Source organism: Photorhabdus antumapuensis, from assembly GCF_020387775.1.
Classification (GTDB): domain Bacteria; phylum Pseudomonadota; class Gammaproteobacteria; order Enterobacterales; family Enterobacteriaceae; genus Photorhabdus; species Photorhabdus antumapuensis.
Genome location: NZ_JAHZMK010000024.1, coordinates 304,039 through 358,627 on the forward strand (window position 1 = coordinate 304,039; position 54,589 = coordinate 358,627).

Genomic DNA, 54,589 nt, shown 5'->3' on the forward strand with positions numbered 1-54,589 from the left:
AAAATATCCAACGCTACAGCAAAGAATAGGAACGCCGCATGCCACCATTCAAATTGTTGTAACATGTTATGCCTCCTTTATTTTACTGTTTTTGGTTGTTGCAGCATTGACAGCCTTATTTGCCATCTGTTTGACTGCCTCAGCCGATTTTTTGATTACCGCTTTTTTTGTACCCGATTTAATCAACATAATCCCCGTCACCAGCAGAGCCAATCCCCCTACTTTCATCAATGACAGTGATTCATCAAACCACATGACACTAAAAACAGTAATAAATAGAATGCCAACCCCTTCCCACAAAGCATACGCAACGCCCAGTGCCACTTTTTTCACCGCCATTGCCAACAAGATATAGGATGTGGCGATCATGATGTACATAACAGCCATGCCAACTACACCACCGGAAACACTGGCATGTTTCATCGATAAGGTACCGATAACTTCGGTAACAATTGCCATTGCAAGGAATAACCAATAAATCATTTTCTTTCTCCTGACCACGTAAATACGCACGTCAAGACGCAAGCTATAAATGACCTAAACCCACCCATATATAAGATGAGAAATAATAACCCGACGTTTTGACAAAACAGAAATACCGGTTGGAAACCGGTTAACAGGAGCCAGACGCTATAATGCACCGCACCAGTAATGCTCACTGGATAAAATGGCAGAAAGGAAAAGTACGTGGGTGGAGCTTTGAAACTTGACGCTTTTGGCGCTGTTCATGATATCTCATTCTTTCATCGCACCGATATTCCGCACGATATACTAAGAATCCTCATAAATAGTGTTAATTTTCCTAGTACTTCTACCATATAAGATAATAGAAAGCAACCAATCTCATTTATTCTTTTATCTGATAGACCATTTTGAATAGGAAAACAGAATTGATATTAACATAAGCTGATACCTTAACGATAATGACCCAAGCCGCTTATAACACGGCTTGAGCTTCAACAGAAAGGTTTATCAATTATTCAAATTCATTCCACGAACGACCATCGCGGGTGATCATAGCAACAGAAGCAACCGGCCCCCACGTTCCCGCCTGATAAGGCTTAGGCGCATCATTATCCGCCGCCCATGCATTCATAATAGAATCAACCCATTTCCACGCTTCTTCCACTTCATCACGACGAACGAATAGCGCCTGAATACCCCGCATAGCTTCCAACAGGAGCCTCTCATAAGCATCCGCCAACGGAATATGGTTAAACGTTTCAGAGAAACTCAGATCCAGCTTAGTGGTTTGCAGACGATGCTTGTGTTCCAGCCCCGGAGCTTTGTTCAACACTTCAATATCAATACCTTCATCCGGTTGCAAACGAATCGTCAGCTTGTTCTGCGGTAGTTGTTGATAAGATTCAGAGAACAAATTCAGCGCGGGCTTTTTGAAATAAACTACCACCTCAGAACATTTCGTTGGCAAACGTTTACCGGTTCTCAGATAGAAAGGAACCCCGGCCCAACGCCAGTCATCAATATCGACACGGATAGAGACAAAAGTTTCCGTCCGGCTAGCCTGGTTCGCCCCCTCTTCTTCCAGATACCCCGGTACCTTATGCCCCTGAACAAAACCGGCGGTGTATTGACCTCGTACCGTTTTCTCCCGCACATTCGTGTGATCAATACGTCGCAGAGAACGCAATACTTTTACTTTTTCATCACGGATACGATCTGTCGTCAGATCTGCCGGGGGAGACATAGCAATCATGGTCAATATTTGCAACAGGTGATTTTGAATCATATCGCGCATCTGCCCGGCTTGGTCAAAATAACCCCAACGGCCTTCAATACCGACTTCTTCAGCTACCGTAATTTGTACATGATCAATTGTCCGGTTATCCCAGTTATTCACAAATAGGGAATTGGCAAACCGCAACGCTAACAGATTCAATACGGTTTCTTTACCCAGATAATGATCGATGCGATAAACCTGACGCTCATTGAAATATTTTGCCACTTCATCATTAATGGCTTTGGATGATTCAAGATCGGTCCCTAAAGGCTTTTCCATCACAACTCGATTTGGCTCTTTATTTAGCCCGGCAAGGCCCAACCCGTGACAAACCGAACCAAAAGTACTTGGTGGCATCGCAAAATAGTGAATTGCAGGCCGATTCTCCTGCTTAAGAATTACCTTCAGTTTGGCAAAATCTTCCTTTTGATTAACATCCAGATTGCAGAATGCCAAACGCTCACTCAATGTTTTCCATAATTCTGGATCTAATTTTTCCGGCAAGAACGTATTTAAAGCTTCTTCAACAACCTTGGTATAAGCCTTTTTATCCCAATCAGCCCGGCCAACACCGATAATCCGGGTTTCTGGGTGAATATAACCCGCTTTCTCAAGCTGATAAAGGGAAGGCAATAATTTCCGGCGTGCCAAATCCCCTTTAGCGCCAAAAATGACTAAATCACAAGCCTGAGCTGTAGAAGTAACCGCCATATATTTCTCCTCATTGCGGGATATTGTAATTTTGTTACAGCATTAACCAATAATGTACTCTTTTGGCTATGGCGCGTAAACAGCGATAACGAATAACCATCACCTTATGTTAACAATATGTTTTACCTCTGCTAAAAATGTGATAACTTTATGTAATTTTACAACGTTTATGAAAGATAATTACCAATATGAAAGTTAGACACTTGTCATACTTTTATGAAAAACATTAAATTATTGTGACTTCCTACTGCCAGCTTCAATTTGCTAATAGTATATTTTCATAAAAATTTATATAGATTTCTCCTCTGAATGAAATCGTCAAAAACCACAGGTAACTGCGTTTTATGAATACACTGGAACGAGTCCAAAACAGTATCGAATTCTTGAGTAAGTCAGAAAAAAAAGTGGCGCAGATAATCTTGGCTTCACCGCAAACTGCGATTCATGCCAGTATCGCAACACTGGCGAAAATGGCGGAAGTCAGTGAACCCACGGTTAACCGTTTTTGCCGCCGTCTGGATACCAAAGGTTTTCCTGATTTCAAACTCCATCTAGCCCAAAGCCTTGCCAATGGCACGCCTTATGTAAATCGTAATGTTGAAGAGAGCGATACAGTTAGTTCCTACACCAATAAAATATTTGAATCGGTAATGGCAACGCTGGATACCGTGAAAAACAATTTGGATATTACGGCCATTAACCGAGCTGTCGATTTACTGACTCAAGCCCGGAGAATCTCATTTTTTGGTTTAGGAGCCTCTGCTGCCGTCGCCCATGACGCAATGAATAAATTTTTTCGGTTCAACATTCCCGTTATCTATTTTGATGACATTGTGATGCAACGGATGAGCTGTATTAACAGTGCCGAAGGTGATGTCGTCGTACTGATCTCCCATACCGGCAGAACTAAAAGCCTGGTTGAAGCAGCACAACTTGCGCGAGAAAATGATGCGACAGTTATCGCGATCACCTCCCAAGATTCTCCTCTCGCCCAAGAAGCAACGCTCGCCATTCTTCTGGATGTCCCGGAAGATACAGATATTTATATGCCAATGGTTTCAAGAATCGCTCAATTAACTGTTATTGATGTTTTAGCTACTGGTTTTACCCTGCGCCGTGGTTCAAAATTCAGAGATAACTTGAAAAGAGTCAAAGAGGCGCTGCGAAATTCGCGCTTTGACAAAATTGACTTTCCCCGAACTTGAAAGTAGTCCTCTCGCTATTAGGCTGACTCGCAGCGATTGCGTAGTCAGCGATCGTTTCTGGCTCATTGAGTACCGGTAAATAATTTACACTGGTCAAGATATGAGAAGAATTACATAATTATGGTAAGAAAATCCTATATCACTTCGTTAACTCAATAAAATAATGACGGTCTAAAGTGTAAAAATTAAGCCAGAGAGCATTATTATAAAAAATTACCGAAATAAACAGAAAGCAGGAAGATAAAAATAACTTTCAAATGTTGAATATAAATGGTTTAGATATTTATCTGATAATACAATTTCTATTTTTATTTCTATCCATTATACAAAAACAGTTAACCCTATAAGTGGGAATATATTGGTGAAAATAAAACAGTTCGATTAGCCAGCGCCAATGGCGCCGATATTTTATCAACCGGTGGCAACGATTCGATAAGCCTGACCGTAGCATAAATACCAGCGCATAAGGGCTTTCGAGCCACCAGACCACTGACAAACTTCACGCAAATAGCTGTCTCTTAAGTCTAACTTAAGAGGCAGCGCCAGAGCCCAGTAAACCCCAATCACTACTTTTCATTACCAAAACCTCCAAGACTATTAGATTATTGATAAATCGGGAACAAATCGTGATAGGATAGAAATGCGGCAATAAATATCCGTTAAAAGGGTTAGCTGATTCGCCAAGGCATAGCGATAGGACATAACGATTGTGTAAAACGTTCCCCCTGTCGTTCCCCTCTAGTTGACAATGGTCAATAGGCACTACAGCGAGAAGTATCAGAATGAGTTGATACGGGCTACGAGAAGCCACCCACGGTAGTCGCTTGCGACTTTGCTACGAGGCAAGTCACAAAAGTAATCTATAAACAGCCTTGATAGTTGGATTGCCGAAGAGTTTTTTTACTCATTTTATAGGATAATTAATAGATTATTGATTATTTTTATATAACCAATACCAATACTCACAGGTCAACGGAGTAACACATGTCCAGACGGCTCAGAAGAACTAAGATTGTTACTACACTTGGTCCGGCTACCGACCGCGATAATAATCTTGAAAAGATTATTACTGCGGGTGCAAACGTAGTCCGCCTCAACTTTTCCCACGGTACCGCAGAAGATCATCTCCAGCGAGCCAATAAAGTGCGCGAGATTGCAGCCCGCCTGGGGTGCCATGTCGCTATTCTTGGCGATCTTCAAGGACCTAAAATTCGCGTATCAACGTTTAAAGAGGGCAAGATTTTCCTGAATATCGGAAATAAATTTCTGCTTGATGCCAATCTTGGTAAAGGCGAAGGTGATAAGGAGAAAGTCGGTATCGATTACAAAGGATTACCTGCGGATGTGGTACCGGGTGATATTTTGTTACTGGATGATGGACGTGTTCAACTCAAAGTATTAGAAGTCCAGGGAATGAAAGTATTCACTGAAGTCACAGTGGGTGGCCCGCTATCTAACAATAAGGGCATCAACAAATTGGGCGGTGGATTATCCGCTGAAGCCCTAACTGAAAAAGATAAAGAAGATATTATTACGGCGGCCAGAATCGGCGTTGATTATCTAGCCGTCTCTTTCCCCCGCACTGGTGAAGATCTTAACTATGCTCGCCGTCTGGCACGAGACGCAGGCTGTGAAACACAGATCGTGGCAAAAGTTGAACGCGCAGAAGCCGTTAGCAGTGATAAAACCATTGATGAAATCATTCTGGCTTCCGATGTCGTCATGGTTGCCCGTGGTGACCTTGGCGTAGAAATCGGTGATCCAGAGTTGGTTGGTGTCCAGAAAAAATTAATTCGCCGTGCCCGCCAGCTGAATCGTGTAGTTATCACCGCCACCCAGATGATGGAATCTATGATAACCAACCCGATGCCTACCCGTGCCGAAGTGATGGATGTGGCAAACGCCGTTCTTGACGGTACTGACGCCGTGATGCTCTCTGCTGAAACCGCAGCGGGCCAATACCCTGCCGAAACGGTTGCCGCAATGGCACAAGTCTGTCTCGGAGCAGAAAAAATGCCCGGGCTCAACGTATCAAAACATCGGCTAGATACAATTTTTGACAGTATTGAAGAAGCCATTGCGATGTCTACCATGTACGCGGCAAACCACCTAAACGGGGTTAAGGCCATTATTGCAATGACCGAATCAGGTCGCACCACTCGTATCATGTCTCGCATCAGTTCTGGTCTCCCGATATTCTCTATGTCTCGTCATGAGAAAACCTTAAACCAAACGGCACTTTATCGGGGCGTTACACCGGTTTATTGCAGCAGTCATACTGACGGTATAACAGCGGCCAATGAAGCGGTTAATCGTCTACGTGATAAAGGTTATCTAGTTTCCGGTGACCTGGTTCTGGTTACTCAGGGTGATCAGATGGGGACAATTGGCAGTACTAACACCTGCCGTATTCTTGAAGTGGAATAAACATTACAACATTTTAGCGCCAAGTTTTCGACAATCAGGTAAATCAGAAGACTGGCGCGTTTCGCTTATCCAACAACAACCGACGGTAAAAATAAATTCTTACCGTCTCTATTTCATTTAATTGATCGATTAATAATAATATCTCAAGGATTGAATAAAATGATTAGCATGATGAATAGGCATGTTTGACACGATCAATAGCGGTCAATTCACACTGAATAAGTGTGATATTTTAACAATGAAATATTCCGAAAAAATATTATTAAGATAATAATTTATTGGATATATTTTTCAATCATTCAATTTATTACCCAATCTAATTGTATTTAAAAATATAGCACCACCATTGAATTAATTACAAGTAATATGTTTTTTCACAGAACCCCCTAATATGCCCAATATTAGGGGGACAATACACACTTTCAAACCGTGATAATGACCTTTACATCTTTGCGACTAAAATCACAGATCTTCTCTCCCGTATGGCCCAATATCACCCGCTTTCCGAGTCTTAAGTAATTTAAGTATCCAGGTATATTGTTCAGGGTTAGGTCGCACCAATTGCTCCAATTCTTCATTCATTCGGCGGGCAATAAAAGCATCATCTTTGCCATCAATATCATCCATTGGTGGACGAATATAAATATCAAGCTGATGGGTACGATAATTATAAACCGGAAACAGGGGCACAATAGCGGCACGACAAACCTTCATCAATCGCCCAATGGCTGGCAATGTCGCTTTATAAGTTGCGAAAAAATCAACAAACTCACTGTGCTCCTCACCATGATCTTGATCAGGCAGATAATATCCCCAGAAACCCTGGCGAACAGTAGCAACAAACGGTTTAATTCCAGCATCACGAGAATGTAAACGGCCACCAAAATGACAGCGAGCTCTATTCCACAGATAATCTGAAACGGGGTTGCTCTGGTGATGGAACATGCCTGATATTTTCAGTCCCCTCGCAGATAGTAACATGGCGGGAATATCCACAGCCCAACCATGAGGCACCATGAAAATAACGTTTTTACCCTGCTCTTTCAGTTGAAGAATAATCTCTTCACCATACCACTGTGTCCGGCTTAACGTTGATTTTGCACCACGCAAACAAAGTTCGACCAACATAACAAAAGGTTGAGGTGCGGTAGAAAACATCTCATCAATCAATGCTTCACGCTGTTGCTCTGTTAGTTCCGGCATGCAGTAACATAGATTAATTCTTGCTCTTCGGCGTGCCCCTTTCGCCAATTTACCCGCCAGCCAGCCTATTTTGGCCAACAGAGGATCACGCACTTTAACCGGCAGGTAAGCCAGCCCGGCCAATACACTAACGCCTAGCCATAACCCCCAGTAACGAGGATGCAGATAGGATTTATGAAATGTCGGCACATAACCCACTTTACTGTCTGTATCTGTTTCTTTATACATGAGCTAACTCTTTAAAACAAAACGATAATCTGCCATTTTAGTACTGGGATTTATATCAACAGATGTCAACATATCTTGTTTTGCAATACAAAACGACAGCGGATGATAGCAATCATCCGCTTTAAAGTCTGTTATTTATGATCAGTTAAGCTCAATCTAGCAAAAGCTGAGGCGTTACCTCTTTTACCGTTGCCAGGAATTCTGTGCGTTCTTTACCACTCAAACCACCAGAACGCGGCAATTTCGCCGTTAATGGGTTTACCACCTGCTGATTGATCCAGAATTCATAATGCAAATGTGGGCCCGTAGAACGACCCGTGCTACCGGACAACGCGATACGATCACCCCGTTTTACCTTCTGCCCTGGTTTCACCAACAGCTTTCTCAGGTGCATATAACGCGTGGTATATTGGCGGCCATGACGAATGGCAATAAAGTTACCTGCTGCTCCGTTATATTTGGAGACAATCACTTCACCATCACCCACCGCCAAAACAGGCGTTCCCACCGGCATAGCAAAATCCACCCCTTTGTGTGGCGCAACCCGACCAGTGACTGGATTCACACGCCGAGGATTAAATTGGGAAGATACCCGAAATTGTTTAGTGGTTGGAAAACGCAAAAATCCACGCTCCAGACCGGAACCTTGACGATCATAAAAACGCCCATCTTCCGCCCGGATAGCATAATAATCTTTACCACCACTATTTAGGCGAACACCAAGTAATTGGCTCTGTTCACTGTGACCATCCAACATTTCACGGGACAGTAATACAGAGAAACGATCACCTTCATGTAATTTACGCAAATCAATTTGCCATTGCAGTGCCTTGGTGACTTCACGTGCTTCACTGCTGGTTAAGCCGGCATTTAAAGCACTACTGGTAAAGTTACTATCAACAACGCCAACGACGATGCTGTTTTTCCACTCACCTTTCTGAAACTCTTTTGTTTCTTTAAACAGATCGCCTTCACGGGTATAAATGCGAGCTTCACGGCGGGAAACACCCCAAGTCAGCGTTTGCAAGTCACCCGCTTCATTGACTGTCCATGACAATGGCTGGCCAATATTCAGCCCCCGTAACGCCTTATGCTGACTCGCGAGTAACGCTACATCAGAAGAGTCGATACCAAATTGGGTCAGAATATTACTGAGGGTGTCACCGTCGGAAACAATATATTCATGCGGAGTTTGAGCCGCAACCTCTGAGTTCGTCTCTTCATCAGGAATACCCTCGTCCGGTAGCTGTTCACTGCTATCTGCAATAATCTCATCACTATCTACGGGGGGATTGATGGCAATGCTGCCGACTGTTGTTTCTTCTTGTTCATGATGATAAGCAATAGGTTGCCACATAGTGACAACCAATGTTGCTACAGTCAGCGAACCCAACATAATTTTATGCGGTCGCGGTAACTCCTTATACACCAGAACGATAGTTTTAACTATCTGTTGCACTCATTGAATTCCTTATTACTTTAATTCAGGCAACCCGTGTACTGTTCCGACAACTGAGTTATAAATTTCATATAGCTGTCTTTATCCAATACGATGCGGCTTCCTAACGGGTCCAAAGTGCCCATACGCACTCCCGTATCCTTCGCCACAGCATTAATAACGGTCGGCCTGAATTGTGGTTCAGCAAAAATACAAATTGCTTTCTGCTCAACCAATTGTGTTCGTATATGATGTAATTTTTGTGCGCCAGGTTGTATTTCAGGATTGATCGTAAAATGTCCTAATGGCGTCAGGCCATAATGCTGCTCGAAATAGCCATAAGCATCGTGAAAAACAAAATACCCCTTACCACGCACCAGCTTAAGAATATTAGCAATATTTTTGTCAGTTTGCGCAAGCTGAGCATTGAATTTACGTAGGTTTACGTCCAGCGCTGCTTTTTTCTGCGGATAACGCGCTTGTAATTGGTCATAAATCCCCTGAGCAACCTGTTTTGCTATTTCTGGTGATAACCAGATGTGCATATTATATTCACCATGAGAATGATGTTCATGACCTTCTTCATGTTTATGCTGATCCGATTCGGGTAAATCTTCATCATTTTTCCGCAATAATGGTTTAATCGTTGGCAATTGTGCTAAAACTAGCTGTTTGTTTTGTGGAACTTTGGCTAACGGTTTAGACAAAAAGATTTCCATCTCAGGTCCAACCCACACAACTAAATCTGCCTGGTTCATTCTCTTAAGATCAGACGGTTTCAACGCATAATCATGCGGGGATGCCCCATCAGGTAACAGTACCTGCGTATCAGTTACACCATCAGTTATTGCCGCCGCAATAAAACCCAACGGACGAATTGATGTCACAACATCAGCATTAGCCGATTGTATCGTTCCTGACATGAAAACAGCAGCAATCGCAGCCTTACAGAGAAACTTGTGCGCTAGTTTATATGATTTGTGTAACATAATGTAAATATCTCGTGGACAGAAACAAGAATTGTTATATTATAACATCTCAATGTTCACGCAAGATATATTTAGCATGTCAACACTCATCACTTTAAAAAACGTTGCTGTTACCTTTGACAATCGTCAGATATTAAACAATATCTCACTTAGTTTACAACGAGGGAATATTCTGACTTTACTAGGTCCCAATGGTGCCGGTAAATCAACTTTAGTCCGTGTTGTTTTGGGGCTTGTCGAGCCATCATCCGGCACAATTAAGCATACCGATGGATTGAGAATCGGCTATGTTCCACAGAAGTTGCATCTTGATCCCACTCTGCCATTAACCGTCAAACGCTTTATGATGCTAAAACCCGGCGTAAAATCCGCCGATATATTGCCAGCACTAGAGCGAGTGAATGCTGCTCATCTATTGCAGCAACCCATGCAAAAATTATCCGGCGGGGAAAACCAACGGGTTTTATTAGCCAGGGCACTATTAAATCAGCCTCAATTATTAGTCCTTGATGAACCAACACAAGGGGTCGATGTTAATGGTCAATTAGCACTTTATGATTTAATCAATCAAATCAGGACCGAATTGCATTGCGCTGTACTGATGGTTTCCCATGATTTGCATCTGGTCATGGCGAAAACAGACGAAGTTTTATGCCTTAATCAACATATTTGCTGTTCCGGCACACCTGAAGTTGTTTCAACTCACCCTGAATTTATCGCTATGTTTGGTCATCACGGTGCTGAGCAATTGGCAATATATCACCATCAACACAATCACCACCATGATCTGAAAGGGAAAATTATCTTGGAAAATAACAGGGAATACCACTCATGATCGAATTATTATTCCCCGGTTGGTTGGCCGGCGTATTATTATCTATTGCTGCCGGGCCATTAGGTTCATTTGTTGTCTGGCGCAGAATGTCCTATTTTGGCGATACTCTGGCTCATGCCTCATTACTGGGCGTTGCTTTCGGATTATTGCTAAATATTAGCCCTTTTTACACAATTATCGCCGTCACTTTAATACTGGCAATTATTTTGGTTTGGCTGGAGAAACGTCCTCAACTGGCAATCGATACTTTACTGGGAATCATGGCTCACAGCGCACTATCACTAGGGCTGGTGGTTGTCAGTTTAATGTCTAATGTGCGAGTTGATTTGATGGCTTATCTGTTTGGTGATTTGTTATCAGTCACCTATGAAGATATTTGGTTGATTGCCATCGGTGTCACCATTGTCACTACACTACTCTTTTGGCAATGGAACGCCCTGCTCTCTATCACCGTCAGTCAAGAAATGGCTTTTGTGGATGGAATTAAAATACAGCGGTTAAGAGTACTGTTAATGCTGGTAACAGCGTTGACAATCGGCTTGGCAATGAAATTTGTCGGTGCGCTGATTATCACTTCCCTGCTCATTATCCCGGCAGCCACTGCTCGCCGTTTTGCCCGTACACCGGAGCAAATGGCCACTATTGCTATTGCGGTTGGTATGCTTGCCGTCACCGGTGGATTAGCTTTCTCCGCCGTTTACGACACACCAGCAGGACCCTCTGTCGTGCTATGTGCTGCGGTGATGTTCATTATCAGCCTGATCAGTAAAGCAAAAAATTGATCCACTGGGTGGGTACAACCCAGTTATCAGAAGAACGGGATAGGTTTCCCTTGCAGGAGTACCCATCCCGATTTTTCAGGTAATTAAACAGGTCATTCCTGATGTCTGACCATACCAAAATGGCGATAAGCATGTTCGGTGGCAATTCGTCCACGGGAAGTACGTTGGATAAAACCCTGCTGAATCAAAAAGGGTTCCAGCACATCCTCGATCGTTTCCCGCTCTTCACCAATAGCAGCGGCAAGGTTATCTACCCCAACCGGCCCGCCCATAAATTTATCAATGATAGCAACCAGTAATTTACGATCCAGATAATCAAAACCAGCAGCATCTACACTCAACATATCCAGCGCCCTGGCGGCAATATCGCCATCAATCCCACCATTCCCTTTTACTTGAGCAAAATCACGTACCCGGCGCAGTAAACGGTTGGTAATCCGTGGCGTTCCACGAGAACGCATGGCAATCTGCCGGGCTCCATCATCAGTAATATCCACCCCCATATAACGGGCACTGCGGGAGACAATACTTTGCAAATCATCCACGTTGTAAAATTCAAGGCGTTGCACAATACCGAACCGATCACGCAGTGGAGAAGTCAGGGAGCCTGCACGCGTGGTAGCACCAATCAGGGTAAAAGGCGGCAAATCAATTTTGATCGAACGGGCTGCCGGCCCCTCACCAATCATAATATCCAGTTGGTAATCTTCCATTGCCGGATAGAGAATTTCTTCCACTACCGGCGACAAGCGGTGAATTTCATCGATAAACAACACATCATGCGGTTCAAGATTTGTCAGCATTGCTGCTAAATCCCCTGCCTTTTCCAACACCGGGCCAGACGTTGTGCGAAGATTTACCCCCATCTCATTGGCAACAATATTCGCCAGCGTTGTTTTCCCCAATCCCGGCGGACCAAAAATCAGCAGGTGGTCAAGGGCATCACCACGCTGTCTGGCAGCCTGAATAAAAATCTCCATCTGCTCACAGACTTGCGGTTGCCCAACATATTCAGACAACAATTTAGGTCTGATTGCGCGGTCAATCGCTTCATCGTCTTGCAAAACTTCCGCAGAAACCAGACGGTCAGCTTCAATCATGGCTTACCCCTGTAACTTAGAGAACAGCGCGAAGTGCTTCGCGGATAAGTGTTTCACAATCAGCACCCAGTTTAGCAACTTTACTTACCATGCGGCTGGCCTCCTGCGGCTTATAACCCAGAGAGACTAATGCCGCAGCGGCTTCTGCTTCGCTATCAGCGTCAGAAGTTGTCTGTTTGGCGGTGGCCGGCAGATTAATATCACTGCTCTGATTGAAGAGATCGCCATTAAGCCCTTTAAAGCGATCTTTCATTTCAACCACCAGCCGTTCAGCGGTTTTCTTACCTACACCCGGCAGTTTAACCAGAGAAGCGATCGCTTCTTGTTCAATAGCAGAAACAAATTGCTGCGCAGACATGCCCGAAAGAATAGCCAACGCCAATTTAGGTCCTACACCATTCACTTTAATTAATTCACGGAATAGCGCCCGCTCCTGCTTATCATTAAAACCATAAAGTAATTGCGCATCTTCACGCACAACAAAGTGAGTAAACAGAACAGCTTCCTGTCCGGTATCAGGCAATTCATAAAAACAGGTCATTGGCATATGGACTTCATAACCCACGCCATTCGTTTCCAGTAAAACCAAGGGTGGTTGTTTTTCCAGCACAGTTCCTCTGAGACGCCCTATCACTCGTTTACCCCCTAAAAATAAAACTGATTGTTCTACTTATGGTTATAACATAAAAAAAGCTGGATGCATATCCAGCCGTTATCTTAAACGTCCACGTGCCAAGATTAATCCGGGATCACCAACCCGCAAAAGATTCTGATTAAAGTGACAATGGGTTATCGCAATAGCCAATGCATCTGCCGCATCGGATTGCGGATTAGCAGACAATTTCAGCATAGAACGCACCATATGCTGAACCTGACTTTTTTCAGCCGCTCCGGTACCGACAACTGTCTGTTTAACCTGCCGGGCGGCATATTCAAAAACTGGTACAGATTGATTAACAGCGGCAAGAATAGCCACACCCCGCGCTTGCCCTAATTTCAACGCTGAATCCGGGTTTTTCGCCATAAATACCTGCTCGATGGCAAAGGCATCCGGTTGGAATTGCGTAATAATTTCAAGGATACCGGCATAAATACGCTGTAACCGGTTAGGCAGATCATCAACTTTTGTCCGGATACAACCACTGCCAAGGTAGATCAAATGGCGCCCCTGCTGGCGGATCACACCATAACCGGTGACGCGGGAACCTGGGTCGATACCTAAGATAATCGCCATATCTGTTTATTCGCCTTTACGATCATCTTTAATTAAGGGGGATAAAAACGTTAGAGAAAGTGCCCTGCACCACAGCACACTTTCTCTACGCTGTACAACCTGATTGAAATTACAGCAAAGCTGCAACTTCATCAGAGATTTCACCGTTATGGTAAACCTCTTGTACGTCGTCTGAATCTTCCAACATATCAATCAAGCGCAATAATTTAGGTGCGGTTTCCGCATCCAATTCCGCTTTAGTGGAAGGGATCATCGAAACTTCTGCTGATTCCGCCACAAAACCGGCGGCATCTAACGCATCTTTCACGTCACCAAACGTTTCCGGTGTGGTGTAAACATCAATCGCGCCATCATCATAGGTTTCTACATCATCAGCACCGGCTTCCAACGCCGCTTCCATAACCGCATCTTCATCCAGCCCTGGCGCGTAAGAAACCACCCCTTTTTTGGTGAACAAATAAGCAACCGAACCATCAGTGCCTAAATTACCACCGGTTTTAGTAAAAGCATGACGAACGTCAGAAACAGTACGATTACGGTTATCACTCAAGCACTCAACCATCACCGCCGTTCCCCCCGGACCATAACCTTCATAAATGATGGTTTCCATGTTATCCGCGTCATCGTTGCCAACACCACGGGCGATAGCACGGTTCAGAGTATCGCGGGTCATGTTGTTGGACAATGCTTTATCAATTGCAGCACGCAGACGTGGGTTAGATGCCGGATCTCCACCACCCAGACGGGCCGCCGTTACTAGCTCCCGGATAATTTTGGTGAAAATCTTACCGCGTTTTGCATCCTGTGCAGCTTTGCGGTGCTTGGTGTTGGCCCATTTACTATGACCTGCCATAAGGTTCTCCGATAAAACGTCTAATAAACTTATTCAATAACAAACTCTTCAATCGCCTGCCGATTGCTCCACGACTTAGTGAGCTTTGCTGCTTTATCCGCATCCAGCCACTGATAATCCTGATGTTCAGTCAACAAGCATTCTCGCTCTTCCGGCAATGCCAGACAGAACCAGTACTCTTTATTACGGGTGACGCCTGGAGCATAGCGATGGCGCAAGTGGGTAAAAATCTCATAATAAAGAGAGCGTCGGCAATCTATCAGTTCGAGATTTTCACCGATGATATCAATACCGACTTCTTCTTGCACTTCGCGCAATGCTGTTTCCCACGGCGTTTCATCTCCATCAAGGCTGCCAGTTACAGACTGCCAAAAATCAGGATCGTCCCGCCGCTGCAACATTAGCACCCGTCGGCTGGAAAACGCATAAATAACCACCAGCACAGACTCAGGGCGCTTATAAGCCATTATTCACTCTCTTTTCTAGCAACAACAGAGATTGATAGCTCTTCAAGGGCCGCCGGATTGGTATAACTTGGCGCTTCCGTCATCAAACAAGCGGCAGCGGTGGTTTTAGGGAATGCGATAACATCACGGATGTTATCCGTTCCTGTCAGCAACATCACCAGACGGTCAAGACCAAATGCCAAACCTGCATGGGGTGGTGTACCAAATTTCAGTGCATCCAACAAGAAACCAAATTTCTCCTGCTGTTCCTGCTCATTAATACCCAGAATACGGAACACCGCCTGTTGCATTTCATTACGGTGAATACGCACTGAGCCACCACCCACTTCGTAGCCATTAATCACCATATCGTAAGCATTGGCAATGGCCGAAACCGGATCTTGCTCCAACTCCGCCGCTGATATATTACACGGTGAAGTAAACGGATGGTGCATGGCGGTCAAACCACCTTCCCCATCATCTTCGAACATAGGGAAATCAATCACCCACAGTGGCCGCCAGCTATCCAATGTTGTCAGGTTCAAATCGCGACCTAATTTCAGACGCAACGCTCCCAAGGCATCAGTGACCACTTTTATACTACCAGCACCGAAGAACAAAATATCGCCATCCTGTGCATCAGTACGGGAAAGCAGACCTTCAATCACCTCGGCATTCAGGAACTTCGCCACCGGGCTTTGTACCCCTTCCAGACCCGCGCCACGATTATTGACTTTTATCCACGCCAGCCCTTTTGCGCCATAAATCCCAACGAATTTGCCATATTCATCAATCTGCTTACGGCTCAATTCAGCACCACCTGGTACTCGAATTACAGCTACGCGACCTTTACTATCATTCGCCGGTTCAGCAAAAACACTGAATTCCACATCTTTAACCAGATCAGCAACATCCACCAACTCCAATGGGTTACGCAGATCAGGTTTATCAGAACCGAAACGACGCATGGCTTCAGCAAACGTCATCACCGGGAAATGTCCGAGATCAACACCTTCAATTTCCAGCCACAATTCGCGGATCATAGTTTCCATCATTCCCCTTACCTGCTCGGCAGTCATAAAGGACGTTTCCACGTCGATCTGAGTAAATTCCGGCTGGCGGTCCGCACGCAAATCTTCATCACGGAAGCATTTAACAATCTGATAATAACGGTCAAAGCCGGACATCATCAGCAATTGCTTAAATAACTGCGGGGATTGAGGCAAGGCATAAAATTTGCCTTTATGAACGCGACTTGGCACCAAATAATCACGGGCGCCTTCGGGTGTTGCTTTCGTCAGCATCGGCGTTTCAATATCCAGGAAACCCTGATTATCCATGAAACGACGAACAAAACTGGTGACTTTAGCGCGTGCCTTTAGGCGATTTGCCATTTCAGGCCGGCGCAGATCAATATAGCGATATTTCAGACGTTGCTCTTCACTGTTCGTCTGGTTGCTATCCAAAGGCAGAGGTTCGGAACGGTTGATAATATTCAGGCTTTCCGCAAAAACCTCAATTTCACCGGTAGCCATATCTTTATTGATTTGACTGTCAGGACGCGCACGTACAGTACCGGTGATTTGAATACAGAATTCATTACGCAGTTCAGCAGCCTGAGAAAATGCGGCTTGCTGATCCGGGTCAAAAAATACCTGAACAATCCCTTCACGATCACGCATATCAATAAAAATCAAGCCACCCAGATCACGGCGGCGGTTTACCCAACCACAAAGAGTCACCTTCTGGCCTTCATGGGTCAGATTCAACTGCCCACAATAATCAGTACGCATACAATATCCTTTTACTCGGCTGTTGTGCTGTTGCTGCGGAAATTTTGGCATCGTTCTTGAACTTGAAAAGTGTCATGAAGTGTCAAAAAAGGTCGCCATTATAATAGAAATTCTGCTCAGAGATAAGGGCAGGTAATATCCCAATGCTATACCATTGCTTGATGTCTGATAATCAGGCAATTTATTTTCAATTCCTGTTTTTTATAGCGACAGTTTTATTTTTGGGGTTTATCATAACTTAATTGGCCAATTTCGGTTAGGCAATGGAGTTAAAAATGGTTAGCTCGCTTTATGTTGTGTTGGGCGCACTATTATTGATTAAGCTGTCTTTTGATGTGGTTAAGTTAAGAACACAATATCGTGTCTCATATGGAGATGGCGGTTTTTACGAACTACAAACAGCGATCCGCATCCACGGCAATACGGTGGAATATATCCCCATCTCTATGTTATTGCTGGTTATGATGGAGATGAACGGCTCAAATGTCTGGATGATACATGTCTGTGGTTTGATTCTGCTCACTGGCAGAGTCTTGCATTATTATGGCCTGTACCACCGTGAGTTCCGCTGGCGACGTTCAGGCATGGTAGCAACCTATCTCTCCATGGTATTAATGGTGATTGCCAATATTTACTACCTGCCCTGGGAACAGATATTTTCTCTTTATGTCTGATATTGCCACCACTGAAATAAACAGGCAGCAAGTTCTGCTGCCTATTATTCTAATCATAGCTGTTCCATTTATGAGGAAGACTTCCCGGGGTTGATATGCAAAACGGGCATTTTAAAAGTGCTTTTCAATACAGAGAAAATTGGTTCAAGGTCAAGCTTTACATCTGTTAGAATGCTCCCTTCTATTTTTTCTAATAATCAATGCTGTTATGTCAAATCAAGATCCTCACAATCAAAGGGATAGCCTGTTTGCCGCCCCCATTGCCAATCTGGGTGACTGGCGTTTCGATGAACGGGTTGCAGAAGTTTTCCCTGATATGATCCAACGCTCTGTGCCAGGTTATTCAAATATCGTTTCCATGATTGGTATGCTGGCCAGTCGTTTCGTGACATCAAACAGCCAGATTTATGACCTGGGTTGTTCCCTTGGCGCATCAACCCTGGCAATGCGCCGCAATATTACCGCGGAAAATTGCAAGATCATCGCGGTTGATAATTCTCCAGCTATGGTAGAACGCTGTCGTCGCCATATTGATGCTTTCCGGGCGCACACACCGGTTGACGTTATTGAAGCCGATATTCTCAATATTGATATTCAAAATGCCTCAATGGTTGTATTGAATTTCACTTTACAATTTCTCGACCCGCAAGATCGGCAAGGTTTGCTTAACCAGATTTATCAGGGATTACGTCCGGGCGGTGTGTTAGTTTTATCAGAAAAATTCAGCTTTGAAGATCAACAAATTGGTGAATTACTGTTTAATATGCACCACGATTTTAAGCGTGCCAACGGATATAGCGAGCTGGAAATCAGCCAGAAACGCAGCATGCTTGAAAATGTCATGTTGACTGATTCTATTGAAACCCACAAATCCCGTCTCCATCAATCCGGTTTTAACCATGCTGAAGTCTGGTTTCAGTGTTTCAACTTTGGTTCACTGCTGGCGATAAAAGGAGCCGATAAATGATCGATTTCGGTAATTTTTATCAACTTATTGCAAAAAATAACCTCCAGCATTGGCTTAATTGCCTTCCTACTCAACTGCAAGAATGGCAAAAAGCGGCCCTGCACGGCAGTTTTAAATCATGGGTAAAAACCCTGGAGAACCTACCCGAAATTTCACCGACCCAATTAGACCTGAAAAATGGCGTGATCGCGGAACGCGATCCCCCCCTATCCGCAGGTGAAAAAATTTGCCTTACCAATATATTGCAGATATTCATGCCGTGGCGCAAAGGCCCATTCTCGCTTTATGGTGTAAATATTGATACCGAATGGCGTTCAGATTGGAAGTGGGATCGAGTACTGCCCCATATTTCTCCATTAACCGGCCGGACAATTCTTGATGTTGGCTGCGGCAGTGGCTATCACCTGTGGCGGATGGTCGGCGAAGGGGCTGAACTTGCCGTTGGTATCGATCCCACTCAGCTTTTTCTCTGCCAGTTTGAAGCCATCAGAAAGTTACTTGGCAATGATCAACGCGCCCATCTTTTGCCTCTGGGTATTGAACAATTACCGGCACTGGCCTCCTTCGATACGGTCTTTTCAATGGGAGTCCTCTATCACCGCCGCTCTCCTCTTGACCATCTCTGGCAATTGAAAAACCAATTGGTGTCCGATGGTGAGCTGGTACTGGAAAGTCTGGTTGTTGAAGGAGATGAACATACCTGTTTAATCCCAGGTGAACGTTATGCTCAAATGCGCAACGTCTACTTCATCCCTTCGGCAAAAATGCTGAAAACCTGGCTGGAGAAGTGCGGTTTTGTCGATGTGAAAATTGTCGATCAGGCAGTCACAACCACGGAAGAACAACGTCGTACAGATTGGATGAAAACTGAATCACTATCTGATTTCCTCGATCCTACGGATAGCAGTAAAACCATTGAGGGTTATCCCGCCCCTCTGCGGGCGGTACTGATCGCCCGTAAGCCCTGACGTTAAGAACTGGCCCAACCGGGCCAGTTCGCAATGGATTATTCAAATAAAGTCAAACTCAGCATCCCTTTCATCACCTCTACCACACCACCATCAACGCAATAATGTGAAAACTCATCCACCTCATTATCCGCGCTCATCGTCACCCCTGCTTTGCGGTAGGTCATGGTAGAAGGCATAATCCGGCTTGCCGAACTGTGAACTTCCGTTAACCCGATATCGATAAATTTATGAATATTACTCATACGAACACCCGCACCTGCCATAATAATTGGCCCCTGACTAGCTTGATGCAGCTCTTTCAATAAGGGTAATCCCAATTCAGCATTCTGTTGCTGGCCGGAAGTCAATATTCGTTTAACACCAAGTTGAGTGAGTTGATCCAATGCCACATAAGGATTAAAACACATATCAAATGCACGGTGAAAAGTGACGGCCATACCGCCAGACAGTGCCATCAATTGTTGCATACGGGGCAAATCAATATGCCCTTCTTCATCTAATAGACCAAAAACAACGCCCATAAATCCCATATCACGGATCTGAGCAACATCATTTTTCATCACCTCAAAATCTGAGTGACTGTAGCAAAAATCACCACCTCTTGGACGTACAATGGGATATACAGGAATAGTTAATTGCTCAATAGCCTGCTTCAATGTACCAAAACTCGGTGTTAATCCCCCTTCCGCCGGACTGGCGCAGAGCTCTATCCGGTCAGCACCCGCCTGTTGTGCGATTAATGCGCAACCTACGCTAAAACAACAAATTTCTAACTTTGTCATCAGAAGTTCCTTGGACACCCAGTTATTAACGAGCAATCAATGAATCTAAGCGATTCAGTAATTCAACTCACTAACTATGACATCTAATTATTGCCGATGATTTGTAGGAAATCACAAGGTCAGAACTTTTATCTGGATCACAAGGACGAAAAAGTTAATTTTGCTGACTAGTGCTCATTTTTGATTATTTCACGCAGTGTAAATGGGTGAAACTTGACGGTGATCTCACCATCAGTGATAGCTAGGGTAGGATTAGGCAACCGCTCTTGTTCACCTTTCGGTTGACTCTCTTTGACAGAAAAACCTGCCGGCAAAAGTTGCGGTAATAATGCTTTTGCTGCTGTTGATAATATGTCGGGTGCCACGGGCAGCACCAGTTCCACATGTTCCCATCCCTGATGCAAGTAAGTTTTCTTGCCAGGATAGGGCAATTCAACACAATCAATTTGCCAATTAAGCACCGCAATTGGGTGTTCTAAATCAAACAAGCAGATTGGACGCCCATTAATGAGATTTCCTGACATCAAACTGCCACATTGCAAAAAACCTTTACGCCAGCGCTCCGCTACAGATATATCGTGGCAACGTAAGGAGATATGATCAGCTTGATATGGCTCAACATTCACATTAAGCCGCTGTTTGAACCGTGCCAATTTTTGCTCAAATATTGCCAGATCAGCCACTAAATCCTGTAATTCAACAATAGAAGAAAAATGCGTCATATTATCCCAGTTAAGATGCAATAGATTGGTCCCTTCCCTTGGCCCCAAACAGCCCAAGAGTTTTAAAGGTTTGCCGCCATTTCAAACCTCGAATGATACTCTCGATTTGTAATAATTGAAATTGGATGGCACCAACACAACTACTCTTACAATAACCTCCATGAATTCACAAGGTGAATGCCAATGAATTCTCATTATCCTATTTCACTCACAAAAAAACCTCAATTAAGCGAAAAAACCTGCTTGGGACGAGGTTTGATACCTTACGAACAATTAATTCACATAGACAACGCTTTTAAATTTACTTTTATCGCATCAACATTAGTTTCACGAGATGGCGCACGTTCACCGTTAATGATCTCATTCATTTGTGTCATGCTTTCAGTCAATCTAGCAAACAATTTACTATCCATCTTTACCCCCTCTCATTTCAGTCTCTCAGGATTTCCTTCTCTGATTCACTCAGATCGTCCTGTATACCTTTTTTATAAATCAACAACAATCTGATGTGTGAAACGTCCACTTTGTAGTAATAAATAACTGCTCCATACATTTTACACAATTTTCACGCGGAATGGTAATTAATGGCAATTCTGGTTTTCTAATATAATTAGATTAGAAAATTAAAAATAGGAATATTTCTATTTTACCCTAACCATTCATTAGAATTATTTAAAATCAAAAATAACCATAAATTTATTATTCCAACATAAAATTAATATTCTATAAAAAAATAAAAGTAAAAAAGCAATTGTTATATTAAATAAACCATCAATATAAAATTATTATTGTCATTAAATCAGGTCATAATCTATGATATTTATCGTTGTTTCTACTGTCAGAAAAATATAAATTTTCTTTCAGTTAAATATATTTAACAAAACTATCTTTATAAAATATAATTTCAGAGGTAATAGTATGTATAATTGGTCAGGAAGTGTTCCAGGTAATGCTGAAAACGGTAAATCCACAGGGCTTATTCTCAAACAAGGAGACATCATATCTATTGTCGCTAACGGATGGGTGAGATACGGCAAAGAAAATAATATGATAGCCGCACCTCAAGGTAGCATCACGCTCTCTACGAATCCAGAATACAATCTCGTTGCAAAAATTGGCGGCAAAACCTATAGGATTGGTAATGGCGTGCTCCATAGAACGGTTCCCGTAGATGGTGAATTGGTACTTCTGTTCTCTGATACACCCGGTGTATATTACGATAACTCTGGAGAGTTTCGTGTCGATGTTATAATAGAGTCTCGGTATTCTCCTCTTGAGGAAAAAAAATAAAAACTATATGAATACGTATTACCAATATAATAAACAGTCTCATTGATATAATGCCAAGTGAAAAATCACATCATTTCACTTGGCAGATGACAATCCACAATTCCCTGTCCTAAACATACACCTTTCGAGATTTGAGAGTAACCATAACGAGAAGACCGCACTCCAAGGATTCTAGTAATAATTCATTTACAGAATCTTTTTTCGCATTATTCCTAATGGCTTTAATCCGGTATGCATAGTTTTCTGATCTGTTTTTAGCGATTGAAGCTTGGCTTATACTCATAAGAACCGTAGATATAACTACAATCCATGAGAAAAAGCTTGCGGTGGCATATCTGAGCCCATTCAAGTCTGTAGCAAATGTAAACTGAGTGTATTTTGCGCCCAAATATGCAGGTACATTCATAATATACATTGCTAAATACAACAGAACATCAATAAATACAGCCATGACAAAACCAGCGATCAAAAACTCACCGCCTTTTAAAGCCACTTGAAAGTAAGCATTCCACCCTTGCGCTTTTTGTAACTCAATTTTTGATGGTATGTCGCTATCAATATATTTATAGCCACAGATCAAAACAAAGGTAATAAAAACAGGCCACATAATAGTTATTTTCTCTTTGATAACGCTTTTATATTATGTTCAAAAGCCGCTATCACATCACTATTCTTTCTGTTAATCATAACAGTGCCGTCATTTCTGATCAGCAACCTCTGAGAGCAGTCTTCAGTAGCGGCGCTTTCAGGCTTTATCAGTTTGGCAGTTCCTCTAATAATTTTATCAGGAGAAACATATGCCTTATCTATAAGTTTTGTAAATGATGACATAACCCCCTCTCCTTACTCTCCGTATTATTAATACATAATTTAATCACAACGACCAATAAACACTCGGTTTCTATACTAAGTTTACTTGCAAGTGATACTTGTAGCAATCTGATAACATCATGTAATTCACCAAACAAAACACAATATTGATATTTTATTCGGTTAATGTAGCTGTAATAAGATCTTATCCACCCAAAAACCACGCATAATCAATCAATTACCAAAACTGTATATAACAACAGTACCATCTGTGACATCAACTGAAAAGAAGGTTTTGCCTATCAATAAAACAGGCCACGCAATGCGCAGCCCTTAATAAATTACACTACTGAGTTAAGTCATCAGCGTATTACTTTTCCCGAACGCCTTCGAGAGAAATCAATAATTCCGCTTCTTGTGATTTAGGCCCCAAATCTTTTTGGAAATTAAAATCTTTCAGTTTGATTTTGCCGTAAGCATCAAAACCTGCACGGTAGCCACCCCACGGGTCTTTACCTTCACCCAATAGTTCTGCATTCAGTGTTACCGGCTTTGTCACGCCATTTAAAGTCAGATCACCTGTAACAACATATTTATTCCCTTCTTTTTTCACTGCTGTTGAAGTGAATTTTGCTTCAGGGTATTTATCTGTATTAAAGAAATCCTTACCGCGCAAGTGTTTATCACGTTCAGCGTGGTTAGTATCCAAGCTGGCCGTTTTGATCGTCACATCAATTTTATCCGCAGCCGGGTTTTTCTCATCAAATGTAAAAGAACCATCAAAATCTTTAAATGTCCCATATAACCAGCTATACCCCAAATGCTGAATACGGAATTGAATAAAGGCATGCTGGCCTTGTATATCAAATTTATAATTGGCTGCTAATGCTGAACCTGCATTCATTAACAGTGCGCCTGCTGTCAAGCCAAGTAATGTCTTCTTAAACATATTCTTCTCCATAATCGTCTTTTGTATTATTCAGGACGGAAACCTAGCATCCGTTTTAAGGTTGCATCACGGTCAATAAAATGGTGTTTTAATGCCGCAACAGCATGTAATAGCGATAAAATTACCACCGCCCAAGCAAGGTAAAGATGAATCATTCCGGCAGTATCTGCCTGTTCGCCCTGCCCCATTAATGTGGCTGGCACAGTAAACCAATCAAAAACAGAAATCGGCTGCCCATCAGCAGTCGAAATTAAATAACCACTAATAAAAATGCCAAACAGTAAAATATACAACAGAATATGCATTAAAACAGCGCTGACTCTGATCAGGCGGCTATAACTGGCTAATGGCTTGGGTGGTGGAGAAACAAAACGCCAGATAACCCGCACAACCATCGTTATCAGCAGCAACATGCCGATGCTTTTATGAATTTCAGGTGCCTTATGATACCACGTATCGTAATACCCCAACGTCACCATCCACAGTCCTAGCGCAAACATGCCATACACAACCAATGCAACCAGCCAGTGTAAAAGGACAGATAAATGACCAAATTGGTTAGAAGTATTCTTCCAAAGCATAATAGTTCCTTTTTAGGTCAATGCTGATGAGCTTTTTAGGATTAATTAAATCATAAACGATATTAATTTCTTTTTTATTAAAAATTTCAACAAATAATTTGCAAAAGATTTTCAATTTTAATCAACGAAATTCACTTAAAATAAAAAACATTAAATAACAACAAGATAAAAACAAATCACATTAAGAATAATGCCCAAAAAACGTATAATATATATTTTTTTATTATTGTGCTCGTACCTGACGAGTCTAACACAAGCCTTAGCAGGCTGAAATGACGAGTCCCGCCTCCGCCTTTAAATCTATTATGCCTTTATGTCGTATGTTCATTATTGGAACAATAAAAATGAATAAAACATGAAGAACATCACTATTTACGGCAACAAATCTTACAGCATTAATCATGCAATAGTGGTAAAAATAACATCAATAAATTATCAAAAATGAGGTTTTTTATGTCAAATAGCATTTTACAAGCACTCACGTTGTTGAAGTCGAAAAAATGGGTCGATTTGACACATAGTTTCGATAAAGATTCTCCACACTTTTTTATGTTGGATTCAGCCGAGTTTAAAACACTGTTTGATTATAAAGATGGCTTTTTTGTTCAGCAATTTTCTTTTCCCGGCCAATATGGGACTCACCTTGATGCTCCCTGCCATTTTGTTCCTAATAGCCGTTCTGTGGATGAACTGGAATTAAAAGAACTGGTTTTACCTTTAATCGTGCTTGATCAATCAGAAAGAGCAAAACAGGACCCTAATTTTTCACTTTCTAAAGAAGATATTCTTAAATTTGAAGAACAATATGGAATTATTGAGGCGGGTACTTTCGTTGCGCTCAGAACTGACTGGAGTAAACGCTGGCCATCTCAGGAGAAAATGGACAATAAAGATGATTCTGGCAATAACCAAATACCTGGATGGGGAATAGATGCCCTCAAATTTTTATTTGAAGAACGTCATGTTAAATCCATTGGACATGAAACATTTGATACCGACTCCGCTAAAGATTTTAGAAAGAATAATGCGTTGTTGGGCGAAGATTATGTATTAAAGCAAAATACTTATCAGATAGAACTTTTAGCTAATTTGGACCAAGTACCTGTACGTGGTGCAGTCATTTTTAATATCGTGGCCAAACCTAACAAAGCCTCTGGTTTTCCTGTTCGTTCGTTTGCCATACTCCCATAACGGCTCCCCTCCCTTTATGCCGTATATTCATTACGGCATTCATTATAGTCACGATCATGATTTTTCGAGAAAACGCGTTTTTTATCCTCGCAACTTGGCACAAAGCAACAGTAAAGTGGTATGTCATGTGTCGAATATGGTATAAAACCCGCCGTTTTTTCTTATGAACCATTTTGTAAAGGATATTGTTTGCTACAATATACCTATTTCTTGTTCGTCATTTAAGGTAACCAGGTGAATATTCAGGCGATTCTTTCAGAAAAAGTCAGCCAAGCATTGATTGCAGCAAGTGCTCCAGCCGACAGCGAAGCTCACATCCGCCAATCCGCGAAAGCGCAATTTGGCGATTATCAGGCCAATGGTGTTATGGCCGCCGCGAAAAAAGTGGGTATACCTCCCCGACAACTGGCAGAAAAAATCGTTAACCTGCTAGATCTGCAAGGTATCGCCAGTAAAGTTGAAATCGCTGGCCCCGGCTTTATCAACATTTTCCTTGATAAAGCGTGGATTGCAGCAAATATCGAAACTGCACTGAAAGATGAAAAGCTCGGCGTTACTCCAGCCAAACCACAAACTATTGTTGTCGATTATTCCGCCCCCAATGTCGCGAAACAGATGCACGTTGGTCATTTGCGCTCCACGATTATTGGTGATGCTGCCGTTCGTACACTTGAATTCCTCGGTCATAAGGTTATCCGCGCTAACCATGTGGGTGACTGGGGAACCCAGTTTGGTATGCTGATTGCCTATCTGGAAAAAGTGCAAAACGAAAATGCCAGCGATATGGCATTGTCCGATCTGGAAGCTTTCTATCGCGAAGCCAAAAAGCATTACGATGAAGATGAAGAGTTTGCCCTCCGCGCCCGTGGCTATGTAGTAAAACTGCAAGGCGGTGATGAATATTGCCGTACCATGTGGCGCAAGCTAGTAGATATTACGATGGCCCAAAATCAGCAAACCTATGATCGTCTGAATGTCACGCTGACTAAAGATTCTGTCATGGGTGAAAGTCTGTACAACGATCTGCTGCCCGGTATTGTCGCTGATCTGAAACAGCAAGGGCTGGCAGTAGAAAGCGATGGTGCAACCGTAGTTTACCTTGATGAATATAAAAACAAAGAAGGTGAACCGATGGGTGTTATTATCCAAAAAAAGGATGGCGGTTATCTTTACACCACAACCGATATCGCCTGTGCAAAATACCGTTATGAAACCCTGCACGCTGACCGCGTTCTTTACTACATTGATTCCCGTCAACATCAACATTTGATGCAAGCCTGGACCATCGTTCGTAAAGCGGGTTATGTACCAGAATCCGTGTCACTGGAACACCATATGTTCGGCATGATGTTGGGTAAAGATGGCAAACCATTTAAAACCCGCGCCGGTGGTACTGTCAGATTGACCGATCTATTGGATGAAGCGCTTGAACGTGCCAACACCCTTATCCGTGAAAAGAACCCGGATATGCCAGAAGATGAATTGAAAAAAGTGGTTGCCGCTGTCGGTATCGGTGCCGTGAAATACGCAGATCTTTCCAAGAGCCGCACCACAGATTACATCTTCGATTGGGATAATATGCTCGCCTTTGAAGGCAATACCGCGCCTTATATGCAATATGCTTACACCCGTGTCGCTTCCATCTTCAAACGTGCCGCAATCGATGAAAGCAATCTGACACTACCAATTATCCTAAATGAAGATCGTGAACAAACATTGGCCACCCGTTTGTTACAATTTGAAGAGACCATCACCACCGTCGCCCGTGAAGGTACGCCACATGTGATGTGTGCTTACCTGTACGATTTAGCTGGTCTATTCTCCAGTTTCTATGAACACTGTCAGATCCTCAATGCGGAAAGCGAAGAGTTGCGTCAAAGCCGCCTGAAACTGGCGCTCCTGACCGCTAAGACATTGAAGCAAGGTCTGAATACATTGGGTATTGAGACGGTAGAGCGGATGTAACAGGATAATCGCTGTTTTTCTGAAAAATTGGCGTGATTGGGCATATCTATTATTGCCTTATCACGCCTGTCACAATAGGCACCGCCACTTGCCCCGATTGTTGCAATTAATGTCCACATAAACTATGCAGCGTCTGACGTGGATATTTCACCTGAGTGTGATTCCAACGTTGGATTGCATCATTGTTGTGCTACTGGTAAAGCTGGAGTAGGAAAAGTCATCTGTTGCCAATCACGCTCAGCAACTAACCGAATCAATTGACAATAGCTGTCATGCATGGCCTTGATGGTATCGGCTTCAAACAGTTGTTCGACATAATCCCATTCAGCAACAAATCCTTCATCAGTTTCATAAGCCTTATGATTCAGCCAGACCTGTGAAGCTTGGGAAATGGAATATTGTATCCCTTGATAGCTCTCATCCAGCGGTAACTCAAACATGCTGGCTTTGCTATTCATCCCCAATACACTGGTTAACCCAACCGGAGCAATAACGGTATTGGCTGATAGCTCTCTCTGCTGTTTCAACATACGTTGTACATCAACCCCATCAAACAGATTATGCTCAATATCCTGCAACAGCGCGCCATGTACCTGTTCAAGTTGCTGACAAATCGCAATATCCGTACGGTTTTGGTAAGCAAAGAGACTTAAGGCGGTAAAATCGCCAATGATCTGATTAATCCGCGGATGAAGTGGCAAGCGATTAAACAGTGTCAAATTGAGGCAAATCTGCTCTTGTCCGGCCCAATCGCAAAGGGTTTGGCTATAAAGTTCAACAATCAACGCCGTTGGGCTAATACTGTAATGTTGACATTTATCCAATAATTTCTGCCATATCGATTGTGGAATAACGCCACTAATACGTCGAAAATGGGGTTTACCCACCGCCGCAGGATGCATTGCCAAAGGCAGATTCATCTCAAGTGACATGGTGCTGGCTTTTTGTCGCCAATAATTCTCAGCTTGCGTGAACAACGCACTGTTCCGTACCCGTTCATACTGCAAATAATAATCACGATAGGTAATATCCAGCGCCGGTAACGGCAATTCTGGCTGCTGATAGAGCTGAATCCATTCTGAAAACAGAATTTCAAAGCTGGTCATATCAATGATGATCGCATCAAAGCTGATATGCAGAATGTATTTGCCTGCGTACTCGCTCAACAGAATGTCGAATAGCGGATAATGTTCTGGCGCATAAACTTTATGTGAAAATTGTTCGCGCAGTGCCATCAATTCGCTATCCGTTGTGATCTGCCGATATGAGATATTGTAGTAAGGCACACTGTTCAGATAACGCTGTTCACCATTTTCAAAGATCGTGCATAACGAAGGATGACGTGAGATAAGTTGGTTAAATGTCAGTTCTAAATGCCGATGATCCAATTGTCCAAAGACAAACTCACTGTAGATATGGGTTGATACCTCACTCAGTTCAAAACTCTTGAAGCGACCCAAATAGTAAGTTTGTTGAACATTATTCAGTGGGAACGGGTGATAACGGTGTTCCAAATCAGCACGTTTAATCAGGTAATCCCGATACATGAATTCGCTACGGCCCACCTCCACTAACGGAACTAAGCGAGAGATCATTTTCTGCTGGAAAATATCTCTAATTTTCAGATCACACTTCAACTCAGTATTTATCTGATTAACCAGATGAATCGCTGATAGGCTACTTCCTCCCAAACTAAAAAAGTCGTCAGTAATGCCAATTTGGGTTTGCCCATCACCTAATACCTGACTAAAGATCCGACACAATATCCACTGGCACTCCGTGTAAGGCGCAACATAATGCTGCTGTTCATGTAGCTGAATAGCTGGCAGCGCTTTGCGATCCACCTTGCCGTTGGCATTCAACGGAATATTTGCCAGGAACATATAGGTACTGGGCAGCATATAATCAGGCAGCAACGGCGCGAAAAAATCCGTTAGCAGTTGGCGATCCAAAGGCGCATTAGCCTGGTAATAAGCAGCAAGGAAAGGTTCCCCACCCGGAGTAACGGATTGCTGTAAAGCCACCACCACACGCTGGATACCAGGATATTGCTGTAATACCGACTCAATTTCCCCCAATTCAATCCGGTGCCCACGCAATTTAATCTGATTGTCAACCCGACTGATATATTCCAGATTACCGCAAGGTAAATAACGAACCCGATCACCGGTTTTATACATGATTGGCCCAGGCCAGTTTTCCCCCGCGCAATAGAATGGATTAGGTATAAATTGACTACGGGTCAACTGTGGATTACCAAAATACCCACGTGCCACACCGGCCCCTGAAATATGCAGCTCACCAATCACACCAGGAGGAACCGGACGACCTGACTCATCTAAAACATAACACTGGGTATTGGCTATCGGCTTACCGATTAGCACCTGTGGCTGTTCAACATTCAGTAAGCAACCCGTTGACCAAACACACGTTTCCGTCGGGCCATACATATTCCATGTCTGAATGGTCATCTTCGCTAACCGCCGTGCCAAATCATTGGAGACCGCTTCCCCACCACATATCGCCCGGACTGGCAGAAATTGCCCATCCATCTCTAAAACGATCTGTTGCCAGAATGAAGGGGTTCCTTGCATCAGGCTGACACGGTATGTTTCCAGATAATGTTTTAGCTTATTCGTTTCGAGTAATTGACGTTGATCGGCTAATACCACCGTGGCACCAAACATTAGCGGCATAAAAATTTCCAATTTGCATATATCAAACGCCAATGTCGTGATAGCCAAGAAGCGATCCTGAGGTGTCAGTGCCATACGCCGCTGCACATCATTAAACACATTCAGAAGATTACCGTGTTCGATGGCGACACCTTTCGGCTTACCCGTTGTACCGGAAGTATAGATAACATAGGCTAAATCATGGGGTTGCACTTTTATTTCAGGGTTGCTAGTCGGTTCGTCAGAGAAGATATCACTGCCCGCCTGACTATTGAGATATAAATGCTGCACGCCCTGAGGTAAAAAACCTATCGGAACAGGCTGTGAAGTCAGTAGCAACACCGGTTGGGCGTCTTCAAGAATCGAATGAGTTCTGATAGCCGGTGACTGGGTATCAATGGGAACATAAGCACATCCCAATTTAAGGATCGCCAACAATGCGACGAACAAATCGGCTTCACGGGACAGCATGATCGCAACCCGATTACCCATTTCCAGACAATAGTGCCGCATCATATAGTTCGCAAGCTGATTGGCTCGCTGATTCAGTTCGCCGTAACTCATAGCAACTTGTTCAGTCAATACCGCCGGATGTTCTGGCGCCAAATTGACTTGCTGTTCAAACAGCGCGGGGAGAGTGGCATGCGGATAATCACATTGTGTTTGATTATTCTGATAATAATAACGTTGCAACAAGTTTTCCGGTAACTGCGCCAATGCCATAAAACTGACTTTTCCCTGCTTAAAATCAGGCAAGCGGCGCATAAATTCGGCAATATAATCGGCAACCGCATTGAAAAAAGGTATCCCCTGACGGAAGTTCAGCGTCAAACTTTGGCTAACACGGTGCCAATTCAGACTCAGATTAAGATTCTCTTGGTACCAATTCGGCTGGCAATCCACAAATACCGCGACACCCGGTACAGGCAGTGCCGATGAAACGCTTAGAGGATCATAAAAGGGGTTATCCAATTCACCGGACCAAAGGCAATCTATCTTATTCCGTAAACCGACATATTTCTCAACGCCTGTCAGTAACTGATAGTGATTCAGCCGACGTTGATCACAATGCCAATCGAAACTGTAAAGCGCAGAGCGACGAGCATTAAATAAGAACTGTAGCAACAACGCCAATAACGCAATATCTTCCTGTTGGAAAATCCCCGTAACCGGTAATGTGACAATTTCCCTTTCACTTTGCTCAAGGTTAATTTCATCTTGCAAAACAAAACAGGCGTAATGTTGGCTCTGCTCGGCTAACACCCATTGCCGGTTACGCATCTGTTCCTGCGCCTGATACCATAGCGATATGTCATTTTTACTGGGATGCCACTGGGGTGTATGCTCCAAATCGTAACGGCAAAAAGTAATCAAACCGTCAATAAAAAGTTCCGCCAACAATTCATGCGCCTGAACTGATCGATACGCTTCCCAAGCCAATTTTTTTTCCGCCAATATCCGCCAGCTTCCGCCATGCTCACCCACAACCTGAAATAAAGCGGCGTCTTCCTGATTAAAGGCCACTAACTTAATCGCCGCCGCCGCAGAAATAGCGGGCATCATGCCGTAACAAAATTCGCAATCAATAGCATAGTCAGCAATATGCTCATGTGAAATCAGCATGAAATTATGCTTAAATGCGGCCTGCCAGGCTGCTTGCTGCTCTACATCATCAGTTACCACATAAACAAAGTGTCCCGCGTCCAATAGATAACGGACAACATGAGTGCTTAGCTGATCCAAATGAGCACCAGTGAGTATGTTAAGTATTCTCATAACGTATCACTCCCTCACCGATCTAACATGATGAGGCTTAACGGCAACCAGAATAGGTAACACTCCATTATCGTTATAATTAACTTTCTGTACCAAAATTAAGTTTTGACGATTAATCAAACGGATTTTAATTTCTTTTACCAAGCTTTCGAGTTCTGCCATTGATACGGTTTGATGAGACATTACATTACTCATTTCCTCGGCTCCTCTCATGAAATAACCCATCCGATATTTTCAAAACCACGCCGAACCGCTTGATGTTCAAGCACCCCGGCTCTTTTTAATGCCAATAAAACACTTTTTACAATAGGGACATCGGGCGTTACCTCAAATCCCTGATATATTCGCTGTACTGACTTCTCGCTATAAGCCCGATCATTCGTAATACTACTTAAGAGTTCGGTATTAAACTGTTTTTCTGATTCAATATTAAGATAAAGCTTAACGAAGTCAGCAATATGCTGACCAATTCCATAAGTTTCATCATCACTCATATGATGCCAGGTATATTGTAATAATTCATGGAAATATAAATAATGCCTGGATTCATCATTCATGTGGTCATTAACATAATATTTTATTGAAGGATGAACATTTTCACTGTTAAAAAACTCCACCAACTCTTTCACCAGCGTTGTTTCAAAAATACAGACTGCAATAATTTCAAACAAATCATGGTAACGAGGAGAAAGACGCGACATTATCTCTGAAACCGCAACATAAGCATCTGATATAGGATAAGATAACTTTTTTATATCAGGAAATTTAGCCTTCAACTGGTTTATCATATTTCTGGCAATATAAACATGATAATATTCATCAATAATAACCGTATAAGCATTAATTTTCATCTGCTCATGATATTTCACTGATAAATCATTATAAATGATTTTATTACAGGCTGAATTAATGAGTTTAATTTCAAGATTAATAATATCATTCAAATATTTTAAAAATGCTTGTATCAAAATCTCATTTTTAACTTCATAACTAATATGTTGTAAACTCTCATCAAGTAACAAAGGCTGTTTTTCTTCAGGAAAGAAAAAACCGGGTATATCAAAGTCAATATACTTTTCTGGCCGGGTTCTTATTGAAGCCCGTTGTTCCCATTTAGTGGTATAAGAGGGCAATAATCCCCCTTTTGACAATACATTGCCAATCAGTTCTGAACTCATGTGTCGTTCCTTATTTTAGGATAAAGCGGCTCCTCAATGTACATCCCAGTATCTGAACACTATTCATGCCCATTATTTTGGCAATAATAGTCTGCATCAATAACACCTACTGGAATAAGCTCTTGATGTTATATAAAGTAAGATATTTACCCCAACTTAATGAAGAATACTATTCATAATTCATACCAATGGCTCCGTTAATTTCCATAATTAAAAAGACTAAAACTGATTACCCTGATAAAACAATCTATACCCTTCATCTTTCAAGCTGCTGCTTTGTTGGCTGCTTTTACTCACCCCAGTCACATCGTTATCTATGCTCCTGGGGATTCGTTCACTTGCCGCCGCGCTGCGGCTCGAAATCTATTAGGTATAATTTCCCATTTTCATTGATTAATAATAACATAAATATCAATATGATAGACAAAGCAACAGACAATTCAGTTTCTAAAGAATTAGAGATAACAATCCACTGAATAACCCCGCCAGTAACACTAAAATTAACTGCCTTATTAGCAAAGCCAATCACAGATCTATCAGCTTCAACATTTCCAAGCAGTAAAGAAATATTTGAGATTATTGATGATGGGAAAAATTCATAACACATAGTTCCATATATTCCTTAGAAATAGTTTACTAGTATTACAAATGCTTTATTATATCAAATGACGAATATAGTCTATATGATAACTATGGTCCAGAACAGCATCTCTTATAATATTTACAGAAAAACACGACCTGACACACATAATTAATTTTTCATTAAAATACTATTCAATTAAGTGACTATAACATTCCAGCCACCACTGATTTATAAAAAATCATAACAATTAAATATATTATTTCTGATTCATAAATAGAATGAAAAAAATTAAATCAAATAATTAATCATGTCAATAATTTCAACACAGATAAATATAAATACAGCAAAATAATTCACCTGACAGATATAAATAACCAATAGATATACTTTACACCCCCTAATACTTCATCATATCAAACAAAGTCATTCAATTATGGTTCAAATTAAAAGACTATTAAACCGCAATTATAACCATTCAAGCTTATTATTGGCTTTTTGGGAAATTTAATATAATCATTAGCTGATATCCCGGTAACCACAGAAAACTCAAGCTCAGCTTGATTTAATAATAATTACCGGGATATCTCAATTTATTGAAAACCTCGGTGGGCAAAATCTTTTAGCCGAAAACCCATCAGCACCAACGCAGCAAAATAGCTGCTTGCCCCGGCGATAACCACCACCATCAATCGCAACAGGCGCATAGCCATATTCCCCTGCTCCCATGCTGGCATCAACCACAAAGTAACAGCTAATACGGCAATCATTACCGCAATTGCCACAACCAGTTTAAATAAGAACACCCTCCAGCCCGCTAACGGCTTAAAAATATTTTTCTTACGTAATTGCCAGTAAAGCATACTAGCATTGAAACAAGATGCCAGACCGATAGACAGGGCTAACCCGGCATGTTTCAGTGGACCAATAAAGGCAAGGTTCATTAGCTGAGTCAGAATCAAAGTGACAATCGCAATTTTCACCGGGGTTTTAATATCTCGACGAGAATAAAAACCCGGTGCCAGCACCTTGACAATAATTAGCCCCATCAGTCCAAAACAGTAAGCAATTAACGCTTTTTGGGTCATTACTGCATCAAATGCAGTAAAATTACCGTATTGGAATAGAGAAACTATTAAAGGTTCTGCCAGCATACCTAGAGCAACAGCACAAGGCAGCGCTAACAAACAACAGAGCCTTAGCCCCCAATCCATTAATTTGGTGTACTCCTCATGATTTCCACTGGAAAAACTTTTCGCCAGTGAAGGCAAAAGAATTGTCCCAAGCGCAACACCCAATACACCTGAAGGTAATTCCATCAAACGGTCAGCGTAATACATCCAGGAGACAGAACCGGACACCAGAAATGAGGCGAAAATCGTATTAATAATTAATGAAATCTGGCTGACTGAAACCCCAAAAAGTGCTGGCCCCATCTGCCGCATAACCCGCCATACGCCACTGTCACGGAAAGAAATACGCGGTAATACCAGCATGCCAATCTTTTTTAAATGAGGAAGCTGATATAAAAGTTGCAAAATCCCTCCAGCGACAACCGCCCAACCCAACGCCATCACCGGCGGATTACAATAAGGGGCGACAAATAATGCAAACACAATCATGCTGATATTAAGTAACGTCGGAGCGAAGGCAGGAACAGAAAATCGATTCCAGGTATTTAATATCGCGCCTGCCAACGAGGCCAGTGATATCAGAAAAATATAGGGGAAAGTAATTCTTAACAGATTTGTTGTCAGAGTAAATTTATCGGCGGTATCGGTAAAACCTGGTGCAGTAACATAAATCACCCACGGTGCCGCCAAAACTCCCAGCACGGTAACAATTGCCAGAATTAACGTCAGCATACCGGAAACATAAGCAATAAACGTCCGGGTCGCGTCATCACCTTGCTGATTCTTATATTCCGCCAAAATGGGTACAAATGCCTGAGAAAAGGCGCCTTCCGCAAAAATACGGCGCAGTAAATTAGGCAATTTAAATGCAACAAAAAAAGCATCCGCTGCAACACCTGCCCCAAATATGCGGGCAATAATGGCATCTCGGATAAAGCCCAAAACCCGAGAGAACATGGTCATAGAGCTAACCGCAGCCAGCGATTTCAATAAATTCATCGTATTTATCTCAAAATCATATTAGTTGATTTCCGAACTGCCTGTACGACAGTGAACTGTTACATATTAACTTTAAGCTACTGACAGTTAAAGCATATATTGATAAAACAATAAAAAACCTTTTTTAAGAGAAATAATATTTCTTTATAATCAACAGATTATTATTCAACACAAAATTATGTACAGACTCAAATTATATAAGTATCTATTTTCACTCACTCTTTATTTATCTGTTTTTTTCAATTCAATTGCTATTATCCAGAAAATATAAAATCGAAGTTGGAATTTATTAAATAACCCAATCAGAATAATACCTATTTTTATAGATTAAAGAAACTATTCAAATTATTTTCATGATAATTAGAAAATAATAATAAAACATCCAATGAATTATTTAAAGGAATACGGATATATTTACCTCCAAAGTAACGATGTTGCACTTATTATGTGAATCAACCAAGGATACTAAATTATTTTATCACTCATTATAATTCTAAAAATAATAAGCTCTTAACTGTTATTTACCATAAAAAAAGGCAAAATAGAATTAAAAAGCCCTTCCAGAAAAAAATGAGAGGGCTTATTGTCATATACCTACCAGACTGTCCAACTGGGCATTCTAGCTTAACCTAACGGTGTTACCTGTTTATTAGAGTCTAATATCTTATTAGGGTCCACCGCCTTATTAGGGTCTAACATCAGAATAATTGTATTTGTTACTTGATTCTGCGATGACCCCGCATTCACGGGTTTCTGAGGCAATTCAGCACTCACTGTTTTCTGAGGTAACTGGGCATTCACTGCTTTTGGATGCAGCGTATACATCCCGCCATTAAATGGATCAACTAAGAGCCAACCAATTAAACCACCGAATAAAAAATTACCCCCAATGTACCAACCATTGGCGCTTGCCTTAATTGGTAACGTTACAGATTCAGAATTCTCTCTAGTAAAAGTAACCTGATAGTCTTTCTTACCAAAATAACCCCCATCAGACTTTTCCAAAATCACATCCTGAGGCGTTTTCCCTTGAGCAACAACCCTACCTAATTCATCTTTGATGGAGAATGTGGACCCTGATGGATTACTATCAACCTGAATATGCTGGGTTTTATCACCCACAATCGTAGCGCAACCGCTAGTAAACATCACAGCAGCCAAAGATAAGGCAGCAATATTATTCATGGCTAATTATTCACTTTGTTAACAAAAGCGGCGAGTATACATAAATTCATGCTTATGCACTAGAAATCATTAACCTTTATAAGCCGCCAGTGCAACATTGTATTTGGCCTAGATGATGGCACCTTGCAACTAGCCTTACTACAAAAAGCTCGAATAGCCACTTTAAAAAACGCACCAATCGAAGTCAGTGCGTTAAATAAGTCAACTCATTGAAGCTTACTCAGGATAGAACTCTTGAGAAAAGATCTGATTTATATTCCAGATACATTCATCCGGGAACATATCCAGTCCTGTTTCATCGACAGCGGAAGAAACTGCATCAGCCCAAACTTTCGCAAACCAGTTTTCATCAGCAATTGTGCTTTTCAAGCTGGGTGTCTCTTTTATATGCAATGCCAGTGCTTTTCTCTGCTCTTTGATAGTTCGTTGCCAACTTGAACCACGACGCCTAGGCTGGAATTGCCACATCAAAAGATGGGACAACAAAACTGCCATCCGACTTGCTAGTTCACGTTTTTCACTCTTACCCACGTCCTCAATTTCCTCGGCAATATTAACTATATCGATCTCAGATAATTTACCTGCACGCAATAAAGCTGCTTGCTCATTCGCCCAAGCGACCACATCAGTTTCGTAACGGGTATGACTCATTTTCTAAGCTGCCTGTACGGCAGTGAACTTGGAATATTTTTCTTCATTCTTTTCTTGCTTTTTCTAAGCTGCCTATACGGCAGTGAACTTTGTTACATATTAACTTTAACCTGCTGACAGTTAAAGCATATATTAATAAAACAACGAAAAAACCCTTTTTTTCAAGAGAAAAAATATTTCATTAAAAATCAATAAATTAAAATCAGTCCTTAAAAAAGGGTCAAAAATAAGGTGTGGGGAAAGCAGATTTTTAACGGTGATTTAATTCATCATTACTAACTTGCTTTACTTTATTTGGTGACAGTACAGCGTAATAATCAACTTTTTCCACGCCATTTTTCATCTGTCAATGCGGTTAATACGTGATCCTGCCAAACTCCATTGATCATCAGGTATTTCTTGGCATAACCTTCACGTTCAAAACCCAATCGTTCCAACAACTTCCCACTACGATGATTATCCGGCATATAATTAGCCATAATCCGATGCATTCCCTGTTGACGTTGCATATAACGGATAGCGGGTTGTAAAGCTTCATGCATCAACCCTTTTCCCTGCCACTTTTCACCAAGCGAATATCCCAAATAACAGGCATGAAAAGCACCACGCAGAATATTACTGAAATTAGCAACACCAATAACTTCACTCTCATTTGGATCAAGCAGCAGAAAATGAAAAGCCGCACTCTGTCTTTGCATTTCTATGATTAAATTCAATCGGTTTATCCAACCGGAAGGCTGGCAATGACTTTTATCTCTGGTCGGCTCCCAAGGTTTAAGAAATTCGTGATTTTCTGAATAGTACTCAGCCAAACGATAAGCATCCCTCTCGTACACCAAACGCACCACCATTCGTTCCGTGATCAGACGAACTTTCGGTAAAGTGGAACGATAACCAAACATTATTTCTCCCTAACTATGTTAATTTATCCGTTAAGAATTTAAGCTATTTATCTGTAAAAAACAGCTTCCAGTCATTACTTTACGACAAAAAAATATTATCCATAATTCACTATCCTAATGTTCGAATTAAGGACAGAATATAAAGCAACTATACCTAATAGATTTCGAGTTGCATCGCGACGGCAAGGGAGCGAATCCCCGGGAGCATAGAGAACTATGTGACCGGGGTGAGTGAGTGCAGCCAACAAAGAGGCAGCTTGAAAGATAACGGGTATATATTGTCCTCTCTTCTTACTACTCCAATGGTGAGCAATGTCACTGGTTTCACAAGCACGCAGCCTGGGTAAGTACTTCCTGTTATTCGATAACTTGCTGGTCGTTCTGGGTTTCTTCGTCGTATTTCCTCTAATATCAATACATTTTGTTGAGCAACTGGGTTGGGCCGCGCTGGTTGTCGGTTTTGCGCTGGGTTTACGTCAGTTTGTACAACAGGGTTTAGGCATTTTCGGTGGTGCAATTGCAGACCGTTTTGGCGCGAAGCCGATGATCGTCACCGGCATGCTGTTACGCGCTCTTGGTTTTGCTTTAATCGCCTTAGCCACCGAACCGTGGATACTGTGGCTTGCCTGCATATTATCCGCGCTGGGGGGGACTTTATTTGATCCTCCCCGGACCGCACTGGTCATCAAACTAACCCGACCGCACGAGCGTGGCCGTTTCTTCTCGCTGCTGTTGATGCAGGACAGCGCCGGTGCAGTTATCGGCGCACTGATTGGTAGCTGGCTGCTGCAATATGATTTCCAACTTGTCTGCTGGACAGGTGCCGGTGTTTTTGTTCTGGCCGCCATCTGGAATGCATTATTCCTCCCTGCCTATCGGATTTCTACTACTCGCACCCCCATCTGGGAAGGGATGGAGCGCGTTATTAAAGATCGTCGCTTCTTCACCTATGTATTGACGTTGACCGGCTACTTTATGCTGTCTGTCCAGGTGATGTTGATGTTTCCGATTATCGTCAATGAAATCGCCGGAACACCCGCTGCGGTAAAATGGATGTACGCAATTGAAGCAACCCTATCGCTCACTTTACTGTATCCGATCGCCCGTTGGAGCGAAAAACGATTCCGGCTAGAACAGCGTCTAATGGCCGGGCTTTTCCTGATGAGCCTGAGTATGTTCCCAGTCGGCTTGATTGGTGAAATAAATACCTTGTTTGGCCTTATTTGCCTGTTCTATCTCGGTACCATCACCGCTGAACCTGCCCGTGAGACATTAAGTGCTTCATTAGCTGATCCACGTGCGCGTGGTAGTTATATGGGATTCAGCCGTCTTGGTCTGGCATTGGGTGGCGCCTTGGGTTATACCGGCGGTGGCTGGTTATATGACACCGGCCATGCGCTGAATATTCCGCAATTGCCCTGGTTTCTGCTTGGGATTATTGGCTTGATAACGCTGTATGCCCTGCACCGTCAATTTAACCAACGTAAAATTGAATCTGCCATGCTGAGTGGCAATTAATGAGGTAAAATCTGCCCTCCAAAATAAAGGAGTCGATATGAGAAAATTTTTCTTGGGGGCAGTATTGCTGCTAGCGGGGTTAATCAGTGGTTGCGATCAGTTCAAAGATATCAGTATCAGCGAAGAGTTAATTAATGGTTATCTAGCAAAACACGTCCATTACCAGAAACAGATCGAATTACATGGTATTGCCAATGCGGATATTGAATTGACAGAACTATCCAGCCAAATTGGTCGAACAGAACCAGACAAAATAGCATTAACTGGCCGTGCAAATGTAAATATTACCTCCCTGCTTGGCCCGGCAAAAGCCGACATGAAACTCACCCTGAAAGCACAACCTGTTTTTAATCAGGAAAAAGGCGCTATTTTTCTGAAAGAGTTGGAAATCGTTGATTACCAAGTCACACCGGAAAAAATGGAAAAACCGATTAACGCACTAGTCCCTTATCTGAATAAATCACTCAGCGCTTTCTTTGATATTCATCCTGTTTATGTAATAAAGGCAGATCATAGTAAAGCTGAAGCCGCAGCTAAAACATTAGTAAAAAAGTTAGAAGTCAAACCTGGCAAATTAGTTATTATGCTGACCGATAAATAATTTTCATCAAGATATCGCAAAAAGGCAAATAATTCGAAATTATTTGCCTTTTTATCATTTAAAAATTAAGAATCCAGTTCTTCTCTTAACGCCTGCAACGCTTCACGGGTAATCATTGCTAATGTCCGGTAGAAACCGGTTATTGCATGGGCTTCCACTTTCCCCAAGAATTGCCCACACCACGGCAGCAAATATTCATCAAACAGCACAATTTGCCCCTGAACCTCATCTTCTGCTGCCTGATCTTCCAACCATGAAGCACCTAATAACAGAGAACCAAACTGATCGACTGGCCCATCTGACAATGGCATTCCTCGTTCAGTCAGAAATTGACGAATATCGTTTTCACTCTCCCCGGTATAGTCAGAACGGCGGCCTGGTACACTAGCATTATCTCCATAAAACAGTGTTATATAATCAGCTTGCATTGCGGATAGGTCGCAGTTTTGTTGCAAACGATCCAACAACACATCTTGCTCCAATGGCCATGATTGCTTCAATTTACCTTCTACAATCATCGTCAGAAGTGGTTTCAGAATCGGGTCTTGCGGTTGACGATTAAATAAAGTCCCTAAAATACGGCAGACTATTGAAAATTCATTCATCTCAGTTTCCAAATAAATAGCAATTTTGCCATTATTGTCTCCAATAGCAGCCCCTACTGTAAAGAGACGTTATTAATATCCTAGTTTTATATCCACAACGCTAGTTGGTAATTCCCCTTTTTCAATTCGTCGAATATTTTCACTAATCGTATCCATAGCAATATCAGGAATAGTAATAGCCGCAATATGTGGCGTCACCGTTATACGGGGGTGAGTCCAAAACGGGTGCATCTCTGGTAATGGTTCCTCAACAAACACATCCAATGAAGCCCCGGCGATATAACCTTTATCAATCGCCACCAACAGATCATGGTCTACTAAATGAGCACCTCGCGCGATATTAATCAGATATGACTTTGGTTTTAGCTGGCTAAACAGCGATAAATTCAGAATACCACGGGTTTTTGGTGTATCAGGCAGCAAATTAATCAGAACTTTACTCGCGGAAAGAAAATCGCCCAATTGATCTTCACCGTGAAAGCTAACTACATTATTAACCTGTTTTGGCGTACGGCTCCAGCAACGCACAGTAAAGCCCAATTCAACTAACGTCTGCGCAACACTGCGCCCCAGAACACCGGCGCCCAACACGCCCACAACAAAATCTTTGCGATCATGAGGTTCGAGTTGTTTCCACATCCTCAGCCCTTGTTGCAGCTTATACTCATCCATGCGCCGCAAATAATGTAAAACCGTTGCTACTACATACTCCTGCATTTGCAGCCCCATACCAGCATCTTCAAGCCGCATTAACGGCACACCCATGGGTAACATCCCTGGTTTTTGCTGTTCCTGCTTTAAAATCGCCTCTACTCCTGCCCCTAAAACAAAAACCCCCTTCAATCCAGAGCGATTTGCCAACATCTCATAGGGAGGAACCCAAACCATTGCATAATCCGCATGCCTATTATCGCCGCGTTTCCATTGGCGGATATTAATATTGGGCAATCGTTGCTGCATACCTTGAATCCACTGAACAGCATCAAAAAAGGGGTGGTAAAAGATAATCTCCACGACTATTTATCCTCATCTTATTTTTTCACACAGGGTTATCTGATTGACAGTAGGTTGCAAGACCCTTTGCTAATCATCATTACGAAAATTTTGAGAATGTTAAGTAGTTAACGAATTCATTTTTTTCTTATCAAAGGACTTGTACATTTTCTATTTCAGCGACATCAGGTGGATATCAATTCACCGAATTGACTCTTATTTAGCTAACCAATCAAAAAACCAAAGAAAAATATCAGAAGAGTATTGACGCTTATAACGCTTTTCCCTATAGTAGCGCCCCGTTGCAGCGATGATATTAAACGAAGTTGCTGGAATAAAAAAAAGACGGTGAGGTGTCCGAGAGGCTGAAGGAGCACGCCTGGAAAGTGTGTATACGTGAAAACGTATCGAGGGTTCGAATCCCTCCCTCACCGCCAGAATTGAAGAGAAGCTCAGGTTAACTACCTGGGCTTTTTACTTATATATACCCCCAATGCAGGGAGGGTCGAGAACCCTCGAACTGGGTTCGACAAAACGGCTTGCCGTTTTGGACCGCCAAAGGCGGCCCGCAGGGTGAGCGCAGCGAATCCATCCCTCCCTCACCGCCAGAATTGAAGAGAAGCTCAGGTTAACTACCTGGGCTTTTTGCTTATATATACCCCCAATGCAGGGAGGGTCGAGAACCCTCGAACTGGGTTCGACAAAACGGCTTGCCGTTTTGGACCGCCAAAGGCGGCCCGTAGGGTGAGCGCAGCGAATCCATCCCTCCCTCACCGCCAGAATTGAAGAGAAGCTCAGGTTAACTACCTGGGCTTTTAGTGTCGTGTAAAGCAGCAGTCACACCAGAGATGGCAATAAAACTATCAAAAGTACTTGGTAGCTCTCCACGGTTGTGACTGAAACTGCAAGAAACTTATAGCCTTGATAAAGCAGAAAAGACAGTTGATATTTCCAAACTGACTCTGTTATTTAAACCTGTCCATTTATCTCATACTTAAAAGTCAACAACCTGAGTTCAGGTTTACTGAACTGCTCCCAAATGTTAGACACCAACCTTATGAAAACACACGCTAACCACATTATTACCCTGAATCACTATCATTCATCTTACATATTGTATCAACAATGTTGATTTTTTTATCCAGAAATGTACAGTATATACATTGAAGATACATACTTATGGAGAGAATAAATCATGCCTCAAGTGACTATTAAAAAATGGGGAAATAGCCCATCAGTAAGGCTGCCCATAGCTGTTATGAAAATGGCGTCTTTAAGTGTTGATGATACCGTTAATATTTCTGTAGAAGATGGAAAAGTAGTTATTGTTCCTGTCAAAGCAAAAGAATATAACCTTGATGCGTTATTGGCTGGCATAAAAGATGAAAATATTCATGCTGAGGTAGATTTCGGCGCCCCCGTAGGAAAGGAAATATTATAAGTGATTAATCGCTATATTCCTGATATGGGAGATATTATTTGGCTTGATTTTGACCCGCAAACGGGGCGTGAACATGCCGGACATCGCCCCGCTCTTGTACTAAGTCCTGCGGCTTATAACGGTCGAATAGGGCTGATGCTATGTTGCCCTATGACAACAAAAATTAAAGATTATCCCTTTGAGGTTGTAATTAGTAGAAACCCCGACAATGTTGTGCTTTCCGATCAAGTAAAAAGCCTTGACTGGAGGAAACGTAACGCCATAAAGAAAGGTAAAGTTTCTGATGATATTTTAGCCGAGGTCAGAGCAAAAGCTAAAGCATTAATAGGGTGAATACCCATAAGTTCAGTTCAAAATAGGTACGGGGATTGAGACTGTAATTTAATTCTTCTCAACTAAAAACAAAATGGTACGCTTCGTAACATTTTGTTTTATATTTATGAGGACATTATCTTTACACCAATATTCATCATGCCAATATTCGTCAAAATATTTTTCAAAACCCATACTTTCAACATATTTTGATAAGGGTCGGCTACCGTGCTGTCATTTTTATCCAGTGTTTGAGGTTAGCTCATAAATATCCGACCTTTTTACTTGTATATACCCCAACGCCGGGAAAGTCGAGAACCCTAGAACAGGGCTCGACAAAACAGCAATATATTTACCTCGAAAGCATTGGGCAAAGGACATCAACTATCAAATGCTTCGATTAAGTTTAAAGCACACCCTTTCTGTGTCCTCGTATTGACGCGACGTAAAATCTCAACGAGTACACCAGGATACTTACCATATTCTCTGCTAATTATCCCGACATCATCGGTAACAATAAAGGCTGGATAACTCGTTGATGACGCATCCATATAACTCATCAAACCAGGCGTTCCATCAGGTACAGGCTTCAACGTTTCAGGATCAAGTGCTCGCGCATATACCCACGGCGGAACATGTTTACGCTGCATTTCATCTTCAAAGAAACAAGTGTTGAGTTCAACTTGATTAAATATATCTCGGATCTGACTAATATCACTGAGGTTGAAAGTGTCAAATAAAAGATGATTGAAATCATCACGTTTCAGGGATTCTTTTTCGTAATTTTTCCAGCCGCCCCCCGTTATGATATAAAGGCGTTTATCCCCATAAAATGAGATATTTTTATCTTTCATATAATGGCAGAGCAAATAAATAAAGTATGGCGAACCGATAAGACAAATATCTTTCCCTTGATTTTTTATTCGTTCAAGGCTATTCAGTGTCTTAACAAAATCTATTCGTTCTTCTGTTACGGTAAATGTCGTAGGATATAACAATTCCACCAAGCTCATAACATATTTAAACCAAATGTTATGAGCATTAAATCTATCGGGTCCCAAGTTGACCAACTCCATTTGATGATCAAACCAGCTACCAACATATTTCATACCATAACTCACAGAACCTAAGAGTCTCTCAATACTTAGTCTGTCACGCGCCACCTGACTTTTTAAACCACTCGTGCCGCTACTGGTAAACCAACTTTCAATCTCGTTCTCCTGAGAAGTTAATAAGCGAGTAAACTTAAAAACTGATGTTGGGAATACAGGTATGTCATCAATTTCCGTAATATTGTCATCGACTTTGTGTACCTGACAGTAGTGACGGTATTCTTGATAATGTTTATAGTGATTACGAAATGCATCAAGCACAAGTTTCTTTCTGATTTTTTCCTGTTCATCATAAGACCAAGCTAATGGATCGCTCGAAAAAATCAAATCATCAATTTCTGAACTTGCGGTGATTTCTTGTTTATCAACACATGAAGTCATACCTGTTTTACCCCTCCAAATAATATTAGAGAGTATGGCAGCACTGCTGTCATACTCTTTTATACCCTTCATCTTTCAAGCTGCTGCTTTGTTGGCTGCTTTCACTCACCCCAGTCACATCGTTATCTATGCTCCTGGGGATTCGTTCACTTGCCGCCTCGCTGCAACTCGAAATCTATTAGGTATATTCCATGTGGTACTTTTTAATATTATCATTAACAATATTGATTACGTTTTTTTGGTGCATCAAGTCATTCATTGGTTCAAAGGATAGCAATACACTTTTTGCACCGCACTTTTCAATTGCCAACTTAGCCGAAGTTATACATTCCATATAATTTCCAACCGCGTTTTCTGTCATTATCTCTTCAAGTTTATTTTCGAAATTTTCATTAGGGTGCATTTCAAGAACATAATCATTTATAAATGCCCGCGTCTCTTGTTTAGCTTTCTTACTATCTTCGTTATAGTTAACTAATATCATTAACTGATGGTCTATCGCTGACAGATCAACGCCATATTTATCAGCAACGGCTTTGTATCTTTCAGCATATTCATGTCTAACATCATTGGAATCATCCCACTTAAAGATGAGAGGAATGCCTTTTTTGGCCGCCCACTCAACAACATGATAACTCGTTGCTGTCACATATTGCCGAGGCCCACCTGGCGTATAAGCATGGGGATTTACAGATATTTCTGGGAAACTATAAAAGTCGTTATCTGGATTACAATAGCCTGTAGTTAAAGCATCGTTAATGATTTCATAACACTCTTCAAATAGTTGCTGTTGATATTCAACAGGGCGATTAAAAAAGTGTATTTCATCTTTTTTTTCGCAATCACTAAACCCTAAAATAAATCTCCCTTCACTTAACTGATCCAATAAGCAAGCTTCCTCCGCTATTCGGACAGGATGATGAGTTGTAATGATGTGATTCAATGAACCAATTTTAATTTTTTCTGTTAAACCGAGCAAAAAACCAGAAACAGTCAGAGGGGCACCGACAATACCATTATCTGAAAAATGATTTTCAGACACCAAAATCTGTTCAAAATTCAACTTATCGACATACTCCGATATTTCCTGCATGCGAACTATACTTTGTTCTTGAACAGTTGTTGAATTGATCAAGTTAAGGAAGAATAATCCAAATTTCATTTCTTTTTCCTTAGCTAATATAATAGCGATCGTTGTTTTTCTTTAAGAAACGGCATAACATCAGACTGGAATAGCTTCATGGAGGTAATAATTTCATCTACTGTTCCATTAGCTTCAAACCCACAACAAATATTTGATATTCCTGTAGCGTCAATGTCTTTTTGAATTATGTCAATGCATTCTTGCGGGGTTCCTACGGGATTAATTTCGTAACTGTAATCAATGCGGCGATTAGTATTTTTATGTCCTTTTAATACAAAATCACGCCACTGTCCTTTATTGAAATCATAACCTCTTGTTTGATCTGAATCATCAAAAATGGTCGTGGCATTCACATAAGAATCATACCAATGCCCCAAAAAATTCCGGCAAATTTCTTTCGCTTTAGTTGAGTCATGATCTACAGATGTTATATATGATAAGCAATGGTCGATATTATGAATATCGTGCCCATATTCTTGAGCCACCTCGTTATAGAGCTCAAGTTGTGCTTTCTTTTCGTTAGTATTTATAATCCAACTTAATATCATCGGTAAACCAAATTGAGCGGCCCACTCAGTAGTCGAGGCTGATTCAGCCACCACATAAACAGGTGCTCCACCTTTGCTATATGCCGTCGGGTTTACTTTTACCTTATGGAACTTGATATGTTCATTGTCAGCTTCCACATATCCCTCTGTCATTCCATTTTTTATCAACCCGTACCAGCACTCCGTTAAAGCACGACTGTTATTCATATCTGTGCCAAATACGCGAAAGTCTTTGTTGTAAAGCCCCCGACAAATACCAAACCTAAATCGTCCTTTTGACATTTGATCCAATAAATTCACATCTTCAAGTTGGCGCACTGGATGAGCCGTGGGAAGAACAATAGCGGCAGTCCCTACATTCAATTTTTTGGTTGCACCAAGTAAATACGCAGCAGCGACATAAGGATTACCAAGCAAACCAAACTCCGTGAAATGATGCTCCAGTAACCATACAGTATCAAAACCACACTCCTCAGAAATGCGGCCTAATTTAACCAAACGTTTCATTATCTCTGTTTGAGAAAATTGGGGGGGTTGGTATGTAAGCAAAAAGTTTCCAAACTTCATAGAGAGTCCTTATATTGCTATTTGAGTGATAGAATTAACTATACCCGTTATCTTTCAAGCTGCCTCTTTGTTGGCTGCACTCACTCACCCCGGTCACATAGTTATCTATGCTCCCGGGGATTCGCTCCCTTGCCGTCGCGATGCAACTCGAAATCTATTAGGTATATATCTATCCCAATAGGTTTTAAGACAGCGAAATTGCTTGATTTTCAATCTCAACTTTCATTCGGCGTTCATTGACTGTCGCAATAGTTAGATGTTCAAATGATGGTTCAATAATATCAACATCAATATCCAGACGATCATTATCCATTGCGATAGCGGCCTTCGTAACCGATTGATAAAAATTGCGCAGGACCACTAAGTTTTCACCCAAGTCATGCGAGCTTCCTAGCAAAGAATATATCTTGCATCGATTACTACGAATATTTGATAACAATGTGATAACTTCATCTTGCTTTACCCAATTGTCGTTATTTGCAGTAAAAGCAATAAACGGTATATCAAGATACATCATGCTATTGATTATAGAAGTTAAATCTTCCCAGCCAAAATCAAGGCAATCTCTCGCAAAGACTTCAGCACCCAATTTATGGCCTTCAAAATCTAAATTATTCGGCAATTCATCAATGGGTAAACTGAGATAATCAAATCCTAAAGCTCTTTCAAGAGTATATCTTAAGTTAACAACACCGACTGCGGTGATTAAAAACGAAACATTAATTTCAGATAGACTTGCATAAACTATCCGTGCAGATAAGCTTGAAGCTAACACACCGAGGTTATTTATTTTTCGTGTAGTTAACCAATCAACCACTGCTAATAGGCTCTGTTTTCCTATAGACATTGTAAATTCATCAATTGTCCCTGAACTCAACCCAACGTGGTGAAGTGAATCATAGCGAATCACATGAAACCCATTCCGCGATAAATATTCCGCCAGACCAGCAAAGTGATCCATCCTTCGGGCAAAGCCCGACGCAATAATAATGGTATTCTTTCTCTTTGGGCTGCTTTCTTCTGGCAGTGTTTCCCAAACATGAATTTTTTTATTTCCTTCAACACAAATAACATGGTCGATGGTTTTATATTTGGATTCATTTTCCATACTTTTTACCTATTACGGGACAAATACAAGGAACTTATCTTCTTCCAAGAATCGAGTCTGTTCTATTTCAACTGCAACATCCTTAGCAGTATAGTTAGATGGCCTTTCATGAGAAATATATGTCACTAATCGTTGTAACGGTCTCATGCCGTCATGAGATCCACCCACTCGAAATATGTTATTCATTCCTGCTTCTACAATCCTTTCCGCACCTCTTAATGCTAATTCGTCCCGATATTTAAATGCTGATTCCCAAGGAAAAATAGAGATGGTTTGCGTCCTATTTTTTTGAACATAAGGCAATATTTGCTCAATATTATCGACATGATGAAGGTACACACATCTGCCAAGTGGTTGATTAAGTTCCACACCCGCATTTGACTCAATAATCATCCAGCGCTGATGAGCATCAGCCTCTACTTTTAATCCAGCAAACAAGCTCTCTTTTTGAACTAAAGAATAGGCCGCCTTTTCATCAAAATCTTTTTTGGCGTTTGGTAATATATGCGCATATAGATTAAGTTTTTCTATCAACGCTAGCTTAAATTCTTCATAATGACTTCCCATGTAGTATATGTTTTGGGTGGAAAAACAAGCTCGTTGATCGTAAAAACAAATATCATGAGCCGCACCTGTCGCTGCGGACGTCAAGTCAGCAGGGTCATCAATAATGCAGAAGCTCTTCTTAGAGACAAATTTAATTACGTCAATATAAGGTGGTGCATGCTTTACAGCCCAATTAATCGCATCTTCCCTTCCCCAAGCGACAATAACATCCGCATGTTGCATAATTTCTTTTGCGAGTGATGTATCCCCTTGATGTTGCCAATATACGACAGACAAAGAGCGCGTTATCGGATGATTAGGGTCTACATCAATAAAGCTTAACGCTAATGCATTAGCTGTAAAAGGATCGGAGGATGAGGTTTTTATAATGCATTGATTCTTAGTTAAAATTGCGCGTAATATAGACATTATACCCGATAATGGGACATTACCAGCCAACAGATGTACAGACTTACCTTTCGGAAAAGCTCTAATATAACTTTCATCCTGAGGTAACCATTCATCCATGATATGGCGAGAACCAAGCTCATTATTTACAACATCATAAAGACCACCTTTAGAACACAAGATCATAGATATCCAGTTGGCCTCTAGCTTAGCCATTGCTTCGGAATATCCCATATATTTTTTCAGGTCACGAATATATGTCCTGCGTCTTGAATATTCTTCATTTTTCCATCTTTGCCCTACCGTATAGAGAAAATTGATAATGTTATGCAACCGTAATTTATTATCTTTATTGTAATCAATAATGTTTTTTACGTGAGCATCATTCAATATTGGTAAGTAAACACTATTATCACCAAAGTTAATGGATTGCACTAAATCATCACTTTCGGGAAAGCTTTCGACTTGACCGTTAATAATGAATGAAATTTTTTTAGTCATATTTGCCATCCATTTAATAAGGTAATTTCAATTTAAGTTGCTGTTTAACCATCTTGCGAACTGGTTGTACCAATACTTGCTTATTATACCCGTCATCTTTCAAGTTGCCTCTTTGTTGGCTGCACTCGCTCACCCCAGTCACATAGTTATCTATGCTCCCGGGGATTCTCTCCCTTGCCGTCGCAATGCATCTTGAAATCCATAGGGTATATATTTTTGTGTTATGACGATGTAAATAACAAATATATAGAAAATCAGATTCTGACTACGTGGTTCCTGACCTGTAACTTTCGACATAATTATGATAATAAGCTAAATTTTCTGCTCAAGGCTATTAATCTGACTGAATGGATCGTCAATATAATTCCTATTTCAGTTTTAATACCTATTAAAATAGCAAAGTAAAATTTTCATATCAACAAGATTTGTTAATGAAAAGTTTAAATCAAAAGAGTCACGCTCTTCTCTATGCGTGATAATATTTATATAAATTATTAGCCTGAGTATTATTTCACAAATATCGACAGAATACATTAAATAGCAATGCTGCTTTTCACCGGCAGATTTATAGAAGAAGAGCTCAAGTTAAAAATACCTGAGATTTTTATTTGTATATACCTACGATGGAGGGTCGATGTCTGTTGTCTGAATAAGAAATTCGCCAGGGTAAATCTGATGGGTTTTCTGCGAGGTGCCGTAGACCACAATCACCGCGTGATCAGTAGGGGATACAGCGATTACTAGCGCTGGTCGAGGTTTCGGTCCCGGTGTCCCGGCGCTTTCAGGAAACCGGCACCACACAATGCTGCCGACAGTGGCAAGGGGAGTAAACCTGATCGTTTTGTGCTGCTGTGCCATTCGTTGCCTCTCGATCAGAACAGGCGTTGAGTGAAATTATCATCCTTGATGTCGCTAGCTACGCTCGCCTCACGGATAGTATAGATTTGCTCATTGCTCAATGGTCCGTCATCTTTCTCGTAGTGCGGTAGGTAGCGGTCTGCAAAGTTGCGCAAGGCAAGGTGTGCGATCTCAGTTTTACTCATACCAGTGACTTTAACCAGTTCATCGAGCGTCCCGGCGCTAATCCCAGTGGGCGTATCCTGATTACGTAAGCGGATCAAAAAACTGGCTATGGTTTTTCCTTGGGTATTGTGCATGGTGTGTTCTCCGAGTCATGCCAAAACAATGTATATCAATTCTATATCATGATAGCATATTGATATACCGTTACTAAACCCCCATCACTTACTCAACGTTATCTATGTTCCCGGAGATTCGCTCCCTTGCCGTCGCGATGCATCTTGAAATCCATAGGGTAGAGTGCCCAATAAGCAATCTCTGTTTTGCAAATAGAAAAGATGTGTTCCCATATCATCAAATATCCTCTCCAGATATTCTTTTAAAATGATAAAGAAACACATTTGATCCAAAAATTAATTAACTGACATTTTAATCAGGACGCCATTAGCATTATTCTTTCCATACGACAAATCCCTCAATATAAAGCTTGTCCAGTGAAGTTTTCAAAAACGTCTCTATTGCAAGCTCCGGTGACATAATAAGCGGCTGTCCCCTAACGTTAAATGAAGTATTTACCAGACAACCATAACCGGTTATCTGTTGTACCTCTTTTAGCAATCGCCAAAAAGTTGCGTTAATAGTACGTTCAACAAGCTGAATACGCGCCGTTCCATCAGCATGAACAATACCTGACACTGCCGCCATCATTTCTGGTTTTACTTTGGCGGTGCAAAGCATATATCGAGTCGGCATTAAATTACGTGTCTCAAAAATAGTGTCGCAATCCTCATCCAAAATTGCCGGGGCAAATGGACGGAATGCCTCTCGGAATTTCACTGTACTGTTAATTCTATCCTTGATTCTTTCACCTGCTGGCAGAGCTAAAATCGAACGGTTGCCAAGTGCCCTTGGGCCAAATTCCATTCGATCATGGAACCAGGCAATAATTTTATCTTCTGCGATATCTTTAGCCGCAGAAGCAAAATAATCATCATTCAGTCCCAAATAACGCCATTTCATTCCTGCATTACCGCCATGTCGGAATAATACATTACGGACTTCATCGGTGGAGAAACGAGGACCGAGGTAAGGATTAAAGCAAGGATCTGTGCCATTTTGGTATCCACCAGCCACAAAAAGCGCAGCGCCCAAAGCCGAACCATCATCCCCCGATGCCGGTTGAACAAAGACGTTTTCCACACCATCAAGCTGACAAAGGACTTGGTTTGCTTTGCAGTTTAAGAACGATCCGCCAGCAAGGCAAAGTGATGTTTCACCCGTTTTTCGCAGCCAATAGGTCACTAACTGTTTCAGCAGCAGTGTAAATTTTTCCTGTAATCCGGCAGCAAAATCCTGATGAACATCTAGCAAACTGTCATCTTCATTTCTCAGCGTCAAACCAAACATATCGCTCAGTTGTGCCATTGCAGCGGGAAAACCATATTCCGCATTGTCAAATGCTTGCGGTAACCAGTTTATCTGTATTGTTCCGCTCTCTGCATCGAATTGAGCTAATTCATTGAAAATATCGCGGTATCGTTCAGGATTACCATACGCAGCAAGTCCCATGACTTTATATTCATCACGATTAAATACAAAGCCAAGGAACCGGGTACAGATAGAATAAAATATTCCTAATGAAGAACTAATTGGCTGACTGTACAATTTCTGGAATTGTTGATCTTTAGCAAGATAAACACTTAAGGATTCTGTTTCACCCATACCGTCTGAAATAATACACAATGCAGACGGGAAGCCACTGGGATAAAAGGAAGATGCCGCATGAGCCAAATGATGATCTACCCCTTGAAAACGTGATTCAATATTTTGCCATCCCTCAGCAGCTAATGCATTAATCACGGTTTTTCCACTAAAAACCGCCTCGAATAATTCTTCATTCGACATGAAAAATCGGCGATAATTATCATAATTAAAACCGTGGGCAATAACCTGTATATCATCTTGCGTAAGCCCTGCTTCCGCTAAACAATAGTTAATAGCATTGGCAGGAAACCGCCCTGTTCCTTTCTCTCCCGTAAAGCGCTCTTCCGCCGCCGCCGCAACAATTTTTCCATCAATAATCAAACAGGCCGCACTATCGACTCCCTGGCAAATACGTTCGTCTAATTTACTCACCTCTGGATTATTCTCTCGCAGAAAACGTTGAGCATTAGGAAGGCCACTGATACCTAATATAACCATTTTCTTCACCTCCAAATTGTTATTTTTTTATAAAAATAAAACTATACACTTTATACTAATAGCCTATTTTATATTAAGTGGAATCAAGTCATCTTGCCAAACAAAGTAATGGCATTATTACCACCGAAACCAAATTAATTATTTTTATACCCGTTATCTTTCAAGCTGCCTCTTTGTTGGCTGCACTCACTCACCCCGGTCACATAGTTATCTATGCTCCCGGGGATTCGTTCCCTTGCCGTCGCGATGCAACTCGAAATCTATTAGGTATATATATTTAAAATTATTCTTAATTTATATTTCACGAGTAATTAAATTTACATTCAAAATCCCCCGAAAAAAACATATATCAAAAAATGCACTCCGATTAACTACCTGCAATAATTATACCTAATTAGGATAGACTCTCATTTACCCAGAAAAATAACTCATAAACAATATAAAAATAAAGATATCTGATAATCAGTTTTGGTCTCTATTCCAAATAGCGCAACCAAAGTTGGAATAATAATCAATGACCTTTTCTCATTAAAGCAATTATACCCGTTATCTTTCAAGCTGCCTCTTTGTTGGCTGCACTCACTCACCCCGGTCACATAGTTATCTATGCTCCCGG

52 protein-coding genes, 1 tRNA gene, 2 other RNA genes and 2 pseudogenes (1 of these 57 cut by a window edge) are annotated in these 54,589 nt (G+C 41.7%); 17 read left to right on the top strand and 40 right to left on the bottom strand.

Features of this window, described 5'->3' with window-relative positions; genetic code table 11:
* The 3 genes from mdtI to zwf form a co-directional block, all read right to left on the bottom strand.
* Nucleotides 1–65 carry the beginning of a multidrug/spermidine efflux SMR transporter subunit MdtI gene (mdtI, locus tag KZ793_RS11035; RefSeq protein WP_225815375.1) on the bottom strand. The gene continues 268 nt to the left of window position 1, outside the view, so the window shows 65 of its 333 coding nt (coding positions 1–65); its start codon is at nt 63–65; its stop codon lies beyond the left edge, outside the window.
* Nucleotide 66: 1 nt separating this feature from the next.
* A complete protein-coding gene (gene mdtJ, locus KZ793_RS11040) occupies nt 67–483 on the bottom strand; it encodes a multidrug/spermidine efflux SMR transporter subunit MdtJ (RefSeq protein WP_225815376.1) in 417 nt (138 codons plus the stop codon).
* A gap of 493 nt (nt 484–976) precedes the next feature.
* Nucleotides 977–2,452, bottom strand: a complete 1,476-nt coding sequence (zwf, locus tag KZ793_RS11045) for a glucose-6-phosphate dehydrogenase (RefSeq protein WP_225815377.1) — start codon at nt 2,450–2,452, stop codon at nt 977–979.
* A 344-nt stretch (nt 2,453–2,796) separates the two neighbouring features.
* Here zwf and KZ793_RS11050 point away from each other — a divergent pair, with 344 nt between their 5' ends.
* Entirely contained in the window at nt 2,797–3,657 is an 861-nt protein-coding gene (locus KZ793_RS11050; RefSeq protein ID WP_225815378.1) for a MurR/RpiR family transcriptional regulator, read from the top strand.
* Nucleotides 3,658–4,068: 411 nt separating this feature from the next.
* On the opposite strand, the gene KZ793_RS11055 is transcribed toward KZ793_RS11050, so the two are convergent.
* Nucleotides 4,069–4,224, bottom strand: coding sequence for a hypothetical protein (locus KZ793_RS11055; protein ID WP_225815379.1), 156 nt, complete (start codon nt 4,222–4,224; stop codon nt 4,069–4,071).
* A 417-nt stretch (nt 4,225–4,641) separates the two neighbouring features.
* Between KZ793_RS11055 and pyk the strand changes: the two genes are divergently transcribed.
* A complete protein-coding gene (pyk, locus tag KZ793_RS11060) occupies nt 4,642–6,084 on the top strand; it encodes a pyruvate kinase (RefSeq protein ID WP_225815380.1) in 1,443 nt (480 codons plus the stop codon).
* A 462-nt stretch (nt 6,085–6,546) separates the two neighbouring features.
* Here pyk and lpxM read toward each other — a convergent pair whose 3' ends face one another.
* From lpxM to znuA, 3 genes are all read right to left on the bottom strand, one after another.
* Nucleotides 6,547–7,515, bottom strand: a complete 969-nt coding sequence (gene lpxM, locus KZ793_RS11065) for a lauroyl-Kdo(2)-lipid IV(A) myristoyltransferase (protein WP_225815381.1) — start codon at nt 7,513–7,515, stop codon at nt 6,547–6,549.
* Between the two features lie 151 nt (nt 7,516–7,666).
* The gene (mepM, locus tag KZ793_RS11070; protein ID WP_225815382.1) at nt 7,667–8,974 is read right to left on the bottom strand and encodes a murein DD-endopeptidase MepM; all 1,308 of its coding nucleotides are present in this window, start codon (nt 8,972–8,974) and stop codon (nt 7,667–7,669) included.
* A 20-nt stretch (nt 8,975–8,994) separates the two neighbouring features.
* Nucleotides 8,995–9,942, bottom strand: a complete 948-nt coding sequence (gene znuA, locus KZ793_RS11075) for a zinc ABC transporter substrate-binding protein ZnuA (RefSeq protein WP_225815383.1) — start codon at nt 9,940–9,942, stop codon at nt 8,995–8,997.
* Between the two features lie 76 nt (nt 9,943–10,018).
* On the opposite strand from znuA, the gene znuC reads away from it, so the two are divergent.
* Both znuC and znuB read left to right on the top strand, forming a co-directional pair.
* Complete coding sequence (znuC, locus tag KZ793_RS11080) at nt 10,019–10,777, top strand: zinc ABC transporter ATP-binding protein ZnuC (protein ID WP_118984749.1); 759 nt, start codon at nt 10,019–10,021, stop codon at nt 10,775–10,777.
* Nucleotides 10,774–11,559, top strand: coding sequence for a zinc ABC transporter permease subunit ZnuB (znuB, locus tag KZ793_RS11085; RefSeq protein WP_225815384.1), 786 nt, complete (start codon nt 10,774–10,776; stop codon nt 11,557–11,559). Before znuC ends, znuB begins: the two co-directional genes overlap by 4 nt.
* 92 nt (nt 11,560–11,651) lie before the next feature.
* On the opposite strand, the gene ruvB is transcribed toward znuB, so the two are convergent.
* The 6 genes from ruvB to aspS all read right to left on the bottom strand — a co-directional run bounded on the left by ruvB (nt 11,652) and on the right by aspS (nt 16,985).
* Nucleotides 11,652–12,659 (bottom strand): Holliday junction branch migration DNA helicase RuvB, encoded by a 1,008-nt coding sequence (gene ruvB / locus KZ793_RS11090; protein WP_225815385.1) that lies wholly within the window; start codon nt 12,657–12,659, stop codon nt 11,652–11,654.
* Nucleotides 12,660–12,675: 16 nt separating this feature from the next.
* On the bottom strand, nt 12,676–13,293 hold the full coding sequence (gene ruvA, locus KZ793_RS11095) for a Holliday junction branch migration protein RuvA (RefSeq protein ID WP_225815386.1): 618 nt from the start codon (nt 13,291–13,293) through the stop codon (nt 12,676–12,678).
* A gap of 78 nt (nt 13,294–13,371) precedes the next feature.
* On the bottom strand, nt 13,372–13,893 hold the full coding sequence (gene ruvC, locus KZ793_RS11100; protein WP_225815387.1) for a crossover junction endodeoxyribonuclease RuvC: 522 nt from the start codon (nt 13,891–13,893) through the stop codon (nt 13,372–13,374).
* A 109-nt stretch (nt 13,894–14,002) separates the two neighbouring features.
* On the bottom strand, nt 14,003–14,746 hold the full coding sequence (locus KZ793_RS11105) for a YebC/PmpR family DNA-binding transcriptional regulator (protein ID WP_225815388.1): 744 nt from the start codon (nt 14,744–14,746) through the stop codon (nt 14,003–14,005).
* Nucleotides 14,747–14,775: 29 nt separating this feature from the next.
* The gene (gene nudB, locus KZ793_RS11110; protein ID WP_225815389.1) at nt 14,776–15,213 is read right to left on the bottom strand and encodes a dihydroneopterin triphosphate diphosphatase; all 438 of its coding nucleotides are present in this window, start codon (nt 15,211–15,213) and stop codon (nt 14,776–14,778) included.
* Complete coding sequence (aspS, locus tag KZ793_RS11115) at nt 15,213–16,985, bottom strand: aspartate--tRNA ligase (RefSeq protein WP_225815449.1); 1,773 nt, start codon at nt 16,983–16,985, stop codon at nt 15,213–15,215. The genes nudB and aspS overlap by 1 nt, the downstream gene beginning before the upstream one ends.
* A 275-nt stretch (nt 16,986–17,260) precedes the next feature.
* Here aspS and KZ793_RS11120 point away from each other — a divergent pair, with 275 nt between their 5' ends.
* The 3 genes from KZ793_RS11120 to cmoB all read left to right on the top strand — a co-directional run bounded on the left by KZ793_RS11120 (nt 17,261) and on the right by cmoB (nt 19,594).
* Nucleotides 17,261–17,659, top strand: coding sequence for an MAPEG family protein (locus KZ793_RS11120; protein ID WP_225815390.1), 399 nt, complete (start codon nt 17,261–17,263; stop codon nt 17,657–17,659).
* Nucleotides 17,660–17,867: 208 nt separating this feature from the next.
* Nucleotides 17,868–18,626, top strand: a complete 759-nt coding sequence (gene cmoA, locus KZ793_RS11125) for a carboxy-S-adenosyl-L-methionine synthase CmoA (protein ID WP_225815391.1) — start codon at nt 17,868–17,870, stop codon at nt 18,624–18,626.
* A complete protein-coding gene (gene cmoB, locus KZ793_RS11130) occupies nt 18,623–19,594 on the top strand; it encodes a tRNA 5-methoxyuridine(34)/uridine 5-oxyacetic acid(34) synthase CmoB (protein WP_225815392.1) in 972 nt (323 codons plus the stop codon). Before cmoA ends, cmoB begins: the two co-directional genes overlap by 4 nt.
* Before the next feature lie 38 nt (nt 19,595–19,632).
* On the opposite strand, the gene cutC is transcribed toward cmoB, so the two are convergent.
* The 4 genes and pseudogenes from cutC to KZ793_RS11145 all read right to left on the bottom strand — a co-directional run.
* A complete protein-coding gene (cutC, locus tag KZ793_RS11135) occupies nt 19,633–20,379 on the bottom strand; it encodes a copper homeostasis protein CutC (protein WP_118984736.1) in 747 nt (248 codons plus the stop codon).
* A gap of 167 nt (nt 20,380–20,546) precedes the next feature.
* The gene (locus tag KZ793_RS11140) at nt 20,547–21,101 is read right to left on the bottom strand and encodes a VOC family protein (RefSeq protein WP_225815393.1); all 555 of its coding nucleotides are present in this window, start codon (nt 21,099–21,101) and stop codon (nt 20,547–20,549) included.
* Between the two features lie 278 nt (nt 21,102–21,379).
* Nucleotides 21,380–21,514 (bottom strand): hypothetical protein, encoded by a 135-nt coding sequence (locus tag KZ793_RS22555; protein ID WP_255619275.1) that lies wholly within the window; start codon nt 21,512–21,514, stop codon nt 21,380–21,382.
* A 17-nt stretch (nt 21,515–21,531) separates the two neighbouring features.
* Nucleotides 21,532–21,642: pseudogene (locus tag KZ793_RS11145) on the bottom strand (type II toxin-antitoxin system RelE/ParE family toxin); the annotation flags it as partial.
* A gap of 377 nt (nt 21,643–22,019) precedes the next feature.
* On the opposite strand from KZ793_RS11145, the gene KZ793_RS11150 reads away from it, so the two are divergent.
* Nucleotides 22,020–22,391: a LecA/PA-IL family lectin gene (locus KZ793_RS11150; protein ID WP_225815394.1), complete on the top strand. Its 372-nt coding sequence runs from the start codon at nt 22,020–22,022 to the stop codon at nt 22,389–22,391.
* A 109-nt stretch (nt 22,392–22,500) separates the two neighbouring features.
* On the opposite strand, the gene KZ793_RS11155 is transcribed toward KZ793_RS11150, so the two are convergent.
* The 4 genes from KZ793_RS11155 to KZ793_RS11170 form a co-directional block, all read right to left on the bottom strand.
* Complete coding sequence (locus KZ793_RS11155; RefSeq protein ID WP_225815395.1) at nt 22,501–22,998, bottom strand: hypothetical protein; 498 nt, start codon at nt 22,996–22,998, stop codon at nt 22,501–22,503.
* A 5-nt stretch (nt 22,999–23,003) separates the two neighbouring features.
* On the bottom strand, nt 23,004–23,222 hold the full coding sequence (locus tag KZ793_RS11160; RefSeq protein ID WP_040148939.1) for a hypothetical protein: 219 nt from the start codon (nt 23,220–23,222) through the stop codon (nt 23,004–23,006).
* 349 nt (nt 23,223–23,571) lie between these two features.
* Entirely contained in the window at nt 23,572–24,150 is a 579-nt protein-coding gene (locus KZ793_RS11165) for a YceI family protein (RefSeq protein ID WP_225815396.1), read from the bottom strand.
* Between the two features lie 26 nt (nt 24,151–24,176).
* Entirely contained in the window at nt 24,177–24,731 is a 555-nt protein-coding gene (locus tag KZ793_RS11170; protein WP_225815397.1) for a cytochrome b, read from the bottom strand.
* A 453-nt stretch (nt 24,732–25,184) separates the two neighbouring features.
* Here KZ793_RS11170 and KZ793_RS11175 point away from each other — a divergent pair, with 453 nt between their 5' ends.
* Together KZ793_RS11175 and argS are read left to right on the top strand one after the other, a co-directional pair.
* Nucleotides 25,185–25,922: a cyclase family protein gene (locus tag KZ793_RS11175; protein WP_225815398.1), complete on the top strand. Its 738-nt coding sequence runs from the start codon at nt 25,185–25,187 to the stop codon at nt 25,920–25,922.
* 234 nt (nt 25,923–26,156) lie between these two features.
* Nucleotides 26,157–27,887 (top strand): arginine--tRNA ligase, encoded by a 1,731-nt coding sequence (gene argS / locus KZ793_RS11180; RefSeq protein ID WP_225815399.1) that lies wholly within the window; start codon nt 26,157–26,159, stop codon nt 27,885–27,887.
* A gap of 179 nt (nt 27,888–28,066) precedes the next feature.
* Here the strand turns inward: argS and KZ793_RS11185 are convergent, their stop codons facing one another.
* The 8 genes and pseudogenes from KZ793_RS11185 to rimJ all read right to left on the bottom strand — a co-directional run bounded on the left by KZ793_RS11185 (nt 28,067) and on the right by rimJ (nt 38,966).
* Nucleotides 28,067–32,338, bottom strand: a complete 4,272-nt coding sequence (locus KZ793_RS11185) for a non-ribosomal peptide synthetase (RefSeq protein WP_225815400.1) — start codon at nt 32,336–32,338, stop codon at nt 28,067–28,069.
* A 6-nt stretch (nt 32,339–32,344) separates the two neighbouring features.
* The gene (locus KZ793_RS11190) at nt 32,345–32,533 is read right to left on the bottom strand and encodes a hypothetical protein (protein WP_225815401.1); all 189 of its coding nucleotides are present in this window, start codon (nt 32,531–32,533) and stop codon (nt 32,345–32,347) included.
* Nucleotides 32,534–32,547: 14 nt separating this feature from the next.
* Nucleotides 32,548–33,516, bottom strand: coding sequence for a diiron oxygenase (locus tag KZ793_RS11195; protein WP_225815402.1), 969 nt, complete (start codon nt 33,514–33,516; stop codon nt 32,548–32,550).
* Nucleotides 33,517–33,850: 334 nt separating this feature from the next.
* Nucleotides 33,851–34,123: a hypothetical protein gene (locus tag KZ793_RS11200; RefSeq protein WP_225815403.1), complete on the bottom strand. Its 273-nt coding sequence runs from the start codon at nt 34,121–34,123 to the stop codon at nt 33,851–33,853.
* A gap of 566 nt (nt 34,124–34,689) precedes the next feature.
* Nucleotides 34,690–36,228 carry a murein biosynthesis integral membrane protein MurJ gene (gene murJ, locus KZ793_RS11205; RefSeq protein ID WP_225815404.1) on the bottom strand — a complete coding sequence of 513 codons (1,539 nt, stop codon included), beginning with the start codon at nt 36,226–36,228 and terminating at the stop codon, nt 34,690–34,692.
* Between the two features lie 774 nt (nt 36,229–37,002).
* A pseudogene (locus KZ793_RS11210) lies at nt 37,003–37,413 on the bottom strand (hypothetical protein); the annotation flags it as partial.
* 216 nt (nt 37,414–37,629) lie between these two features.
* A complete protein-coding gene (locus KZ793_RS11215) occupies nt 37,630–38,064 on the bottom strand; it encodes a DUF29 domain-containing protein (protein ID WP_225815405.1) in 435 nt (144 codons plus the stop codon).
* Nucleotides 38,065–38,381: 317 nt separating this feature from the next.
* The gene (gene rimJ / locus KZ793_RS11220) at nt 38,382–38,966 is read right to left on the bottom strand and encodes a ribosomal protein S5-alanine N-acetyltransferase (protein ID WP_225815406.1); all 585 of its coding nucleotides are present in this window, start codon (nt 38,964–38,966) and stop codon (nt 38,382–38,384) included.
* Between the two features lie 312 nt (nt 38,967–39,278).
* Here rimJ and mdtH point away from each other — a divergent pair, with 312 nt between their 5' ends.
* Together mdtH and KZ793_RS11230 are read left to right on the top strand one after the other, a co-directional pair.
* Nucleotides 39,279–40,484, top strand: a complete 1,206-nt coding sequence (gene mdtH / locus KZ793_RS11225; protein ID WP_225815407.1) for a multidrug efflux MFS transporter MdtH — start codon at nt 39,279–39,281, stop codon at nt 40,482–40,484.
* Nucleotides 40,485–40,521: 37 nt separating this feature from the next.
* Nucleotides 40,522–41,085 (top strand): lipoprotein, encoded by a 564-nt coding sequence (locus KZ793_RS11230; protein WP_225815408.1) that lies wholly within the window; start codon nt 40,522–40,524, stop codon nt 41,083–41,085.
* 65 nt (nt 41,086–41,150) lie between these two features.
* Here the strand turns inward: KZ793_RS11230 and KZ793_RS11235 are convergent, their stop codons facing one another.
* Together KZ793_RS11235 and ghrA are read right to left on the bottom strand one after the other, a co-directional pair.
* Complete coding sequence (locus KZ793_RS11235) at nt 41,151–41,690, bottom strand: TorD/DmsD family molecular chaperone (protein ID WP_225815409.1); 540 nt, start codon at nt 41,688–41,690, stop codon at nt 41,151–41,153.
* A gap of 72 nt (nt 41,691–41,762) precedes the next feature.
* Nucleotides 41,763–42,704: a glyoxylate/hydroxypyruvate reductase GhrA gene (gene ghrA / locus KZ793_RS11240; RefSeq protein WP_225815410.1), complete on the bottom strand. Its 942-nt coding sequence runs from the start codon at nt 42,702–42,704 to the stop codon at nt 41,763–41,765.
* A 326-nt stretch (nt 42,705–43,030) separates the two neighbouring features.
* Between ghrA and KZ793_RS11245 the strand changes: the two genes are divergently transcribed.
* The 5 genes from KZ793_RS11245 to mazF all read left to right on the top strand — a co-directional run bounded on the left by KZ793_RS11245 (nt 43,031) and on the right by mazF (nt 44,457).
* Nucleotides 43,031–43,120 (top strand) — tRNA-Ser (locus KZ793_RS11245).
* A gap of 47 nt (nt 43,121–43,167) precedes the next feature.
* A non-coding RNA gene (locus KZ793_RS11250) (RtT sRNA) lies at nt 43,168–43,291 on the top strand.
* A gap of 47 nt (nt 43,292–43,338) precedes the next feature.
* Nucleotides 43,339–43,462, top strand: a non-coding RNA gene (locus tag KZ793_RS11255) — RtT sRNA.
* Nucleotides 43,463–43,878: 416 nt separating this feature from the next.
* On the top strand, nt 43,879–44,124 hold the full coding sequence (locus tag KZ793_RS11265) for an AbrB/MazE/SpoVT family DNA-binding domain-containing protein (protein WP_225815411.1): 246 nt from the start codon (nt 43,879–43,881) through the stop codon (nt 44,122–44,124).
* Nucleotides 44,125–44,457: an endoribonuclease MazF gene (gene mazF, locus KZ793_RS11270; RefSeq protein WP_225815412.1), complete on the top strand. Its 333-nt coding sequence runs from the start codon at nt 44,125–44,127 to the stop codon at nt 44,455–44,457.
* 359 nt (nt 44,458–44,816) lie between these two features.
* Here the strand turns inward: mazF and luxE are convergent, their stop codons facing one another.
* The 9 genes from luxE to KZ793_RS11315 form a co-directional block, all read right to left on the bottom strand.
* Entirely contained in the window at nt 44,817–46,001 is a 1,185-nt protein-coding gene (luxE, locus tag KZ793_RS11275; protein WP_225815413.1) for a long-chain-fatty-acid--protein ligase LuxE, read from the bottom strand.
* Between the two features lie 106 nt (nt 46,002–46,107).
* The gene (luxB, locus tag KZ793_RS11280; RefSeq protein WP_225815414.1) at nt 46,108–47,091 is read right to left on the bottom strand and encodes a luciferase subunit beta; all 984 of its coding nucleotides are present in this window, start codon (nt 47,089–47,091) and stop codon (nt 46,108–46,110) included.
* 14 nt (nt 47,092–47,105) lie between these two features.
* Entirely contained in the window at nt 47,106–48,188 is a 1,083-nt protein-coding gene (gene luxA / locus KZ793_RS11285; protein ID WP_225815415.1) for a luciferase subunit alpha, read from the bottom strand.
* Between the two features lie 184 nt (nt 48,189–48,372).
* Nucleotides 48,373–49,296 carry an acyl transferase gene (locus KZ793_RS11290; protein WP_225815416.1) on the bottom strand — a complete coding sequence of 308 codons (924 nt, stop codon included), beginning with the start codon at nt 49,294–49,296 and terminating at the stop codon, nt 48,373–48,375.
* Nucleotides 49,297–49,308: 12 nt separating this feature from the next.
* Entirely contained in the window at nt 49,309–50,751 is a 1,443-nt protein-coding gene (luxC, locus tag KZ793_RS11295) for a long-chain-fatty-acyl-CoA reductase LuxC (protein WP_225815417.1), read from the bottom strand.
* A 618-nt stretch (nt 50,752–51,369) separates the two neighbouring features.
* On the bottom strand, nt 51,370–51,609 hold the full coding sequence (locus KZ793_RS11300) for a type II toxin-antitoxin system PemK/MazF family toxin (RefSeq protein WP_225815418.1): 240 nt from the start codon (nt 51,607–51,609) through the stop codon (nt 51,370–51,372).
* A gap of 14 nt (nt 51,610–51,623) precedes the next feature.
* The gene (locus tag KZ793_RS11305) at nt 51,624–51,908 is read right to left on the bottom strand and encodes a hypothetical protein (RefSeq protein WP_225815419.1); all 285 of its coding nucleotides are present in this window, start codon (nt 51,906–51,908) and stop codon (nt 51,624–51,626) included.
* Nucleotides 51,909–52,221: 313 nt separating this feature from the next.
* A complete protein-coding gene (locus KZ793_RS11310) occupies nt 52,222–53,973 on the bottom strand; it encodes a carbamoyltransferase family protein (RefSeq protein WP_225815420.1) in 1,752 nt (583 codons plus the stop codon).
* A gap of 428 nt (nt 53,974–54,401) precedes the next feature.
* Nucleotides 54,402–54,589: hypothetical protein (locus tag KZ793_RS11315; RefSeq protein ID WP_225815421.1), on the bottom strand; the 188-nt coding region annotated here is incomplete at its 5' end.

Coding starts and splice junctions, on each gene's coding strand:
- mdtJ (WP_225815376.1), bottom strand. CDS start 483: ATGATTTATTGGTTATTCCTTGCAATGGCAATTGTTACCGAAGTTATC.
- zwf (WP_225815377.1), bottom strand. CDS start 2,452: ATGGCGGTTACTTCTACAGCTCAGGCTTGTGATTTAGTCATTTTTGGC.
- KZ793_RS11050 (WP_225815378.1), top strand. CDS start 2,797: ATGAATACACTGGAACGAGTCCAAAACAGTATCGAATTCTTGAGTAAG.
- pyk (WP_225815380.1), top strand. CDS start 4,642: ATGTCCAGACGGCTCAGAAGAACTAAGATTGTTACTACACTTGGTCCG.
- lpxM (WP_225815381.1), bottom strand. CDS start 7,515: ATGTATAAAGAAACAGATACAGACAGTAAAGTGGGTTATGTGCCGACA.
- znuA (WP_225815383.1), bottom strand. CDS start 9,942: ATGTTACACAAATCATATAAACTAGCGCACAAGTTTCTCTGTAAGGCT.
- znuC (WP_118984749.1), top strand. CDS start 10,019: ATGTCAACACTCATCACTTTAAAAAACGTTGCTGTTACCTTTGACAAT.
- znuB (WP_225815384.1), top strand. CDS start 10,774: ATGATCGAATTATTATTCCCCGGTTGGTTGGCCGGCGTATTATTATCT.
- ruvB (WP_225815385.1), bottom strand. CDS start 12,659: ATGATTGAAGCTGACCGTCTGGTTTCTGCGGAAGTTTTGCAAGACGAT.
- ruvC (WP_225815387.1), bottom strand. CDS start 13,893: ATGGCGATTATCTTAGGTATCGACCCAGGTTCCCGCGTCACCGGTTAT.
- KZ793_RS11105 (WP_225815388.1), bottom strand. CDS start 14,746: ATGGCAGGTCATAGTAAATGGGCCAACACCAAGCACCGCAAAGCTGCA.
- nudB (WP_225815389.1), bottom strand. CDS start 15,213: ATGGCTTATAAGCGCCCTGAGTCTGTGCTGGTGGTTATTTATGCGTTT.
- aspS (WP_225815449.1), bottom strand. CDS start 16,985: ATGCGTACTGATTATTGTGGGCAGTTGAATCTGACCCATGAAGGCCAG.
- KZ793_RS11120 (WP_225815390.1), top strand. CDS start 17,261: ATGGTTAGCTCGCTTTATGTTGTGTTGGGCGCACTATTATTGATTAAG.
- cmoA (WP_225815391.1), top strand. CDS start 17,868: ATGTCAAATCAAGATCCTCACAATCAAAGGGATAGCCTGTTTGCCGCC.
- cmoB (WP_225815392.1), top strand. CDS start 18,623: ATGATCGATTTCGGTAATTTTTATCAACTTATTGCAAAAAATAACCTC.
- cutC (WP_118984736.1), bottom strand. CDS start 20,379: ATGACAAAGTTAGAAATTTGTTGTTTTAGCGTAGGTTGCGCATTAATC.
- KZ793_RS11140 (WP_225815393.1), bottom strand. CDS start 21,101: ATGACGCATTTTTCTTCTATTGTTGAATTACAGGATTTAGTGGCTGAT.
- KZ793_RS22555 (WP_255619275.1), bottom strand. CDS start 21,514: ATGGATAGTAAATTGTTTGCTAGATTGACTGAAAGCATGACACAAATG.
- KZ793_RS11150 (WP_225815394.1), top strand. CDS start 22,020: ATGTATAATTGGTCAGGAAGTGTTCCAGGTAATGCTGAAAACGGTAAA.
- KZ793_RS11155 (WP_225815395.1), bottom strand. CDS start 22,998: ATGTGGCCTGTTTTTATTACCTTTGTTTTGATCTGTGGCTATAAATAT.
- KZ793_RS11160 (WP_040148939.1), bottom strand. CDS start 23,222: ATGTCATCATTTACAAAACTTATAGATAAGGCATATGTTTCTCCTGAT.
- KZ793_RS11165 (WP_225815396.1), bottom strand. CDS start 24,150: ATGTTTAAGAAGACATTACTTGGCTTGACAGCAGGCGCACTGTTAATG.
- KZ793_RS11170 (WP_225815397.1), bottom strand. CDS start 24,731: ATGCTTTGGAAGAATACTTCTAACCAATTTGGTCATTTATCTGTCCTT.
- KZ793_RS11175 (WP_225815398.1), top strand. CDS start 25,185: ATGTCAAATAGCATTTTACAAGCACTCACGTTGTTGAAGTCGAAAAAA.
- KZ793_RS11185 (WP_225815400.1), bottom strand. CDS start 32,338: ATGAGAATACTTAACATACTCACTGGTGCTCATTTGGATCAGCTAAGC.
- KZ793_RS11190 (WP_225815401.1), bottom strand. CDS start 32,533: ATGAGTAATGTAATGTCTCATCAAACCGTATCAATGGCAGAACTCGAA.
- KZ793_RS11195 (WP_225815402.1), bottom strand. CDS start 33,516: ATGAGTTCAGAACTGATTGGCAATGTATTGTCAAAAGGGGGATTATTG.
- KZ793_RS11200 (WP_225815403.1), bottom strand. CDS start 34,123: ATGTGTTATGAATTTTTCCCATCATCAATAATCTCAAATATTTCTTTA.
- murJ (WP_225815404.1), bottom strand. CDS start 36,228: ATGAATTTATTGAAATCGCTGGCTGCGGTTAGCTCTATGACCATGTTC.
- KZ793_RS11215 (WP_225815405.1), bottom strand. CDS start 38,064: ATGAGTCATACCCGTTACGAAACTGATGTGGTCGCTTGGGCGAATGAG.
- rimJ (WP_225815406.1), bottom strand. CDS start 38,966: ATGTTTGGTTATCGTTCCACTTTACCGAAAGTTCGTCTGATCACGGAA.
- mdtH (WP_225815407.1), top strand. CDS start 39,279: ATGTCACTGGTTTCACAAGCACGCAGCCTGGGTAAGTACTTCCTGTTA.
- KZ793_RS11230 (WP_225815408.1), top strand. CDS start 40,522: ATGAGAAAATTTTTCTTGGGGGCAGTATTGCTGCTAGCGGGGTTAATC.
- KZ793_RS11235 (WP_225815409.1), bottom strand. CDS start 41,690: ATGAATGAATTTTCAATAGTCTGCCGTATTTTAGGGACTTTATTTAAT.
- KZ793_RS11265 (WP_225815411.1), top strand. CDS start 43,879: ATGCCTCAAGTGACTATTAAAAAATGGGGAAATAGCCCATCAGTAAGG.
- luxE (WP_225815413.1), bottom strand. CDS start 46,001: ATGAAGGGTATAAAAGAGTATGACAGCAGTGCTGCCATACTCTCTAAT.
- luxB (WP_225815414.1), bottom strand. CDS start 47,091: ATGAAATTTGGATTATTCTTCCTTAACTTGATCAATTCAACAACTGTT.
- luxA (WP_225815415.1), bottom strand. CDS start 48,188: ATGAAGTTTGGAAACTTTTTGCTTACATACCAACCCCCCCAATTTTCT.
- KZ793_RS11290 (WP_225815416.1), bottom strand. CDS start 49,296: ATGGAAAATGAATCCAAATATAAAACCATCGACCATGTTATTTGTGTT.
- luxC (WP_225815417.1), bottom strand. CDS start 50,751: ATGACTAAAAAAATTTCATTCATTATTAACGGTCAAGTCGAAAGCTTT.
- KZ793_RS11300 (WP_225815418.1), bottom strand. CDS start 51,609: ATGGCACAGCAGCACAAAACGATCAGGTTTACTCCCCTTGCCACTGTC.
- KZ793_RS11305 (WP_225815419.1), bottom strand. CDS start 51,908: ATGCACAATACCCAAGGAAAAACCATAGCCAGTTTTTTGATCCGCTTA.
- KZ793_RS11310 (WP_225815420.1), bottom strand. CDS start 53,973: ATGGTTATATTAGGTATCAGTGGCCTTCCTAATGCTCAACGTTTTCTG.